Genomic DNA, 56,664 nt, shown 5'->3' with positions numbered 1-56,664 from the left:
CGGAGCAGCCGCAGGACATCGAGCGCGCGCGCCTTGAGCGGAGCACCGGAGAGACCGCCGGCGCCTGCCGCGGTGATCTCGGCGGGCGTCGAGGCGAGGTGCTCGCGGCCGATGGTGGTGTTGGTCGCGATGATCCCGTCCAGGCCGATCGCGCCGGCCAGGTCGGCGACCTCGACGACGTCGGAGTCGGCCAGGTCGGGAGCGATCTTGACCAGCAGCGGGACCCGGTGCTTGGTGACCTGGTCGGCGATGGAGCGGACGTGCTCCAGCAGCGGCTGCAGCTTCTCGACCGACTGCAGGCTGCGCAGGCCGGGCGTGTTGGGCGAGGAGACGTTGACCACCAGGTAGTCGGCGTACGGGGCCAGCAGCCGCGCCGACTTGGCGTAGTCGGCCTCGACGGCCGCCTGGTCGTCCTCCGGCACGAGCTTCGTCTTGCCGATGTTGATGCCGAGGACCGGCCCGCCCGTGGCGGTGCCACGCCGCTCCAGCCGGCTCGCCAGCCGGGCAGCGACCGCCTCGGCACCGTCGTTGTTGAAGCCCATCCGGTTGATCACGGCGCGGTCGGCGGGCAGCCGGAACAGGCGCGGCGCGGGGTTGCCCGGCTGCCCCTCCCCGGTGACCGTGCCGATCTCGACGTGCCCGAAGCCGAGCCCGCCCAGCGCGTCGATCCCGACCGCATTCTTGTCGAAGCCCGCGGCCAGCCCGATCACGTTCGGGAAGGTGAGCCCCATCGTGTGCACCGGGGATCCGGGCGTACGTGTCCTGGACAGCGCCGGCCCGGCGGCCCGGATCGCGGCGAAAGCCTGCTGGTGGGCACGCTCCGGATCCGTCTTCGTCAGTACCTTGTCGAACAGGGTCCGGTATGGCTTCACTTCGACGACACCCCACCGTCGTGGTGGCCGACGACGTCGCGCCACTCCTGCAGGCTGCGTACGTCGATCTCACCGCGCCGCAGCGCCTCGATGCCCTGCACCGCGGCGCCGAGCCCCTGGACCGTGGTGATGCAGGCGATGTTGGCCATCACCGCGGCGGTGCGGATCTCGTAGCCGTCCATCCGGGCGGACTTGGCGTTGGAGGTGCCGTTGGGCGTGTTGATGACCAGGTCGACCTCGCCGTCGAGGATCCGCTGCACGGTGGTCTTCTCACCATCGGGACCGGTGCCCTCGGAGTGCTTGCGCATCAGCCGCGAGGGGACGCCGTTGCGGCGCAGCACCTCGGCGGTGCCCTCGGTCGCGAAGATCTCGAAGCCGTGGTCGGCGAGCACCTTGATCGGGAAGATCATGGTGCGCTTGTCGCGGTTGGCCATCGAGACGAAGATCCGGCCCTGGGTCGGCAGCGGGCCGAAGGCGCCGGCCTGGCTCTTGGCGAAGGCGCGGCCGAAGTCGGAGTCGAGCCCCATGACCTCACCGGTCGACTTCATCTCCGGGCCGAGCACGGTGTCGACCTGCTGACCCTCCGGGGTGCGGAACCGGTTGAATGGCATGACCGCTTCCTTGACCGCGATCGGCTGGTTGGGCGGCAGCGCCCCGCCATCGCCGGTCTTCGGGAGTACGCCGGCAGCGCGGAGCTCCTCGATGGACTCACCCAGCATGACCCGTGCGGCGGCCTTGGCCAGCGGCGTCGCGGTCGCCTTGGAGACGAACGGGACGGTGCGGGAGGCGCGCGGGTTGGCCTCGATGACGTAGAGCACGTCGGAGCCGAGGGCGTACTGGATGTTGAGCAGACCGCGTACGCCGACGCCTTCGGCGATCGCCAGGGTGGCCACGCGGATGCGCTCGACCTCGGCTGCACCGAGGGTGATCGGCGGCAGCGCGCAGGAGGAGTCACCGGAGTGGATCCCGGCCTCCTCGATGTGCTCCATGACGCCACCCAGGAACAGCTCGGTGCCGTCGTAGAGGGCGTCGACGTCGATCTCGACGGCGTCGTCGACGAACTTGTCGACCATCACCGGCTTGTCCGGGGTGACCTCGGTCGCGGCCTCGATGTAGGAGCGCAGCGCCTCGTCGTCGTAGACGATCTGCATGCCGCGCCCGCCGAGGACGTAGGAGGGACGCACCAGGACCGGGTAGCCGATCTCGGCGGCGATCTCGCGGGCCTCGTTGAACGTGGTGGCCATGCCGTGCTTCGGCGCGACCAGGCCGGCCTTGTGGAGCACCCGGCCGAAGGCACCGCGCTCCTCGGCGAGGTGGATGGCCTCGGGGCTGGTGCCGACGATCGGCACGCCGTTGTCCTTGAGCGCCTGCGCGAGACCCAGCGGGGTCTGGCCGCCGAGCTGGCAGATGACCCCGACCACCGGTCCGGCCTGCTGCTCGGCGTGGACGATCTCGAGCACGTCCTCCAGGGTGAGCGGCTCGAAGTAGAGCCGGTCGGAGGTGTCGTAGTCGGTGCTCACCGTCTCCGGGTTGCAGTTGACCATGACGGTCTCGTAGCCCGCCTCGCTCAGCGCGAGGGAGGCGTGCACGCAGGAGTAGTCGAACTCGATCCCCTGCCCGATCCGGTTGGGTCCGGAGCCGAGGATGATCACGGCCTCCTTCTCCCGGCGCGCGACCTCGGTCTCCTCGTCGTAGGAGGAGTAGTGGTACGGCGTCCGCGCCTCGAACTCGGCCGCACAGGTGTCGACGGTCTTGTAGACCGGGCGGATCCCCAGGGCGTGCCGGACCCCGCGCACGACGTCCGCGGTCATGCCGCGCATCTTGCCGAGCTGGTAGTCGGAGAAGCCGTGGCGCTTGGCGTAGCGGAGCACGTCGGCGGTCAGCTCGGGCGCCGCGATGATCTCCTGGGCGATCTCGTTGATCAGGTAGAGCTGGTCGACGAACCAGGGGTCGATCTTGGTCGACTCGAAGATCTCCTCCGGCGTCGCACCGGAGCGGATCGCATCCATGACCCGCTTGAGCCGGCCGTCGGTCGGGGTCTTGATCTCCTCCAGCAGCGCGGGCTTGTCGAGCTCGACGACCTCCTGGGTCCAGTCGAAGACCGCATCGGGCTTCTCCAGGCTTCGCAGCGCCTTCTGGAGGGCCTCGGTGAAGTTGCGGCCGATCGCCATCGCCTCGCCCACGCTCTTCATGTGGGTGGTCAGGGTCGTGTCGGCGCCCGGGAACTTCTCGAAGGCGAAGCGCGGGACCTTGACGACGACATAGTCGAGGGTCGGCTCGAACGACGCCGCGGTCGAGCCGTTCGGCCCGGCGGTGATGTCGTTCTCGATCTCGTCGAGGGTGTAGCCGATCGCGACCTTCGCGGCGATCTTGGCGATCGGGTAGCCGGTCGCCTTGGAGGCCAGCGCCGAGGACCGCGAGACGCGGGGGTTCATCTCGATGACGATGATCCGGCCGTCGGCCGGGTTGACGGCGTACTGGATGTTGCAGCCGCCGGTATCCACGCCGACGGCGCGGATGATGCCGATCGCCAGGTCGCGCAGCTTCTGGTACTCGCGGTCGGTCAGCGTCAACGCCGGGGCGACGGTGATCGAGTCGCCGGTGTGCACGCCCATCGGGTCGAGGTTCTCGATCGAGCAGACGATGACCGAGTTGTCCTTGCGGTCGCGCATGACCTCGAGCTCGTACTCCTTCCAGCCGAGGATGGACTCCTCCAGGAGCACCTCGGTGGTGGGGCTGGCCGCGAGGCCGGCGCCGCCCAGACGCCGCAGCTCGGTCTCGTTGTAGGCGAACCCTGAGCCGGAGCCACCCATGGTGAAGCTCGGCCGGATGACCACGGGGTAGCCGAGCTCCTCGGCGCCCGCGAGCAGGTCGTCGATGCTGTGGCAGATGACCGACTTGGCGCTCTCGCCGCCGAGCTCGGCGACGATCTTCTTGAACTCCTCGCGGTTCTCACCGCGCTGGATGGCGTCGATGCTCGCGCCGATCAGCTCGACGTCGTACTTCTCCAGGATCCCGCGCTCGTCCAGCGCCACCGCGCAGTTGAGCGCGGTCTGGCCGCCGAGGGTGGCCAGGAGCGCGTCGGGGCGCTCCTTGGCGATGACCTTCTCGACGAACTCAGGGGTGATCGGCTCGACGTAGGTCGCGTCGGCGAACTCCGGGTCGGTCATGATCGTGGCCGGGTTGGAGTTGACCAGGACGACCCGGATCCCCTCCTCGCGCAGCACGCGGCAGGCCTGGGTGCCGGAGTAGTCGAACTCGCAGGCTTGGCCGATGACGATCGGCCCGGAGCCGATCACGAGCACGGACTTGATGTCCTCGCGCTTGGGCATCGCTCAGACCTCCTTCGCCATGAGAGAGATGAACCGGTCGAAGAGGTAGGCGGCATCGTGCGGGCCGGCCGCTGCCTCCGGGTGGTACTGGACGGAGAAGCCCTTGAGCTTCCCGGTCTCGGCGTCCTTGAGCTCGAGGCCCTCGACGCAGTCGTCGTTGAGGTTGACGTGGGAGACGGTCGCGATGCCGTACGGCGTCGTGGTCTCCTCGTCGATCGGCGCGTCGACGGCGAAGCCGTGGTTGTGGGCGGTCACCTCAACCTTGCGCGTGGTGAGGTCCATGACCGGCTGGTTGATCCCGCGGTGACCGTACTTCAGCTTGTACGTCCCGAAGCCGAGCGCGCGGCCGAAGAGCTGGTTGCCGAAGCAGATGCCGAAGTAGGGGATGTTCTCGGCCAGCGCTGCTTGGAGCAGCTCCACCTGGCCGGTGGTCGCGGCCGGGTCGCCGGGGCCGTTGGAATAGAAGAGCCCGTCGGGGTTGACGGCCTTCACGTCCTCGAGCGTCGCCGTCGCCGGGAGGACGTGGACCTCGATGCCGCGCTCGGCCATCCGCTGCGGGGTCATCTCCTTGATGCCGAGGTCGAGGGCCGCGACGGTGAAGCGCTTCTCGCCCTCCGCGGGGACGACGTACGCCTCGGCGGTGCTGACCGCGTCCGAGAGGTTCGCGCCGCTCATCTCGGCGGAGGCGAGCACCTTCTTCAGCAGGACCTCGGGGTCGGTGTCGATCGTCGAGATCCCGACGCGCATCGCCCCGCGCTCACGCAGGTGGCGGGTCAGGGCTCGGGTGTCGATGCCCGCGATGCCCACGACGGAATGGTCGCGCAGGTCGTCGTCGAGGGTGCGCTGGGCGCGCCAGTTGGAGGGCACCCGGGCTGGGTCGCGTACGACGTATCCGGCCACCCAGATCCGACGCGACTCGGGGTCCTCGTCGTTCACGCCGGTGTTGCCGACGTGGGGCGCGGTCATCACGACCACCTGCTGGTGGTAGCTCGGGTCGGTCAGCGTCTCCTGGTAACCGGTCATGCCGGTGGAGAAGACCGCCTCGCCGAAGGTCTCCCCTTCGGCTCCGAACGACTCACCCCGGAACGTTCGACCATCCTCGAGTACGAGGAGTGCTTCTTTGTGGGCATGCAGCGGCACGCCGTACCTCCTTCTCCGCCTCACAGGACGGTGCTTAAAGGATGTCGGTCAACTTGCTCGTGACAGTATCAAGCAGATGCCGGTTGACGGCAGTTGGCGTCCGCCGCGTACGCCAGCAGTGTGACGTACGCGGCAGTCGACCCAGTCCGGTCAGGCTCAGTTGTGCGAGTGGGGCGGGACGCGCCCGCCCTCGGACGGCTGCACGATGACGAAGCCGGCGCCGTGGAAGGCGACCTGGAACGCCTCGCCGCTGCCGCGGCCGATGAGCGCACCGGCGGTCATCGACTTCTGCAGGGTGGTCTGGAGACCGAGCGACCAGCCGACCACTGCGTCGGTGTCGGCGAAGGTGGGTGCCTCGGCGGCGTTGAGGACGACCGGGTCTCCCTGGGTGGTCACCGCTACCCAGCCGGTGCCGCGGAGCGTGGTGTTGAAGAGACCACCGGTGAGCATGCCCGCGCCCTGCACGCGCTCGATGTTCCACTGCAGGCTGCCGGAGAAGGCGAGCACGTGGTCACCGTTGATCGAGATGCCGGAGTTGTTCAGCCGGAGGATGTGGACCTCGTTGGCCGAGTCGGCCAGGAAGACGTCTCCCTGCCCCTCGACGCCCATCAGGCTCAGGCCCTCGCCGGTGACGGCGCGCTTGAGGAACTTGCCCATGCCCCCGCTCTGGTACTTGAACTGCACGTTGCCCTGGTAGGCGACCATCGCGCCCTGGCGTGCCTGGAACGGCTCTCCGACGCGTACGCGCAGGAGCCGCTTGTTCTGCAGCACCGCGCCCTCGCCTTGGACCTCGGCGAAGCGACCGTCGATCAGGTCACCCGAGATCCCCGCGAACGGGTCGCCCGCGGGCTGCTGGGCCTGGGCGGCCTGCTGCCCGTACTGGGACGCCGCAGCCTGCGCCGGCTGAGCCTGAGCGCTGTCAGCGTAGGCGGCCTGGGCGTTTTCGCCGTACGCGGCCTGAGCGGCCTGCGCCTGCGCCGAACCGACCTGTGTCGGGGCCTCCTGCTCGACGGAAGCCTGAGGTGGCGTCAGCGGCGCCGTCGACTGCTGCCCGCCTGTGGACACGTGCTCGGTCCACTGGCTCCCGTCGTAGTAGCGAAGCTCGGCCTGACCGGTCGGGTCCGGGTACCACGCTGCGTCCGTCATCTCCACCCTCTGAAACTTCGGCCGACCCATCTCAGTCGGCTCCGGTCCATACTGGCATGTGGCCGATATCCCGCTCACCGGTGTTCCACACACCTCGCCCTGTCCTGTGACCGTGGCGACGAGGTTCGGGGCGGCCGACGCCCACTATCCACCCTCCGGAGGCGGCCACGCCGCGCTCGTGGTGAGCGGTGAACCGGAGTTCGGAGCGATCGACGAGCGGGCGACGGCCTGGCTCGAGGAGGTGGCCGAATACGTCCCGGGCGACTCGTCGATCGACTTGCCTGCGCCGTGCCTACCGGGCGCAGCGACGAGCAGATGATCTAATCGAGCCAACTCAGGCGATCACTCCGAAGTACCGGGCCAGCCAGGTCTGCGAGAAGGGGCCGCCAGTCGCGAGGGTAAGTAATAGCGCCACAGGCGCCTCCAGGAGCGGCGAACGTACCGCCTGCAATCGCAGGCGGTGATTCGCACACCTCCAAGGAGAACGCTATGTCGGACTCAGTCTCCCTGCCCGACGGGTACGCCACGTGGCTAGACGACCTCAAGACGCACATCCGCAGTGCGCAGCAACAAGCGTCGGTCGCGCTCAACGCCGCGATGATTCGGCTCTACTGGGATATTGGCCACGAGATCGTGGTCAAGCAGGAAGCCGAGGGCTGGGGTAGCAAGATCGTTGAACGTCTCGCTGGCGATCTTCGTCGAGCCTTTCCCGGGATGACCGGGCTCTCACGCGCAAATCTGATGTACATGCGCTCCTTCGCAAGGGCATGGCCACGTGAGGCGATTGTCCAATGGCCGTTGGACAATCTGTCCTGGGGTCACAACATCGAGCTGTTCAGCAAGCTGAAGAGCGCCGATGAGCGCCTGGCCTACGCCGCGAAGGCGGTCGAACACGGCTGGTCCAGGGCCGTGCTGGTCCATCACATCAGTCTCCGGACCCTCGAGCGCTCAGGTCGGGCGATCAGCAACTTCGAACGCACGCTTCCGGCCGAGACCTCCGATCTCGCTCGAGAGATCGTCAAGGACCCCTACAACTTCGAGTTCCTCGGGGTCGGCCATGAGGTGCGCGAGCGGGTCATCGAACAGGCACTCGTCGACCACGTCACCGAGTTCTTGGTCGAGCTCGGTGTCGGATTCGCCTACGTCGGGCGTCAGGTGTTGCTCGAGGTCGGCGGCGAGGACTTCTTCATCGACCTGCTCTTCTATCACTTGAAGTTGCGCTGCTATGTCGTCATCGAGCTCAAGGCCGGGAAGTTCAGGCCCGAGCACCTGGGCCAGCTCAACTTCTATCTGGCGGCGGTAGACGGGGAAATGGCGCACGCCGACGATGCCCCGACGATCGGCATCCTGTTGTGCCAGAGCCGCAATCAGGTCGTCGCCGAATACTCCCTGCGCGGTTCGACACAACCTCTTGGCGTGGCTGAGTATCAGCTGCAGGCCAGCCTGCCGAGCGTCGAGCGGCTCCAGCAGGAGCTGAGCGGTCCCGAGTGAGCCTCAGGCGCCGAGGGTCTTCAGCTTGTCGAGCATCCGGCCCATGTGGGGATCGAACAGTGCCGGATCTGCGGCGCGGATCTCGGATGGCGTCCACCAGCGCACACCTGCGTACTCCCGCTCGTCGGGCTCCAACGGGTCACGGTGGTCGTGGGCGAGGACGAACCAGAGGCTGACGTCGGTGTGCGCGTCCGGGCGGTCGGTCCGGGTCGTCGTCACGGTGATGAACAACGGGCGTGGTCCGAGGTCGGGGTGGAATCGCGCTTCCACACCCAGCTCCTCGACGCACTCGCGACGCACGGTGTCGGCTGGGTTCTCGCCTGGCTCGACGTGACCGCCTGACGGCAACCACAGGCCCGACTTGAGGTGATCTCCCAGCAGGATGTGACCGCTGACCGGGTCGACCAGCAGGAAGTAGGAAACCAGATGCTTGGCCGGCTCGGTCGGAGCGGTGGTGCGACGGAACACGTCGCCGGTCACGCACAACCACGCCGACGCGTCGGCGATGTGGCTGCTCTCCGCGTCGTCCACCGGCTCGATCGAGTCCACCATGATCGTGATGTCGGTCAGCAGTCGGTCCTCCGGGCTCATGCTCGTGCACCCTAGAGGGCGACCACCGACATCTCGCCGCGAGTCCGCCCGCCGCGGAGTGACCTCTGGCCGTCGAGAACGTTCATCATGGGGTTACGTCATGCTCTGAGCCTCTCGGGAAGGTGGCGCGCCGGTGAGCAGCGAGTCCAGCAGTCCAGTCGGATGTCTGAAGGTCCTCGGACTCTTCAGCGTCGGGTTGATAGTCCTGTTCGGCGGGTTCTTCCTAGTCGTCGTCATGCTGTTCAGGAACGCACCTGACCAGAGTCACATCACGACCTACGGCGAGGTGACCATCCACGACGCGGTCGAACGCGGTCGCGGTTACCAGGTCTCCTACAGCTACCCCGCAGAAGGCCAGGTGTGGTTGGGCAACGTCCAGCTGGACCGAGTCCACTGGCGGCCCGGAAACACCATCTCGGTCAGGTTCGATCCCGACAATCCGGCGGATCACTGTGCGAACACCTCATGCACGGAGGCAACGCCCGTAGGGAGCACACGATGACAGGAGGCGTCCGTGGACCGATCGCACTCGGGGTCTCGCTCGCAGTGTTCCTGTTCGCGGCGATGATCACCGTCGGCGTGTTCTTCGGGCAACGCCAGGCAGACGACAAGGACGGCCTCACCGCTGAGACCAGGGCGGAGGTCATCGAGGCCGTCCAGGACAGCCACGACTCCCCCGCCAGGGAGGACCTGGACACCGACGAGGGCTTCAAGGTCATCTACCGGTACGAGCTGGACGGGCATACCTACTTCGATTCGGAGTGGATCAACGACCACTACTGGGCCCCGAACGACGCCCTCGGCATCTGCTTCGACGAAAGCGACCCCGCACGACATGCTCCATTTGTCGGCCCGACCTCCCCGTGCGGTACCGATCAGATCGTGCGGAAGACCCGCGCGGCGTCAAACGTGGCACCTGCGGTCGAGAACGTTCGTTGAGTGCGACACGTTGTGACGGTTGTCGCAGGTCATTGCGTTGCACGGTGGGCACCGCTAGCGTTTCGATGTTTCATCCAGATTTCCGTGCGGGGGTACGCCATGACCGAGACGTCGATCAGCATCGATGAGGAGCTGTTGGCCGAGGCGAGGAAGATCGCCGGGACGACGACCAACCAGGCTGCAATCGACCACGCGCTGCGTGATCTCGTCGAGCGTGAGGCCGCCGCGGTTGCCTTCGACCGCATCGTCGAGCGCGAGCTGGGTGACACGAAGGTCACGCTGGAGTTCTGAGCTCACCGAGCGCATCCAACGGGATCGGCCAGAACTCCTGATCGGTCGCGAGGTGGATGACGTCGACCGGCACCGCAGCCACAGCACACGCGCCGTAGAGCTCGGCGGCGTTCTTCCGGTCCGACCGGCTCGGTGGACCGCCGCCCGTCCGGCACAGCAGGAGCTCGACTCGCTCGAAGCCCAGGTCATCGATCAGTTCGTGCAGCATCGCGGCCAGGTTGGCAGCGCCGTCGTCGCCGATCTCCGTCGGCATCGCCTCGATCTGACACAGCTGTGGGAACGGGACACCGTCGGCACCGACGAACATCAACCACAGGCGTGGCTCCGGCCAGCCGAGCGGGTTGATCAGGTGCCGCCAGGCGGCCTCGACGTCGGCCTGGGTGCGGAGGACTGGAGCGTACGGAATCTTGTCGGTCATGGGTCCACCGCACCACGGCCCGCCGGCGAGGACAACGACGATCTCTTCGCCTGTGGATAACTCTGCTCATCCACAGGCCTTCGTCCGCAACTGGCCCGTCAGGGTTCGAGCCGGTGCTCCGGACCCGACCAGCGCCGCCGCAGCCAGCGGTCGTGAGAAGCGACGACGATCGTGCCCGGCGTGACCCCGATCGCCTCCTCCAGCTCGCCCGCCAGGGTGAGCGAGATGTGGTTCGTGGGCTCGTCGAGGAGCAGCAGGTCGGGGCCGGTGGCGATGGCGATCGCCAGGTCGAGCCGGCGCCGCTGGCCGACGCTGAGCGCACCTACAGGCCGGTTGAGGTCGCGCGGGTGGACCAGGCCCAGGTCACGTAGCGGGACCTGGGTCGCCAGCGCCTCCCCCACCGACTCCAGGTAGACATCGGCGACCTTGCGGCGCAGATCCCCGAACCGCGGGTCCTGGGTGAGCTCCTCGACGTGTCTGGCGCTGACCTGGACCTCCCCCGAGGTCGGTTTCACGCGCCCGGAGATCACCCCGAGCAGTGTCGACTTGCCGCTGCCGTTGGGCCCGGTGACCAGCAGGTGCTCCCCCGCCATGACGTCGAGGACCGGCAGGCTGACCCGCTCCTCGACCACCAGGTCGCGTACGACGACCATCCGCCCGCTCGCGCCCGCAGCCGACAGCGCAGCGTTGAGTCGCAGCGGCGGCGGTGGCTTGCGCACCTGGGCCTCCTGGGCCTCCTCCAGCCGCCGGTTGGCGTCCTTCTTGCGTCGGGCGACGGTGCGCTCGACGTTGCTGCCCTTGAACTTGTAGATGAACTTGTCGTTGTCGGTCGGACCGCGGTTGTGGGCGATCGCGTCGTTGCCGATCTTGGTCGCCGCGCGGAGACGCTTGAGCTCGTCCTGCTGCTCTGCGTACGTCTGCTCCCACCGCTCGCGCGCGGCCTGCCGGGCCTCCTCGTAAGCGCTCCACCCGCCTCCGAAGAGCCGACCGCCTGCACCGTCGGTGCCGAAGGCTGTCGGGTCCAGGTCGAAGAGACCGGTGGCGACCTCGTCGAGGAAGACACGGTCGTGGGAGGCCATCAGCACGACGCCGGGGAGGTCACGCAGGAACTCCCCCAGCACCGCGACCGCCTCGTCGTCGAGGTGGTTGGTCGGCTCGTCGAGCAGCAGCGCGTCCGGGCGGCGGGTGATCGCTGTCGCGAGCGCCAGCCTGGTGCGCTGACCGCCCGAGAGCGTGCTGATCGGACGTTCACGGTCCAGGCCGCTGAGCCCGAGGCGCTCGGCGGCCAGGATGGCCCGCCGGTCGGCGTCCCACGCGTCGTGGGCCACCGCAAAGTCGAGCGCGCTCGCGTACGTCTCGGCGACCTCGGGGTCGTCGAGACGGTCAGCGAGCGTCTCGACCGTGGCGACGGCCTCCCGGAGCGGGCGCAGGGTGGTGGCCAGTACGTCCTCGATGCTCGCCGCATCGCGGAACGGCGGCTCCTGCGGCAGCCAGACGAGGTCGTCGGGCGCCTCGAGCGTGCCTGTGCGTTGGGCGGTGCGCGGCAGCCGGTGTGCGATAGCGCGGAGCAACGTGGACTTGCCGGCGCCGTTCTCCCCCACGAGCGCGATCCGTTCCCCCGGGGAGACGGTGAGGTCTATCCCGGAGAGCACCGAACCGCTGCGGAAGGAGACGGAGAGATCACGGACGACGATCGGTCCGGAGACGATGGAAGATGACATGCGAGCGCTGGCCTTCGGGTTCGAGGACGACCCGCCGGGCATGTGCCTCGGGCGCGGGTCGGAGGTCAGCGCGAGATCTTCATGATGGGACCAAGCCTACGCGGTCGGCGAGGGCTCCGTCCAACGGGTTATCGCACGGACCCCGGTGGTCTCGACAGGCTCGACCAGCTCAGCCGCGCAGGATCTTCTCCATCGCCTTGCCCTTGGCCAGCTCGTCGACCAGCTTGTCGAGATAGCGAACCTGACGCATCACCGGGTCCTCGATCTCCTGCACCCGCACGCCACAGACCACTCCGGTGATCAGCTCGGCAGCCGGGTTGAGATCAGCGGCGGCGAAGAACTCCTCGAAGCTCGTCCCCGCCTCGATGTGCTTCGCGATCGCGTCGTCGTCGAAACCGGTCAGCCAGGTGATCACCTGGCGCAGCTCGGCCGTGGTGCGGCCCTTCTTCTCCACCTTCGTCACGTAGTGCGGGTAGACGGAGCCGAAGGGCATCTTGTAGACGCGCTCGAGGTTATCCACGTTGCCGAGCCTAACCCGGTCGCTCCGCGACGAGCTGGTACATACCGGCGATGCGTGCGAACGGCTCCTGGTCGCACAGCTCGCGCTCCAGCTCGAGCAGGCGGTCGAAGTAGGCGGGGTCGTTCTTGGCGTCGTTGTCGACGAGGAGGTCGTTGGCGATCCTGGTGCCGAACCGGCCGGTCAGGCGAAGTCCCGCGTCGGCGAGCTCGGCCTCGAGGTCGGGCATCGGGACCTTGCGTACGTCGTGGGCGAAGGTCACCGCATGCTTCGTGTCCGCGTGCAGCTCGATGAGCGCAGCCTCGGGACCGCCGGTGACCAGCTGCCGCAGCACCATGCTCGCCGGGTTGGGAACCATCACCGAGAGCCGGCCGCCGGGGCGGACGGCGGCCGCCAAGCGGCGTACGTCTGAGGCGTCGGCGGGGCGGTAATGGAGCACGAAGTGGCACAGCACCAGGTCCCACTCACCCTCGGGCAGGTCCTCGACTCCACCGACGAGCGTGGTCAGCGCAGCCCCCGCCTCCGCTGCCCGACGCTTCGCCTCGGCCAGCCAGGACTCCGACGGATCGACGATCGTGACCTCATGACCGGCCAGCGCCAGCGGCAGCGCGTCCATCCCGTCGCCGCCTCCGACGTCCAGGACCCGCAGACTCTCCCCCAGCTCGGCGCACTGGCGCCGCAGGACCTCTTCAACCACCGTGTAGCGGATCCGGGCCCACGGGGTCTCGGTGTAGGCGCGCCACTGCGCGAGCTTCTCGGAGAAGACGTCGGTCATGGCGGTGGAGCCTAGCCGCCCTCTCCGGGTCGACTCGAGTCCCGCGCCCAGGCGTTGCCCCCGCGGTTGCTCACCGAGGTATCTCGGCCGGCCGCCACTTCTTGCGTGGAGTCCCACGAAGGAAGTAGGCGCTCACCGAGTTACCTCGGTGAGCATCCAGGACTAACCGCCGTACGTCTGCTTCCCCCGCAAGAAGGTGGACACGACCCGGCCGGTGAGCTTGCGGTCGTGCCAGGGGTTGTTGCGCGAGAGCGAGAGCGACCGGTCCCGGTCCACGACGTAGGTCGCGGCCGGGTCGACCAGGACCAGGTTGGCCGGCTCACCGACCGCGATCGGGCGGCCATGGCCGTCGAGACCAGCGATCCGGGCAGGGGTCGTGGACATCACTCGGGCGACACCCGCCCAGTCCAGCAGCCCCGAGGAGACCATCACCGTCGAGACGACCGAGAGCGCCTCCTCGAGCCCGAGCATCCCGAACGCCGCGTCGACGAAAGCGTGCTCCTTGTCCTGACGCGCGTGCGGGGCGTGGTCGGTGGCGACAGCGTCGATGGTGCCGTCGGCCAGCGCGGCGCGCAGCGCCTCGACGTCCTCTGCGGGACGCAGCGGCGGGTTGACCTTGAAGGTCGGGTCGTAGCCGGCGAGCAGGTCGGTGGTCAGCAGCAGGTGGTGCGGGGTGACCTCCGCGGTGACCGCCCAGCTGCCGTCCTTCTCCGCCTGTGCCTTCGCCCAGCGCAGCACCTCGACGGTGCCGGCGGTGGAGGCGTGGGCGACGTGGACCCGCGAGCCGGTGTGGCGGGCGAGCATCACGTCGCGAGCGACGATGACCTCCTCGGCGACACCCGGCCAACCGGGCAGACCGAGCCGCCCGGAGAGCTCACCCTCGTGGCAGCAGGCCGAGCCGTAGGGCGCCAGCGAGGGGTCCTGGGAGTGCTGGGAGATGACGCCGCCGAACGCCTTGACGTACTCCAGCGCGCGACGCATCACCCGCGGATCGGCGACGCAGCGACCGTCGTCGGAGAAGACCTTGACCGCGGCGCGGGAGCGGTTCATCAACGCGAGCTCGGCGAGCTCCTCGCCGGCCAGGCCCTTGGTGACCGCACCGACCGGGAACACGTCGGCCAGCCCTGCCTCGCGGCCGAGCTCCCACACCGAGACCGCGGCCTCGGCGGTGTCGGTGACCGGCGAGGTGTTCGCCATCGCGAGCACGGCGGTGTAGCCGCCCGCGGCTGCCGCGGCCGCACCGGAGGCGACCGTCTCGGCGTCCTCGCGGCCCGGCTGGCGCAGGTGGGTGTGCAGGTCGACGAACCCGGGCAGGAGGACGAGACCGGAGGCGTCGACCACCTCGTCCGCAGAGTCAGCGGAGTCAGCGGTCTCGGAGGGTGAGCCGATCTCCCGGATCACTCCCCCCTCGACGTACACATCGGTCGGCTCGGCCCCGAGGACGGAGGCTCCCTTGATCAACAGGCTCATGCCGCCACCTCCGTGACAGAGAGGAAAGAATACGGACGCGGCGGCATGATGATCTGATTGCTCGCTCGCTTGCGCTCGTTCATGCGGACTCCTCGCCGGCAAGCAGGTGGTAGAGGACGGACATCCGGATCGCGACCCCGGCCGAGACCTGGTCGAGGATCCGCGAGGAGGCGGCGTCGGCGGCCTCGGGAGAGATCTCCAGGCCACGGTTCATCGGCCCGGGGTGCAGGATCGGCGCGCCCTCGCGCAGCATCGAGAGCCTCTGACGGGTGAGCCCGTAGCCGACGGTGTACTCCCGCGACGTCGGGAAGTAGCCGCCGCTCATCCGCTCCCGCTGGACACGCAGCATCATCACTGCGTCGACCTCGGGCAGGACGTCGTCGAGCGAGTACGAGGTCCCGAACCCGTCGGCCTTGGCCCACTCGGCCACGCCCGACGGCATCAGCGTGGGCGGCGCGACGGCGACGACCGAGGCGCCGAGCTTGGTCAGCGACTTCACGTTGGACCGGAACACCCGCGAGTGGGTCAGGTCGCCGACGATCGCGATCCGCTTGCCCTCCAGGGAGCCGGGCCCGCCCAGCTGGCGTTGGAGCGTGTAGCCGTCGAGCAGCGCCTGGGTCGGGTGCTCGTGCATCCCGTCACCGGCGTTGATCACGGGGATGTCGAGCCAGCCCGCGACCTGATGGGCCGCGCCGGAGGCCGAGTGACGCATCACCAGGCCGTCGACGCCCATCGCGGTCACGGTCAGCACGGTGTCGCGCAGCGACTCGCCCTTCGATGCCGAGGAGCCCTTCGCGGACAGGTTGATCACGTCGGCCGAGAGCCATTTTCCGGCGATCTCGAAGGAGGACCGGGTGCGGGTGGAGTCCTCGAAGAAGAGGTTAATCACGGTGCGCCCGCGCAGCGCCGGGAGCTTCTTGACCTCCCGCTTCTGGACGTCGTGCATCTCGGCGGCGGTCGCGAAGAGCTGCTGGATCTCCTCAGCGCTCACGTCGTCGATGGACAGCAGATGTTTCGTCATGCCGGAACCCCCTCGAGCTCCACGATGCGTACCTCGTCGATGCCGTCGATCTCCTCCAGGCGCAGCCCGACCCGCTCCGAGCGCGCCGTCGGGAGGTTCTTGCCGACATGGTCGGCCCGGATGGGCAGCTGCCGGTGGCCGCGGTCGACGAGCACAGCCAGACGTACGACGGCAGGACGGCCGTAGTCGGCCAGCGCATCGAGCGCCGCGCGGACCGTGCGGCCCGAGAAGAGCACGTCGTCGACCAGCACCACGGTCTTGCCGTCGATGCCGACGGGCGGGATCTCGGTGTGGTGCGGCGCCCGGGTGGGGTGGGTGCGCAGGTCGTCGCGGTACATCGTCACGTCGAGGGCTCCGTGGGCGACCGGATGGCCCTCGGCGGCCTCGATCCGCGCGGCGATCCGCCGCGCCAGCGGCACGCCACGGGTGTGCAGACCGAGGAGGACCAGATCCTCCGCGTCGCGGTTGCGCTCCAGGATCTCGTGGGAGATCCGGGTCAGCGCCCGGGAGATGTCACGGGCATCGAGCACGACGCGGCCGTCGACGGACGGCTCGGACACAGGCTCGGGGGCAGGCTCAGACAAGGTCAGCTCTCCTTCTCCGCCTCACGGGACGGCTCGTTAAAGGATCGGGACAAACCCTATCCTCACTCCAGGTCGATCAGCACTTTCCCGACAGCCCCTGCCTCGACCGCGTCGTGGGCGGCCGCGGTCTCCTCGAGCCGGTAGTGGTGCAGAGGTACGCCGCCCTCCGGGCCCACGCGCAGCGCCCCTGCCGTCACCGCGGCGGTGACGTCCTCGGCGGCGGCCCGGATCTGCGTCTCCTCGATGCCGTAGAGCTGGATGAACTGGTAGCGCAGGTTGAGCGAGAAGGTCGCGCGCAGCGGCATGGTGAGCTCGTCACCGCCGTTGTTGGCGTAGATGGCGATCGTGCCGCGCTTGGCGATGACCGTCCGGTCCAGGTCGTTGTTGACCGCCGGGGCGACCTCGACGATCTGGTCGACGCCGTCGGGCGCGATCTCCTGGATCGCCGCAGCCGCGTCTCCCTCGCGATAGTTGACGATGTGGTGCGCCCCGGCCGCCTTCGCCAGCGCAGCCTTCTCCGGGGAACTGACCGTGGTGATCACTCGCGCCCCCGCCCATACCGCCAGCTGGATCGCGGCGTTCCCGACGGCTCCGGCACCCCCATGAACCAGGATGGTGAGTCCGCTGAACGACTCCGGGGCCACTCGCTCCACCGTCCCGGAGGTGAGCGCACGGTGGGCGGTCATCGCCGGGACTCCGAGGGCGGCGCCGAGGTCGAAGGATGCGTCCGCGGGCAGCTCGACCGCCTTGCGGGCCGGCACGGTGACGTACTCCGCAGCGGTCCCCCACGCCTGCCCGTGCTGGGTCATGAAGAGCCAGACCGGCTGCCCCACGACGTGGGTGCTCACCCCCTCGCCGATCGCCTCGACGACGCCCGCACCGTCCTGGCCCGGCGTCACCTCGGGGTCGCTGAGGGTGCCGCTCAGGCCGGCGCGCAACTTCCAGTCGGTGGGGTTGACCCCCGCCCGCACCAACCTGACCAGCACCTCGCCGGGACCGGGCTTCGGCACCGGCCGCTCGGTCAGACGCAAGGTGGAGGAGGGACCGTTCTCGGAGTAGACGACTGCGCGCATGACTCCGACGTTAGCGGTCGGCCGCTACAACGCGTGCGCCATCCCAGCGCAGGCCTTCAGCCACGACATCTTGGTCTCCTCCGAGAGCTGGGAGTACTGCACCGTGGACCCGGCGACGAGCACCGGGTCGAACGGGACCCGGTAGACCCCGCGGGTGCGCTGCTGGTAGACCTCGGTGAGGTCGCGAGCCAGGTTGGTGTCTACCTTCGGGGACGGGTCGGAGAGCACGGTGATCGTCTTCAGCTTGAGGTCGGCGTAGCCCGACTCCTGGAGGGCGTCGAGCATCCACAGGCCGCTGTAGCCGGTGTCCTCGCGCACGGTCGAGGTCACCACCAGCAGGTCGGCGGTGTCGGCGGCGGCCAGCCAGTTCTCGGCGCGCATGTTGTTGCCGGTGTCGACCAGGATCACCTTGTAGAAGCGCTCCAGCAGCTGGTGGACCTGCCCGAAGTCGTCGGCGTGGATCTGGCCGGTGACGTCGGGGCGCTCGTCGGAGGCGAGCACGTCGAAGTGGGCATCGCCCTGGGAGCGAACGAAGGCACCCAGGTCACCGATGCGGGACTGATAGACGTTGTTGAACGCCGCGAGGTTGTCGAGCAGCTCACGGGTGGTGTTGCGGTGGGTGCTCCGCATGCCGCGGATGCCGAGCGTGCCGCGGGTCTCGTTGTTGTCCCAGGCCACGATCCCGCCACCGCGGACGGTGCCGAAGGTGTAACCGGCAGCGAGCACACCGGTGGTCTTGGCGGCGCCGCCCTTGGGGTTGATGAAGACGATCGTGCGCGGACCGTCGAAGTCGCGCTGGATCATCGCCCGGTCCTGCTCGTAGGCGACCTCGGCGGCGCCCATCTTCGGGCTGATCAGCCCGCCTGACATCTTGCGGAGCGCACCTCGCCAGCCCCAGGTCGCAGGGCCGAACCCGGCCGACTCCGCACGCCGATCGAGGAAGTCGGTCGCGGTGGGGACCTCTTGCCCATGCATGCCCGGGGGCGGCGGCACTGCGCCAGATGGAGCGGGCGCGGCCGTCGGGGCGGGCGGGGCAGGCGTCGAGGTGACCTGTGGGTTGGTGATGCGAGTCGCCTCCTGGCTCTGGTCCTGCTGGGGATAGGGCTGGGCGTTGGGGTTGGTGCGCGGGCCGCTGGGGTCCGATCGCTCGGGCTGCGGCGGCTGTCCCGCCGAGCCCGGCGGAGGCGGTGTCACCCAGTGCGAGGGTGCGCCGGTCGGCCGGGTGCGCGAGTCCGGCTCGTCGTAGGGGTTGTTCTCCTGCGTCATGCGCTCTCCGAATACGGGTCTGGTTGGCGGCCTCCATCTCAGCCTTGGGTCCAAACATACGGTCCCGACCGAAGCAATCGTCGATAACCGGGAAACAGACGCGTCGTGCCGCACCTCGAAATGACGCGACGCCCGCCCCGAACGATCCGGGACAGGCGTACGTCGTGTGCTGATCAGGCCTTGGGAAGATCCTTCGCGACCGCGGCGAGCACACCGTTGACGAAGGACGGCGAGTCGTCGGTGGACAGCTCGGTCACCAGGGCGGTCGCCTCGCTGATCGCGACCTCGGCGGCGACATCGCCATCGAGAAGCTCCCAGACACCGAGGCGCAGGACGTTGCGGTCGACCGCGGGCATGCGGGCCAGCGTCCAGTCGTGGGCGTGGCCGGAGATCAAGGCGTCGATCCGCTCGGTCTCGGCGACCACGCCACGGACGAGCTTGACCGTGAACGGGTTGTTGGGAACCTGGCCCTCGCGGATCTGCTGGTCGAGCAGGTCACCGGCGGAGAGACCCCGCGCCTCGGCGGCGAAGAGCAGATCCAGGGCCCGCTTGCGGGCCTTGGACCGTGCGGTCGCGACGTGAGCCACAGGTCAGCCCTTGACGCGGGAGAGGTAGGAGCCACCGTCGCGGGTGTCGACCTTGATCTTCTCGCCCTGCTCGATGAAGAGCGGCACCTGGATCTCGGCGCCGGTCTCGAGGGTGGCCGGCTTGGTGCGGCCGGTGGCCGAGTCACCCATGACGCCGGGCTCGGTGTAGGAGATGACGAGCTCGACCGACGGCGGGAGCTCGACGAAGAGGACGCGGCCCTCGTTGGTGGCCAGGATGACTTCCTGGTTCTCCAGGAGGAAGCCGGCGCCGTCGCCGATGATCTCCGGGGTGACCTCGACCTGGTCGAAGTCGGCGACGTCCATGAAGACGAAGCTGGTGCCGTCGTTGTAGAGGTACTGGAACGAACGGCGGTCGACCGTCGCGGTCTCGACCTTGGTGCCGGCGTTGAAGGTCTTGTCGACGTTCTTGCCCGACTCGACGTTCTTCAGCTTGGTGCGGACGAAGGCCGGACCCTTGCCGGGCTTCACGTGCTGGAACTCGACCACCTGCCAGAGCTGGCCCTCGATCTTCAGCACCATGCCGTTCTTGAGGTCGTTCGTCGTCGCCATAACCGTCCGTCAGCCTTCGTCTCTGTCGTCCTGCAGCATCGCAGGCATCGTTGTCAATGTTCCTAGGTTCGTGGGCCCAGAGGGCCAAGGGGAATCCTAGTCAACGAGACGCACGCCGACCCAATCCATCAGGCCCGGTCGACCTTCGCGGCGATGACCTCGAGTGCCTCGCGGTAGCCGTCGATGCCCTTGCCTGCGACGACGGCGGTCGCATGGGGGGTGACGACGCTGGTGTGCCGGAACGTCTCTGGCCGCTCGAGGGGCTCGGAGATGTGCACCTCGATCAGCGGAGCGGTCAGCTGCGCGCAGGCGTCGTAGATGGCGTAGGAGTAGTGGGTCCAGGCAGCGGCGTTGAGCACGACCGGGATGTTCTTGTCGGCCGCGGCGTTGAGCCAGTCCACCATGTCGCCCTCGTGGTTGGTCTGGCGTACGTCTGCGGCGAGACCGAGCGCATGACCCCAGTCGACGCACATCGCGGCGAGCTCGTTGAGAGTGGTGTGCCCGTAGATCTCGGGCTGACGCTTCCCGAGACGCCCGAGGTTGGGGCCGTTGAGGACCAGGACTTGCTTCAAAGCGTTGCTCACGAGCAACATCTTCGCACTGATTTCTCGAGCCGAATCTAAGCGCTCACTTACCTTTATGCCAGACTGATGGCATGAGTGACGTACGCACCAGCACCCAGGCACGTGGAGACCGCAGCCGTGCCCGTCTGCTCGACGCGGCGGTCCAGGCCTTCTCCGCCAAGGGGTTCCACGGCACCAGCACCCGTGACATCGCCACGGCGGCGGGGCTGAGCCCGGCCGCGGTCTACGTCCACCACCGCTCCAAGGAGGAGCTCCTGCACGCGATCGCGGTGCGTGGCCACGAGGTGATCCTCGAGGCCGTCACCGACGCGACCCGCGCCGACGCCTCCCCCGCCGAGCGGGTCGCCGCGGCCGTACGCACCTATGTCCTCTTCCACGCCCGCTCCCACACGACGGCGCGGGTGATCAACTACGAGCTCGCAGCGCTGACCGACGAGCACCTGCGCGAGATCGCGTCCCTGCGCCGCGCCATCGACACGGTCATGCGTGACCTCGTCGAGGAGGGCGTACGCAGCGGCGACTTCGACACCCCCGACCCTGCCAAGGCCGCCACCGCCCTGCTCTCGCTCGGCATCGACCTGGCCCGGTGGTATCGCGACGACGGCTCCTGGACCCCCGAGGCCCTCGCCGACTTCTACGCCGACCTCGCGCTCCGCGCCGTCGGCGCCCGCCCCTGACCCGAGCGACAAACAGCGCCCCCAGAAGAACGCACCAAGGAGAAGACACCGCCATGCGCCGCACCATCTACACCGAGGACCACCAGTCCTTCCGCGAGACCATCCGCTCGTTCATCGAGAAGGAGGTCACCCCCGTCTACGACGAGTGGTACGAAGCGGGGATCGTCCCCCACGACTTCTACCTCAAGCTCGGCGAGCTCGGCGTGTGGGGCATCCAGGTGCCCGAGGAGTACGGCGGCGCCGGGATCTCCTCCTTCAAGTACTCGGCCGTGATGACCGAGGAGCTCGCCCGCGCCGGCGTCTCCTTCGGCGGCTCGTCCGTCCATGTCGGACTGTGCCTGCCCTACCTCCTCAACCTCGGCACCAAGGAGCAGATGGAGCGCTGGATGCCCGGCTTCGTCTCCGGTGAGGAGATGTGGGCGATCGCGATGACCGAGCCCGGCACCGGCTCCGACCTCGCTGGGATGACCACCAACGCCAAGCTCACCGAGGACGGCAAGCACTACGTCCTCAACGGCGCCAAGACCTTCATCACCGGCGGCGTCAACGCCGACCGGGTGATCGTCTGCGCCCGCACCGCGCCGGCGACTCCCGAGGACCGCCGCGCCGGGATCACCCTCCTCGCGGTCGACACGAAGCTCCCCGGCTACGAGGTCGGACGCAAGCTGGACAAGCTCGGCCTCAAGGTCTCCGACACCGCCGAGCTCTCCTTCACCGACGTGCTCGTACCCGTCGAGGACGTCCTCGGCGAGGTCGGCAAGGGCTTCTCCTACCTCGGCCAGAACCTCCCTGTCGAGCGTCTCGGCATCGCCGTCGGCGCCTACGCGCAGGCCGCGGCCGCCGTCGAGTTCGCCAAGAAGTACGTCGCCGAGCGCAAGGTCTTCGGCACCGCCGTCGCCTCCTTCCAGAACACCAAGTTCGAGCTGGCCGCGTGCAAGGCCGAGGTCGACGCCGCCGAGGCCGTGGTCGACCGGGCCATCGAGGCCGAGGACGCCGGCACCCTGACCGCCGCCGAGGCCGCCTCCGCCAAGCTCTTCTGCACCGAGGTTGCCCACCGCGTCATCGACCGCTGCCTTCAGCTCCACGGCGGCTACGGCTACATGAACGAGTACCCCATCGCCCGCCTCTACGCCGACAACCGCGTCAACCGCATCTACGGCGGCACCTCCGAGGTCATGAAGCTGATCATCGCCAAGGACATGGGTCTGTGACGGCTCCCCGCTGGTCGAGCCGCCTGAGCCGCTAGGCGAGGGCGTGTCGAGACCAACACGGTCAGATGTCGCGCTCGATAGGACTGTGTTGGTCTCGACACGCTCGGCCGCAGGCGGCCTCGCGGCTCGACCAGCGGGCATAGGGTCGGGCACATGACGCCGCGCGAGAACGAGAATCGCCGCTTGCTCCGGGCGCGTGACGCGATGGACCGGCACTACGCCGAGCCGCTCGACATCGCGGCGATCGCGCGGGTCGCCCACGTGTCGCCGGCGCACTTCAGCCGCCGGTTCAAGGCGGTCTTCGGGGAGACCTCGCACCGCTACCTGCAGCGGCGGCGGATCGAGCGGTCGATGGCGTTGCTGCGGGACACCGCGACCCCGGTCACCGATGTCGCGCTCAGGGTCGGCTTCACCAGCCTCGGCACCTTCAGCCGTACGTTCCGCGACATCGTCGGCACCTCACCGACCGACTACCGCGCCCGGGCCGACAGTCCGGCCGTTCCGGGATGTGTGGCCCGCGTGTGGATGCGGCCGGCGAGCTGAGCAGTTTCGGAGAAGCGCGGGGCGGCGAGGGTGTGCGCGTTCTTCGATGAATACGCACGCCCCAGCGCGACCTCCAGGTCGCTCTCTATCAGTTCAGGAGGGAGTCGCAGGCAGTACCAAGCCGCGACAGAGCTCTCACGCCAGCTTCCATGGAGCATTCGTCGCACATCGCTGACCTTGACTCGTTTGCCTGCTCGCGCGACGCGACGGGCCATCGCCCAATCGTGCGGGAGCCACTCGGCCCACAGGTAGAACGGACGGACGTAGGTGTTGAGAATCCAGGCCCATCTCAGCTCGACACACGTCCGCATCCCCGCAACCTATCGGCACGGCTCTGGTCACGCCGCCAGATCGCCGATCAGCTCGTCAGCGTCCGCTATGACGGAGGGTCCGACTTTGTGAATGGTTCACAAGGTCGGACCCTCCGTCATAGCGGGCAGGTCTGCGTTGCCGCACCGAGTCGGCCTAGCCGATGACCGCGTACGCCTCCCGCAGCTGCTCCTCGGACGGACCGGTGAGGATCCGGGGGGCGGCGAGGTCGTGGAGAACGAGGAAGCGGAGGACGGAGCCGCGGGCCTTCTTGTCGACGCGCATGGCACCGATGAGATCGTCGAAGTCGGCCTCGACGCCCAGCTCCTTGACAGTGGTCGGGAGGCCGACCTTCGCGAAGGCCGGCGCGTGCCGGGCGGCGACGTCGTCGGAGAGGACTCCGGCGAGCCGGGCGAGCTCGGCGGCGTACACGCAGCCGACGGCGACCGCGTCACCGTGGCGAATCGAGAAACCGGAGTGCTTCTCGAGGGCGTGCGCGAGCGTGTGGCCGTAGTTGAGGGTCTCACGGCCGGGGTGGCCGTCGGCGCCGCCGGTCTCCTTCAGGTCGGCGGCGACAACCTCGGCCTTGACCCGGATCGCGCGCTCGACCAGCTCGGCGAGAACGGGCGACGAAGCGGTGATCTTGTCGGCCTCGTCGACCAGGCGCAGGATCTCCGGGTCGGCGATGAAGCCGCACTTGACGACCTCGCCGAGCCCGGCGATCAGGTCGGCCTCCGGAAGGGTCGCGAGCAGCGCGAGGTCGCACAGCACGCCGGCGGGCTCGTGGAAGGCGCCGACCAGATTCTTGCCGGCACCGGTGTTGACGCCCGTCTTGCCGCCGACGGCGGCATCGACCATGGCGAGCACCGTGGTGGGCACGTGCACGACACGTACGCCGCGCAGCCAGCCGGCCGCGACGAACCCGCCGAGGTCCGTGGTCGCGCCGCCACCGAAGGTGACCACGGCGTCAGAGCGGGTGAAGCCCTTCTCCCCCAGCGCCTCCCAGCAGTCGTTGGCGACGGCGACGGTCTTCTGGTCCTCACCGCTGGGCAGGCCGAGGCCGAGCACGTCGTAGTGCTTGAGCAGCTCCTCGAGCACCGGCTCGGCGTACTCGGCGAGCTCGGCGGCGTAGAGGAAGGCGACCCGCTCGACGCTCTCGCCCAGGAGCCCCTGGAGCCGGCCGGCGAGGCCGGAGCCGATGACGACGTCGTAGGCTGCGGCGCTCTCGACCCTGATGACGGTGGCTGGTGCGGTCACTTCTACTCCGTGGTGTTCAGCGCGGTGAGGGCGGTGGCGAGCTCGTCGGCGACATCGGCCGCCGAGCGGCCGTCGGTGTCGACGATCAGCGTCGCGACCGACTCATAGATCGGGGCGCGCTCCTCCAGGAGCGTCTTGATGCGCCCGCGTACGTTGCCGAGCAGCAACGGGCGTCCCGAGCCGAGCCCGACGCGCTTGACCGCGTCCGCGACCCCGACCCGCAGGTAGACGACGGTGTGCTCCTTGAGCAGGACCTGGGTCTGATCAGCCAGGACGGAGCCGCCACCGAGGGAGACCACCCCGTCGTGCTCGGCGAGCGCGGCGGACACGGCGTCGGCCTCGACGGCGCGGAAGTGCGCCTCGCCCTCGTCGACGAAGATGTCCTGCACGCTCTTGCCTGCAGCCGCCGCGATGTCCTCGTCGGTGTCACGCAGGGTGACCCCGAGCCGGGAGGCGAGCAGCGCCCCGACGGTCGACTTGCCCGCGCCCATCGGGCCGACGAGCACGACAGCCGGCATCACACGTACCTCAGGTTCTCGAGGTAGGACTTGGCGTTGCGCGCGGTCTCCCCGACCGAGTCGCCACCGAACTTCTCCAGCGCTGCCTCGGCCAGCACGAGCGCGACCATCGCCTCCGCGACCACACCGGCGGCGGGCACCGCACAGACGTCCGAGCGCTGGTGATGAGCGACGGCCTCCTCGCCCGTGGCCACGTCGACGGTGCGCAACGCACGCGGCACGGTCGCGATCGGCTTCATCGCCGCGCGCACGCGCAGGATCTCGCCGGTCGACATGCCGCCCTCGGTGCCGCCGGAGCGCCCGGAGGCGCGGCGGATGCCGTCAGCAGAGGGAACGATCTCGTCGTGGGCCTGGGAGCCCGGGGTCGCGGCGAGCTCGAAGCCGTCGCCGACCTCGACACCCTTGATCGCCTGGATGCCCATCAGCGCGCCGGCCAGGCGCGCGTCGAGGCGCCGGTCCCAGTGCACATGGGAGCCGAGGCCCGGCGGCAGGCCGTGGACGACGACCTCGACGACGCCACCGAGGGTGTCGCCGTCCTTGTGGGCCTGGTCGATCCGTTCGACCATCTGCTTCGAACCGTCGGGGTCCAGGACCCGGACCGGATCCTCGTCCAGGCGCGCCACGTCCTCGGGCGAAGGCACCTCTCGGGTCGGCGTGCGGACGCCGCCGATCTCGATCACGTGCGACACCAACCGGACGCCGAGCGCCTGCTCGAGGAAGGCCGAGGCGACCGCGCCGAGAGCGACCCGGGCCGCGGTCTCGCGCGCCGAGGCGCGCTCCAGGATCGGGCGGGCGTCGTCGAAGTCGTACTTCTGCATCCCCACCAGGTCGGCGTGACCGGGTCGCGGCCGCGTCAGCGGAGCGTTGCGCGCCTGCCCGGCGAGCACCTCGGGGTCGACCGGGTCGGAGGCCATCACGGTCTCCCACTTGGGCCACTCGGTGTTGCCCACCTCGATCGCGATCGGACCGCCTTGGCTCTCCCCGTGGCGTACGCCGCCGGTGATCCGCACCTGGTCCTTCTCGAACTTCATCCGGGCACCGCGGCCATAGCCGAGGCGCCGCCGGGCCAGGGCATCAGCGATGTCGTCAGAGGTGATCCGGACGTGGGCGGGCAGACCCTCCATCACGGCCGTCAGGGACGGACCATGGGACTCGCCCGCAGTGAGCCAACGCAACATGGGAGTAAGTCTTTCATCCCCGCCACGCAACCCCGTGCACCCGGGCTCACAGCGAGACGGCGAGCACACCGACGAGCATGCCCAGCATCATGAACGGGCCGTACGCCAGAGGCTCGCGCATCGCCGTGCGCGAGCGTCGTGCGACCGCGCGTCCGATGCCCCAGACGCCGAAGATCGCCAGCCCGGACCACACCCCGACGGCGAGCTGTTCCCAGCCGAGGCGGCCGAGGACCAGACCGACGAGCGCCGCGAGACGTACGTCGCCGTAGCCCATCGCATGCGGCAGCAGCCGCCACAGCAGCCAGAACGCCGAGCGGGCCAGGACGAGACCGACGACCGCTCCGATGATGACCCCCGTGTCGCGCATCCACAACCACTCGATGCCGATCACCAGCAGCCCAACCGCAGTGGCAGCCAGGATCGGCTGCTTCGGCAACCGCTGCACCCGCCAGTCGACGTACGCCAGCAGCACCAGGAGCGGCACGAGCGGAGCCAGGAAGACCATCAGTCGCGACGGCTCCACCTGCCACGCCAACAGCGCGGCGACCACCGCGGAGGCGCTCGCTGCGAGCGGTAGGAGCAGCACCGGTCTGGCGAGATCGACGTAGGGCACCACGGGCGGGTCGTCGGCAGGTTCGGGGAGCCAGCGAAGCAGTGCCGGCGCGCCGAGCGCGAGCAGGGCGGCGACGGCCGCACTCATCAGCACGACCGCCCCGGGACTCATGCCGGTGTCGGCTCCACGCTGGACTCCTTGCTGGCCAGCACCTTCTCCCCCGCTGCCCGCATCGCGGCGAGCGGCGCGGTCCGGCCGGTGAAGAGCTCGAACTGGAGCACCGCCTGGTGCACGAGCAGGTCGAGGCCGCTGACGGCCACGCCCGGAGCGACCGAGAGCAGCGCAGAGGGCCACGGGTCGTAGACCACGTCGAAGACGACCGGTGTCGACGCCCAGCGGTCGACGAGCTCCGGGGTCTGCGCCTTCGCCGGGACTGTCGAGACGACCACATCGATGCCGGCGGCCGGCGCCGCCGAGTCGAGCGGCAGCACCGAGACGACGGGCTTGCTCCGGTGACGCGAGATCATCTCGATCGTCTCCCCCGCCGCACCCGGGTTGCGCGCCAGCAGGGTGATCCGGGAAGCACCGAGCTCGGCCAGGGCCAGGCCGGTCGAGGCCGCAGTCGCGCCCGCACCCAGAATCGCAGCGGAGGTGCAGGAGAAGTCGTCACCCGCGCGCTCCCGGATCGCCGCGACCGCACCGGGCAGATCGGTGTTGTCCCCGACCCATCCGTTGGACGACCGCACCAGCGTGTTGACCGCCCCCACGAGCCCCGCCCGCGGCGAGACCGACCGCGCCAGCTCGTACGCCTCCCGCTTGAGCGGCATCGTCACCGACAGCCCACGCCACCGGCTCGGCGGCCAGTCGCCACCGAGGCTGGCGACGTAGCTCTCCAAGCCGCCGGCCTGCACGCGCGTGGACGTGTAGGACCAGTCGGACATCTCGAGCTCGGCATACGCAGCCTGGTGGAGGGTCGGGGAGAGCGAGTGATCGATCGGATCACCCAGAACAGCGCACTTCACTCAGGTCTTCTCCTCAGCAGCTCTTGGACTCGGTTGCGCAGTAGTCCTTGTATTCAGCCTTGAACTTCAAGAACTGGTCGTAGTTCTTGGCGAACTTCGTCTCACCGGTTTTCAGGTTGACGGTCACGTAGTAGTACCAGTCACCTTCCGCCGGGTTGAGCGCGGCCTGGATTGCTTCATCACCCGGCGCACCGATCGGCCCTGGAGGCAGACCCTTGTTGGTGTAGGTGTTGTAGGGCGAGTCGACAGACTGCACGTCGACCCCACCGAGCTCGGTGCTTCCGGACTTCCCGAGCGCATAGTTGACGGTCGCGTCGATCTGCAGGAAGCCCGCCTGGCCGGCTGTGCCGGGGTTCTCGACCCGGTTGTAGATGACCCGGGCGATCTTGGCCATGTCGTCGCCGCGCCCCTCCGCCTCGACAAGGGAGGCCACGGTCATGATCTGCTCGGCCGTGCACGCCTTGCCGTCGCCGCACTTGAGCTGCGCCGCGCGCGCCTCGATGTCGTTGTCACCGAGCGCCTGCTCCCAGCGGTCGACCATCATCGACAGCATCTCGGTCGGCGTAGCGTCGGGCGGGAAGGCGTACGTCGCCGGGAAGAGGTAGCCCTCGACGTTGCCCTTGGCGTAGTCGGGGAGCCCGATCGCCTCGGTGTCCTGGGCGGCCTTCTTGAAGTCGGCCGGCTTCTTGCCGGTCTTCTCGGCGAGCACCTTGTAGATCGCCTTGGCACGCGATCCTTCGGTGATGGTGACGTTGACCGTGTCGATGTTCTCCGGGTTGGCGAGGACCTCGACGGCGTCGGCGGCCTTCATCTCCTTCTTCAACGGGTAGAAGCCGACCTGGACGGTCAGCCCCTCTTGATTGGCAGCCTCGATGAAGGCGTCGACCGACTCCACCACGCCGGCTTCCTTCAGGTTCCGGCCTACCGCCGAGACCGAGTCGCCCTTGTGCACCTCGAAGGAGACCGGGTCCGTGCCCGGGCCGGGGTAGTCGGCCGGGGGCGCGACCATGTCCTTGACGTAGTCGACGGCGCGGTCCCCCACGAAGTAGAACCCGCCGACCACGACAGCCATCGCCACCAGCACGGCAAGGCAGCCACCGAAGCGGCGTTTGCGCTTGGGCGGCTCCTCGTCGTAGTACGGATCGTGATCCGTTGGACCGCCGCCACCGTCGAAGAAGCCCGGCTGCTGCTCATAGCCCGGCCCGTCGTAGCCGCCGGGCCCCTGCGGTGGCTCCTGGCGGCCGTAACCGGACGGAGACTGCTGACCGTAGCCTGGCGGCGGCTCCTGCTGGCCGTACGCCGGCGGAATGCCGCCGCCGGGCATCGGGCGGGGCCCCGGGCGACGGCCCGGCTGACCCTGTTGCTGGGGAGGCATCTGGCCCGGCATCTGCGGGGGCATCCGCCGCGGGTCCCGGGGGTCCAGTTGCCGGGGATCCTGCCGGGGATCCTGCCGCGGATCGCGTCGAGGATCTTGCGGGGGATGCTGCCGTGGAGGGTAGCCACCGCGCGGATCGCGACCGAATGACCCCTGACCAGGGCGACGCGGGTCGCGCGGGTCCGGGGGGTAGTAGCGCTCACTCAATGACCGACCTCAATGATCTCTCCAGGCGCTGCCCCCGAAGCGCGCTCGCTGTCCAATGCGTGTTGCAGGATCACCACCGCCGCGGCCATGTCCACAACAGCTCGACGGTCCTGACCCTTGCGACCTCGATCTCGGAGCATAGCCTCCGCAGACACAGTGGTGAGTCGCTCGTCGACAAGACGAACCGGGACCGGGGCCACTCGTCGCGCCAAGGACGCGGCGAAGTTCCGGACCTTAGCAGTCGCCGGGTTCTCCCCGCCCTTGAGGGACCTGGGCAGCCCGACGATCACCTCGAGCATCGTCGACTCCTCGGCGATCTCCGCGGCGATCGCCTGCAGGCGGGCGAGATCCCCCCGGCCTCTCTTGACCGTCTCCAGCGGCGTCGCCAGGAATCCCGTGGGGTCGCTCCTGGCGACGCCGATCCGGGCATCGCCAGGATCGAGTCCGAGGCGTACGCCGTGGCGCATCAAGCTCCCGTCACGAGAGACTTGACCTTCGCGACGGCCTCGTCGATCTTGCCGACCTCGGTGCCACCGCCCTGGGCGAAGTCAGGCTTGCCGCCACCGCGACCGCCGACGACCGGTGCGAGCTCCTTGATCAGGTCTCCGGCCTTCACCCCGGCAGCGATGCCGGCCGGGTTGACCGCGGCCACGACCGCGACCTTGTCGTCAGCATCACCGAAGAGGACGACGGCCGCCGGCGCGTCACCAAGCCGGGAGCGTACGTCCTGGGCGAGCGTACGCGCGTCGCCGCCGCCCACCCCCGGGATCCGCTGGGCGACCACCTGGACGCCGTTGACGTCGACCGCGGTGGCAGCGATCGAGCCGCCGGAGGCGAGCAGCTGCGCCGTACGCGCCCGGGCGATCTCCTTCTCGGCGGCCTTGAGCCGCTCCATCAGGTCGGAGACCCGGCCGACGACGTCGTCGGACTTCGTCTTGAGCAGCAGGTTGAGCTCGGAGACGACGTCGCGCTCGCGGGCGAGGTAGTCGAAGCCCTCGACACCCGTGTAGGCCTCGATGCGGCGGTTGCCGGAGCCGACCGAGGCCTCCGAGGTGACCACGATCGTGCCGATCTGGGCGGAGTGGTCGACGTGGGTGCCACCGCACAGCTCACGCGACCAGGGGCCACCGATCTCGACGACGCGCACCTTGGTGTCGTCGTAGGTCTCGCCGAAGAGCGCGATCGCGCCCCATTCCTTGGCCTGCGGAAGGGTCATGTAGTCCCAGGAGACCGGCAGGTCGGCACGCAGCGCGTGGTTGGAGACCTCCTCGACCTCGTGCATCTGCTCCGGCGTCAGGCCCTTGGTCCAGCCGTAGTCCAGACGCAGGTAGCCCGGCCGGTTGAACGAGCCGGACTGCAGCGCGGTCGGGCCGAGCACCTCGCGCAGCGCCGCATGCACCACGTGGGTGCCGGAGTGGGCCTGGCGGGCGCCGAGGCGCCACTCCTTGTCGACCTGGGCGTGCACCAGGGACTCGTCTCCCCGGAACTCGCCGTCGACGACCCGCACCTGGTGCACCACGAGACCCTTGACGGGCCGCTGCACGTCGACGACCTCGAGCCGGCCACCGTCGAACTCGATGATGCCCGCGTCGGCGGACTGGCCACCGGACTCGGCGTAGAACGGGGTGCGGTCGAGGACGATCTCACCGATCTCTTCGGGTCCGAGCACGTCGACCGGCCGCCCCTGCTGGAGCAGCGCGAGCGGCTTCGACTCGGTCTCCAGGGTCGTGTAGGCCTGCCAGTCGGTCGGCCCGTTGGTGTCGAGGATGGTCCGGTAGACCGACACGTCGGCGTGCTGACCCTTCTTGGCGCGCGCGTCGGCCTTGGCCCGCTCGCGCTGCTCGGTCATCAGCCCGCGGAAACCCGGCTCGTCGACCTCGAGGCCCGCCTCGGCGGCCATCTCGAGGGTCAGGTCGATCGGGAAGCCGTACGTGTCGTGGAGCTGGAACGCCTTGGCACCCGTGAACGTGGTGGATCCGCTCGACTTCACCTCGGTCGCGGCGAGGTCGAAGATCTGGGTGCCGGCCGCGAGGGTCTTGCGGAAGGCCTCCTCCTCGGCGTCGGCGACCCGCTTGATGCGGTCCCATCCGGCGTGCAGGTCGGTGTAGGTCTCCCCCATCTTGTCGCGGGAGATCGGCAGCAGCTCGGGCATCGCCGGGTCCTCGTAGCCCAGCAGGCGCATGTTGCGGATCGCGCGGCGCATCAGGCGGCGCAGGACGTAGCCGCGGCCCTCGTTGCCGGGGGTCACTCCGTCGCCGATGAGCATCAGTGAGGAGCGCACGTGGTCGGCGACGACCCGGAAGCGGACGTCGTCCTCGTAGGCCGCGCCGTACTTCTTGCCGGTCAGCTCCATCGCCTTCTCGATGACCGGGAAGACGACGTCGGTCTCGTACATGTTCGCCTTGCCCTGCATCAGGTAGGCGACGCGCTCGAGGCCCAGCCCGGTGTCGATGCCGGTCTGCGCCAGCGGCCCGTCGATGTCGACGTCGTACTTGGACCGCGCCGCGACGACGTTGTCCTGCATGAAGACGAGGTTCCAGAACTCCAGGTAGCGGTCACCGGCGTCCCAGTCACGGTCGGCGCCGAACTCCGGGCCGCGGTCGATCAGGATCTCCGAGCACGGGCCACCGGGTCCGGGCACGCCCATCGACCAGTAGTTCTCGCTCGGCGGGAGCCGCACGATGCGGTCGTCGGGCAGGCCGGTGATCTTCTTCCAGAGCTCGACCGCCTCGTCGTCCCCATTGAGCACGGACGGGTAGAGGACCGACTCGTCGAACCCGAAACCACCGTCGGCGACCGACTTGGTGATCAGCTCCCAGGCGAGCGTGATCGCGCCCTCCTTGAAGTAGTCACCGAAGGAGAAGTTGCCGCACATCTCGAAGAACGTGCCGTGTCGGGTGGTCTTTCCGACCTCCTCGATGTCGGGCGTACGGATGCACTTCTGCACCGAGGTCGCCCGGTCGTAGGGCGGGGTCGCCTGGCCGAGGAAGTAGGGCTTGAAAGGCACCATGCCTGCGTTGACGAAGAGCAAGTTGGGGTCGTCGAGCAGGAGCGATGCCGACGGCACCACCGTGTGCTCGCCGATCTCGGTGTTCTCGGCGAAATGCGCCGTGAAACGGCGGCGGATCTCCGCCGTGCTCAACCACTCCATCAGGGGGTACTACCTTCCGTGTTCTGCCTCGGGTCCTCGATTGGCCCGCTCGATCCAAGTGTCTTCTGACCAGCGCCTGCGGCGCCAATCTGTTTCTGCCCTCCTGCCGAGGCAGAGCCCGAGGCGAGCGCCTGGGTGCGAGTGTCCGCGCTGCGCGCGGTCACTCCCTCGCTCGGCGCGGGCGGACGAGCAAGCTCGCCGCCCGACCTCGCTCCGGTCGTCTCGATCCACTCCCGGAGCTCGAGCTCCTTCTCTGCCTTGCCGGTGGCCAGCTCGTCGCGGAAGATCCGCGCGCCGACGCCGAGCGCCTGGGCCCGGTCGCGCAGGCCGTCAGCAGTGAACGCCTCCGCGGCGCGCCGCCCCTTGACCATCGCGTACACGCCTGCGCCCGCGCCGACCACGAACCACATCGCGCCCCTCATGCGTTCCCTCCGTTGATCGAGCCGCCGGAGCCGCTAGGCGAAGGCGTGTCGAGATCAACACGGTCCCTTTGCCGCGCCCGATACTCCCGCAGCACTTCCTTCATCTCGCTCTTCCGGTCCTTGCGTGCCCGCTTGACCTCGCGCTGCATCTCGTAGCGGATCTTGAACCGCACCTCGGGCGAGAGCGCCCGGCGGACCCCGTGCACCAGCGCGGCGCTGTGCACCACGGTCTCCCGGAACACCGCGTCCGCGAATGCCGGTGCGGTCAAGGTACGTCGGCTCACCTGCTCGACCTCGGCAGGCTCGCCGTCCTCCCCGAGGGAGGTGATCACGTATTCCTTCTCCTCGCGGCGCCGCCGCCGGTTGACCTGCGCCGGCGGCGTCAACCGCTTCTCCAGCGCCTCGAGCCGCTCGCGCAGCTCGGCTTCGCTGGCCTCGGCCTCCTCGAGACGACGCCGAGCCGCGCGCCGCGCGCGGAGCGCGAGCCCCACGGCCACCAGCGAGATGAGGACCAGGACGCCCACGGCGGTCAGCGTCGCCACCAGCGCCCACCCGGGCATGCTCGAGTTCGTCATGGTGGCCCTACCCTATCGATCCTGACCGCGCACGATTTTCCGGACACGCTCCCAACGTTCCTTCACTCCGGCTTCGGCTCCGTGGGTGGTCGGCTGGTAGTACTCCGCATCGAGCACCGTGTCGGGCGCATACTGCTGGGTCGCGATGCCGAACGGCTCGTCGTGCGCGTACTTGTACGCCTCCCCGTGCCCGATCTTTTTCGCGCCCTCGTAGTGGGCGTCGCGCAGGTGTGGCGGGACGTTGCCGATCTTCCCGGCCGCGACGTCGGCGCGCGCGGCGAAGATGGCATTGGTGACCGCGTTGGACTTCGGCGCGACAGCGAGCGCGATCGTCGCGTGGGCGAGGGTGAGCTGGGCCTCGGGCATCCCGATCAGCTGCACCGTCTGGGCCGCGGCGACCGCGGTCTGCAGCGCCGTCGAGTCGGCCAGACCGATGTCCTCCGACGCCAGGATCATCAGCCGGCGGGCGATGAACCGCGGGTCCTCCCCCGCCTCGATCATCCGCGCCAGGTAGTGCAGCGCCGCGTCCGCGTCCGAGCCGCGCACCGACTTGATGAAGGCGCTGACCACGTCGTAGTGCTGGTCGCCCTGGCGGTCGTAGCGCACCGCCGCCTGGTCCACGGCGCGCTCGGCCGCCTCGAGCGTGATCTCACCGCCGGCGGCAGCGCCGGCCGCCGCTTCCAGATAGGTCAGCGACCGGCGCGCATCGCCGCCGGCGAGACGGACGAGATGGTCCAGCGCCTCTTCAGAGATCGTCACGGAGCCACCGAGCCCCCGCTCGTCTTCGAGCGCCCGCAGGAGTACGCCGCGGATGTCCTCGTCGGTCAGCGACTCGAGCCGCAGGAGCAACGAGCGTGACAGCAGCGGTGAGATCACCGAGAAGAAAGGGTTCTCCGTGGTGGCGGCGACCAGCGTGACCCAGCGGTTCTCCACGCCCGGCAACAACGCGTCCTGCTGGGCCTTGCTGAACCGGTGGACCTCGTCGACGAAGAGCACCGTCTCCTTGCCGGTCGCGACCAGCTCGGCCCGGGCGGAGTCGATCGCCGCACGGACCTCCTTGACCCCTGCCGAGACGGCGGAGACCTCGACGAAACGACGGTCGGTGGACTTGCTGACGATGCTCGCGATCGTCGTCTTCCCGGTCCCTGGCGGCCCCCACAGCAGCAGCGAGAGCGACTGACCACCCTCGACGACCTGGTGCAGCGGCGAGCCGGCCGCCTTGAGCGAGCTCTGGCCGACGAGCTCCTCGAGCGTACGCGGCCGCATCCGCACGGCCAGCGGCGCGGCCGCATGGTCGCTGTGGCTCAGCGACCCGCCGCGCGCGGCTCCGGCCGCAGCCCCCATCTCAAACAACCCGTCCACACGCCAACCCTAGTGGTCGGCGCCGACAGGGCACCGGCTCGGCCGGGCTTAGCCCGGCTCAGGCGCGGCCGAGGCTGTTGTTCTTCAGATCGAGCCACGTGTCGGCGTACCCCGGGCCGTCCCCCGGGACCTCTGCCGGGCTCGCCCCCGGGTCCGGGGCACCGAACTCGTCGACGCCGAGCAGCCGCGAGGTCACCGGCGTCTCCGGTACGTTCCCGGTCTCACCGGCGAAGTGGCAGGCCACCTTGTGGCGTTCGCCGATCTGCAGCAGCGGCGGCTCCACCTTGCTGCAGATGTCCTTCGCGATCGGGCACCGCGTGCGGAAGTGGCAGCCGGACGGAGGGTTGATCGGCGAAGGTACGTCGCCCTCGAGCCGGATCCGCTCCACCCGTCGGCCGGTGGACGCCTGCCGCAGGTCCGGAGCAGCCGAGAGCAGCGCCTGGGTGTACGGATGGTGCGAGCTGTTGTAGATCGAGTCACGATCACCGATCTCGACGATCTTGCCGAGATACATCACCGCGATCTCCGGGCAGAAGTGCCGCACGATCGCCAGGTCGTGAGCGATGAAGAGGAAGGCGATGTCGAACTCCTTCTGCAGATCCTGCAGAAGATTGATCACCTGCGCCTGGATGGAGACGTCAAGGGCGGAGACCGGCTCGTCGGCGACCATCAGCTTCGGCTGCATCGCCAGGGCTCGGGCGATCCCGATGCGCTGACGCTGACCGCCGGAGAACTCGTTGGGATAGCGGTTGTAGTGCTCCGGGTTCAGACCGACGATCTCCAGAAGCTCCTGGACCCGGGAGAGCACCTTGTCCTTGGGCACCATGTTGTGCACCTCGAGCGGAGTACCCACGATCGCGCCCACGGTGTGGCGCGGGTTCAGGGAGCTGTAGGGGTCCTGGAAGATCATCTGTACGTCGCGCCGAAACGGCGTGAGCTGCTTCTTCGTCAACGGCGCCAGGTCGGTGCCGTCGAAGTCGATGCTTCCGGTCGTGGGTTCGTACAGCCGGGTGATCAGCCGCCCGGTGGTCGACTTGCCGCAGCCGGACTCGCCGACCAGGCCGAGGGAGTTGCCGGCCCTGAGCTCGAAGGAGACACCGTCGACCGCCTTGACGTGCCCGATCGTGCGCCGGATGACTCCCGAGGAGTGGATCGGGAAGTGCATCCGGAGATCCTTGACGGTGAGCAGCGGAGGGCGACTCGGGTCGAGCTCGACGGCCTCGCGGGCCTCGACGACACCGTCACTTGGAGCAGGGGTGTTCATCTCGTCAGTTCTCCAGCTTCTCGGACGCGTCTGCGAAGATCTCGGGAGCCACCTCGTCGACATAGATCTGCTCGGGGTCGTGCAGGTGGCAGCGCTTGAGGTGCGCGGGGTTGCCCGCCAGCGGGAGGAACTCCGGCAGCTCGGTCTCGCACAGGTCTCCACCGACCTTGTCCTTGTGCGCACAGCGCGGGAAGAAGGCACAGCCGGCGGGCGGGTTGAGCAGGCTCGGCGGCGTACCTGGGATCGGGATCAGCTTCTGGTCGCTCCGCTCGTGCACGTCGGGCACGCTCGAGATGAGCCCCCACGTGTAGGGCATCGAGGGTCGGGTCAGCACGTCCTTGGTCGGCCCGAACTCGACACCTCGACCTCCGTACATCACGAGGACGTCGTCGGCCATCTCGGCCACGACGCCGAGGTCGTGGGTCACGATGATGATCGCGGAGTCGAACTCCCGCTGCAGGCTCTGCAGCAGGTCGAGGATCTGCGCCTGGACGGTCACGTCGAGCGCCGTGGTCGGCTCGTCGGCGATGATCAGGCCCGGGTCGTTGACCAGCGCCATCGCGATCACCGCCCGCTGCCGCATACCGCCGGAGAACTGGTGCGGGAAGTCGTTGACCCGACGGTCGGGCTGCGGGATGCCGACCAGATCGAGCATCTCGACCGCCCTCGCCCTGGCGACCTTCTTGGAGACGTTGTGATGGAGCCGGTAGGCCTCGACGATCTGGCTTCCCACCGTGAAGTACGGGTGCAACGCGGTCAGCGGGTCTTGGAAGACCATCGCCACCTCATTGCCCCGGATCCGCTTCATGGTGGCCTCAGAGGCGCCGATGACCTCGGCGCCGTTGACCTTGATCGATCCGGACATCCGCGTCGAGCGGGGGTCGTGCAGGCCGAGCACGGCCATGCTGGAGACGCTCTTCCCCGACCCGGACTCGCCGACGATCCCGAGGGTCTTGCCCTTCTCGACGGTGTAGCTCAGCCCGCTCACCGCCTGGACGAGCCCGTCATGGGTCGGGAACCTCACGGTCAGGTCGTCAACGACCAGGACCGGACCGCCCTTGGATGTCGAGGGATCGGCAGGCAGGAAGCTGTCGTCGATGGCGGTCATGCGAGCCTCACACGGGGGTCGAGTACGGCGTAGAGAAGGTCGACGATCAGGTTGCCGAGCACGATCAGGACCGCGGCGGCGGTGCCGGTGATGTTGAGCACCGGGAAGTCGATGGGGTTGCCGAGCGAGTTGATGGACCACCAGCCGATCCCGTCGATCTCGAAGAGGAACTCGGTGAAGACGGTGCCGGCGAGAAGGACGGCGAACTCCAGGCCTACGATGGTGGTCATCGGCACGATCGCTGCGCGGAGACCGTGCTTGAACACCACGCCTTGCTGGCTCATCCCCTTCGCTCGAGCGGTGCGGATGTAGTCCTCGCCCAGAGACTCCACCATGTAGCCCCGCATGTAGCGCATGTTGGCCGGCGCGTACGCGAAGGCGAGCACGACCCACGGCAGCAGCAGCCCCGAGGCCCACAGCACCGGGCTGTCGGTGAACGGGTGATAGCCGGTCTCGGGGAAGATGGACAGCTGGAGCACGAGGACGATCCAGGCGACCAGGGCCAGGACGTAGTAGGGAACGGCGGTGATGACCGTCGCGACACCGACCACCGCCCGGTCGAAGAACGACCCTCGGAAGCGTGCCGCGAGCGACCCCAGGGTCATCCCGATGATGACGTAGAGGAGCACAGCCCCGACGGCCAGCGACACCGTCGCCGGCCACTTCTCGACGAACTGCGGCGTCACGGGCTGCCGGCTGCCGTAGGAGATCCCGAAGCAGGGCGCCTCGCACATCTGCTCGCCCTGGTAATACATCTCCCGGTCGACGAAGAGACCCTTGACGAAGCGCGAGTAGTTGACCACCAAGCCGTCGTTGAGCCCCATCTGCTCCCGGATGGAGTTCAGCTCCGCCGCGGTGCAGCGTCCGCCGGTCTCCTCGCACAGGGCGGAGGCGGGGTCGCTCGGCCCCTTGAAGAACAGGGTGAAGGTCACCATGGAGACCAGCACGACGACGAGGAACGCCGTCATCAAGCGCCGGACTATATAGCCAAACATCAACGAACTCCTGACCGGTCAGCACCGGCTACGGCATGGCGGGTGGATAGGGACGAGGGGTGGTGGGGACCGAGGAGGCCTCGGCCCCCACCAGTGCTACGAGCAGGTCACTGCAGGACGTGCAGCTGCTTGTAGGTCGGGCCACCCATGGTGTTGTCGATCTTGTGGCCGCCGATCTTGGAGCCGTGCGACTGCACAGAGCCACCCTGATAGGTGACGACCCACGGGTAGTAGGTCTCCATGACATGCTGGTCGAGCTCGCCCCAAGCCTTGGGCTGGTCCTCGATCGGCATCGCGAGGATCTCCTCGACCTTCTTGTCCACCTCCGGCTCGGAGAACTTCGCGCGGTTGGAGCCGTAGGAACCGGTCGACTTCCAGTCGACGGTGGTCAGCAGCGGCGGGAACCACGAGCCACCCGAGGGCCAGTCGGAGAACCAGCCCATGCTGTGGTACGAACGCACGTTGATGTCGGCCTCCGGGTCACGCTGGAAGTCGGAGAACTTCGCGTCCGGCACGTTGACCGAGGTGACCTTGAAGCCGGCCTTGGTGAACGCGTCGGTGTAGAGGTCCTTCAGCTTCGGCCAGATGCCGTCCGGGTCGTCCTTGGACCAGGCGAACTTCAGCTCGTAGCCGACCGCGCCGGCCTCCTCGAGCAGCTTCTTGGCCGCCTCGGGGTCGGTGGTGCCGGGCTCGACACCCAGCGGGTTGTCGTAGGTCTGGTAGCCCGGGGTGCCCGGAGGCATGATCGTGTTCGCCGGGTTGGCGGTCAGGCCCTCGATGTAGCCGGCAGTCCGGTAGAACTCCTGGTACGGGAAGGCCAGGCCGATGGCCTTGCGGATCTGGATGTCGGTCACCTTGGTGTAGTCGGGTGCGAGGTACGCGGTCAGGGGGCTCGACCCCGTCACGATGCGGTCCTCGGCCTCAGACTTGAACTTCGGGTAGTTCTCAGCGTTGATGTCGTCCATCGTCATCGTGGTCTGGTCCGAGCCCTTGTCGGCCAGCATCCGTGCGTCGACCTTGTTGGTGTCGAGCATGAAGTCGAAGACGTACTCGTCCGGGTAGGCGGTGCGGGCCGGGTCGGTCTCCGCGTCCCAGTTGGGGTTGCGCTCGAGGACGAGCTTCTTGGAGCGCACGTACTCCTTGACCTTGTAGGGACCGGTGGAGACGATCTTGTCCTCGTAGGTCGCCGGGTCTGCGCCCTCCGGGGTCGGCGTGAACAGCGGGAAGTACGCGTAGGCGGGCAGGTCCGCGAACGGCTTGGTCGTCTTGAACACGAGGGTGTGGTCGTCGGTCGCCTCGACACCGTCGATGTCGACACCCTGCGGCTCTGCCTTGCCGTCCTTGACCTGGTCGCCACCGACCAGGAAGTCGATCAGGTAATTGCCCGGGAAGTCGCCGTAGGTGTCGACGTCCATCGACGCCTCGACGGTTCGCTCGATCGAGCTCGCCGTGACCTCGTCGCCGTTCTCGTCCTTGATGCCCTCACGCAGGTTGAAGGTCCACTCGGTGTAGTCCTCGTTGGGCGTGCCCAGGTCCTTGGCCAGGTCGGGCACGAGCACCATCGAGTCCGACTCTTCGTCGTACTTGTACTGGGTCAGCGTGCGCGACAGGAAGGCGCCGTGGATGGCGATGGTCGAGGCGTAGTAGGCGTTGCGGGGGTCCATCGTCTGCAGCTCGGTGGAGCTGATGACGTTGATGCTGCCACCCTCCTTCGCGCCCTTGATCTCCACCGGGCCCTTGGCGTCGGGGTCACGTCCGCTGCCGGCGGCACCGGCTTTCTCATTGTCGATCTTGGTGTCTTCAGCCGGGCCACCGGTGCTTCCGCACGCAGCGAGTGCCAGCATCAGACCTCCCGCGGTGATGCCCACCAACGGTGTCTTGAAACGCATGGATCTCTGCCTTTCCTTGGGGTTTCGTCTCTCTCCGACAAGGCCTGACCGCATAGAAGGACTATCGGCGAGTCTTGGGGTCGAACGCGTCACGGACGGAGTCACCCAGCAGGTTCAGCGCCAGCGTGATGACCACAACCGCCCCGACGGGCGTCCACAGGTACAGCGGGTAGGTGTCCCAGTAGCCCCGAGCCTCTTGGACGAGAAGACCGAGCGTCGGGGTGCCACTGACCCCGAGCCCGAGCAACGTGAGTGCGACCTCGAGCGCGACCGCGGTTGGCACCGCGACCGAGAACCAGACCACCAGCGGAGCCACCAGGTTCGGCAGCAGCTCCTTGAACAGCACGCGGCGCATGGGTACGCCGATCACCTCCGCGGCCAGGATGAACTCACGCTCGCGCAGTGAGATGACCTGGCCACGTACCAGACGAGCCAGGCTCATCCAGCTGAAGATGATGAGGAAGATGATGAGCCCGATGAACGACGCCACCGCGAGGCCGACGTCGTTCTGGGAGAACGCGTTGCCGATGATCGGGCTCAGCGCCATCGCGAAGAAGAAGAACGGGAAGGCCAGGAACAGGTCGATCACGAACGACAGGATCCGGTCGAGCCAGCCGCGTGAGAAGCCGGCCGCGAGCCCGATCGTAGTGCCGATCAGCAGCGCCGAGAAGGCCACCACGGCCCCGATGAACAGCGAGTTCCGTACGCCGTAGAGCAGGCGTGCCAGGTTGTCGTTGGCCTCCTTGGGCGAGATGCCCAGGGGGTGGTTGGGGTCGAATCCGTAGTAGGGCGGGCCCGTGACCGGGTAGCCGAACTGGTCGGTCCACTCCGCGGCGTTCAGCGAGCCTGGCTCACGGCGCTCGTGGATGTCCAGGATCGAGGTGATCACCGGGGCCAGCACGGCCAGCGCGATGACGACGACGAGAACGGCGATGCACACCACCGCGGTCTTGTCCTTGCGCAGGCGGCCCAGCGCGATCTGTGTCGGGGACTTCCCGACGATCGCAGCAGACTTCTCGACCGGGACATCGCCAGGCTCTGGCGTCTCGGCCTCGAGGCGCGCCATGGAAAGGCTCATCTGCATGTTCTCCGTTCGGTGTCGGGGCGCTCAATGACCCCAGACCTGCCATTCCGCGCAGCCCCGGACCAGCGCGCTGCCTCAAGTTATGGCAAGTCCCGACGATTCGGGCGACACTCAGATAACGGTTAGATACCGACTGTGACCTGTGACACACCTGTAACAAAGACGGCCCGCAGCCGTAGGCTGCGGACCGTCTTTCGTAATCTGTTCGAGATGCGGAAGATTCTCAGGCGCGACTTCCACCGGTGGTCGAGCTTGTCGAGACCCGACAGGTCTCAGGCGCGACCCCGCGAGTTGTTCGCCAGGTCGTACCACGTGTCGGCATACCCCGGGCCGTCGCCCGGCACCTCGGCCGGGCTGGCACCCGGGTCCGGCGCACCGAACTCGTCGACGCCCAGAAGCGGCGCGGTGACCGGCTTCTCCGGGTGCTGGTGGAGCTCACCCGGGAAGTGGCAGGCGACCTTGTGCTTCTTGCCGATCTGCAGCAGCGGCGGCTCGACCACGGAGCAGATGTCCTTGGCGAAGGTGCAGCGGGTGCGGAAGTGGCAGCCCGAAGGCGGGTTGATCGGCGAAGGTACGTCGCCCTCCAGCCGGATCCGCTCACGCCGGCCGCCGACAGCAGCCTGCTTCACGTCGGGCACCGCGGAGAGCAGCGCCTGGGTGTAGGGGTGGTGGGCGTGCTCGTAGATCGACTCGCGGTCACCGATCTCGACGATCTTGCCGAGGTACATCACCGCGACCTCGGGGCAGAAGTGACGGACGATGGCCAGGTCGTGGGCGATGAACAGGTAGGAGATGTCGAACTCCTTCTGCAGGTCCTGCAGAAGGTTGATCACCTGAGCCTGGATCGACACGTCCAGCGCGGAGACCGGCTCGTCGGCCACGAGCAGCTTCGGCTGCAGCGTCATCGCCCGGGCGATGCCGATGCGCTGGCGCTGGCCGCCGGAGAACTCGTGCGGGTAACGGTTGTAGTGCTCGGGGTTCAGCCCGACGAGCTCGAGCAGCTCCTGGACCCGGCCGAGGACCTTGTCCTTCGGCACCATGTTGTGGATCCGCAGCGGTGCGCCGATGATCGAGCCGACCGTGTGCCGCGGGTTCAGCGACGTCGACGGGTCCTGGAAGATCATCTGGATCTCGCGACGTATCGGCTTCAGCTTGTGACCCGGGTAGTCAGCGATATCGGTGCCCTCGAAGTTGATCGACCCTCCGGTGGGCTTGTAGAGCCGGGTCACCATCCGCCCGGTCGTGGACTTGCCACAACCGGACTCACCGACGAGACCGAGGGCACTGCCCTTGGCCACCTCGAAGGAGACCCCGTCGACGGCCTTGACGTGACCGACCGTACGCCGGATCACGCCGCTGCCCTTGACCGGGAAGTGCATCTTCAGATTCTCGACGGAGAGCACCGTCTCCGTGCTCGCCGGTGCGACCGACGCCGCGGTGGCAGTCGTGGTGTCGCTCATTAGTCCTCCACCAGGTCAGGGGCGATCTCGGGCAGGATCTCTGCCTCGTAGACCTCGTCGGCGTTCTTGATGTGGCAGCGCTTGGTGTGATTGCCACCGCTGGTTGCCGGCGTGAGATCCGGGAGCGTCGTACGGCACAGGTCACCACCCACCTTCGCCACGTGGTCACAGCGCGGCTCGAAGGCACATCCCGGCAGCGGGTTGAGCAGCGAGGGCGGGTTGCCACGGATCGGCAGCAGCTTGGCCTCGGTCGACGCGGTCAGGTCCGGCACGCTGGAGAGCAGACCCCAGGTGTAGGGCATCTGCGGGTGGGTGAGGATCTCCTTGCACGGGCCGTACTCCACCGCCCGGCCGGCGTACATCACGAGTACGTCGTCGGCCATCTCGGCAACCACGCCGAGATCGTGGGTGATGATGATGACGGCCGCGTCGAAGTCGCGCTGCAGGTCCTGGAGCAGGTCGAGGATCTGCGCCTGGACGGTCACGTCCAGAGCGGTGGTCGGCTCGTCGGCGATGAGCAGGCTGGGGTTGTTGATCAGCCCCATCGCGATCATCGCGCGCTGCCGCATACCACCGGAGAACTGGTGCGGGTAGTCGTCCACGCGACGGTCGGGCTGCGGGATGCCGACGCGGTCGAGCATCTCGATCGCGCGCTTGCGTGCCTCCCGCTTGGTCACGTCGTTGTGGACCTGGTAGGCCTCCATGATCTGGTTGCCCACGGTGTAGTACGGGTGCATCGCGGAGAGCGGGTCCTGGAAGATCATCGCCACCTCGCGACCGCGACGCTTGCGCATCTCCTCGTCGCTCACCTTGAGCAGGTCGACCCCCTCTAGCAGGATCTCGCCGCCGAGGATGGCGTTGGTGCCGCGGTGCAGCCCCATGATCGCCGAGCTGGAGACCGACTTGCCGGAGCCGGACTCACCGACGATGCCGAGCGTCTTGCCGCGCTCGAGCTCGAAGGTGAGGCCGTCGGTGGCCTTGACGATGCCGTCGGAGGTGGAGAAGTGGACCTTCAGGTCCCTCACCGAGAGGAACGCGTTGTCGCCTGGTGCCTTGCTCATCTGGCCGTCGCCTGGCGTCTCGGAAAGCTCAAACATGTCTTAGTCCCTCTCAGCCGACACGAACGCGCGGGTCGATGTATGCATAGAGAACATCGACAACGATGTTCGCAAGAATGACGAAGGACCCGGCAATCAGCACCACTGCGACCAGCACCGGGAGGTCGAACGCCGCGTTCGCCTGGATCGTCAGCAAACCCAACCCCGGATAGTTGAAGACGCGCTCGGTGATGATCGCTCCGCCGAGAAGCGTCGCGAAGTCGAGACCGGCCATCGTGACCAGCGGTGTCAGGGCAGCACGCAGTGCATGCTTGAAGACGACCTTCTTTCGCTGCAGCCCCTTGGCGTTCGCGGTGCGGATGTAGTCCTCGGTCAGCGACTCGAGCACGAATGCGCGCGTCATCCTGACGTAGCCCGCAAGGAACAGCAGAGCGAGGGTCAGCGCTGGAAGCAGCAGGTTTCCGAACCACTCCACCACGCCGCCATCAGCGATCTGCGTGTATTTCGGATATGGGAACACGCCCCATTTGATCGCCACGTAGTTGAGCAGAAACACTGCGATCGCGAAGCTGGGAAAGGCGTAGATGACCAGCGTGGCACCGACGATTCCTCGATCGAGGAACGAGCCCTGCCTCATTGCTGCCAGGATGCCGAAGAGCACACCGCCGATCAGCCACAGGACAAGCGCGACCACGGAGAGCGAGATCGTCACCGGCAGCGCTTCGCTGACCATCTCGTTGATCGTCTTCGCATTGAAGTTCGAGAAACCGAGACAGGGCGCCGCACAGTGGGTGACCTGCTCGGGCGCAGCCTCGCGCTGCGCCTCGTCCAGCGGGAAGTCACGGCCCGCGAAAAGCCCTTTGATAAAGCCGGCCCACTGCTCCACCACTGGCTTGTCATAGCCCAGTGCTGCGCGAGTGATATCGCGCTGCTCCTCGCTGCAGTTCTTGCCGCACGCGTAGCGCGCGGCGTCGATCGGCGTAGCGAAGAACAACGTGAAAGTGACCAGCGTCATCGCCAGAATGAGGACAACCCCCATCAGACACCGGCGCACGACGTATGCCCACATCGGACGAACTCTCCCATTCAAAGTCTATTTCAGAACTCGCGCTGACCTGAAGCGGTCAAGGCGACTCACGCCTGTTGGCGCATCTGCCCGGTGGTGGGTCGCCTCATCTCTGCGACGACCCACCACCAAGCGGAATGATGCTGTTGCGAACCTCAGCCGAGGATCACTGCTTCACGCCGATGAGCCCCAGCTCGGGGTAGGAGCTCGATGCCGGCGTGGTGGTGAACCCAGTCACCTTGGACCCGTAGAGCCAGTTGAACTTGGAGATGTCCAGCGGGATGTACGCGACCTCTTCGCCCAGGACGGCGTCCGCCCCCTGGAGCGCCTTGGTCTGCGCGTCGAGGTCGGTCGCCTGGGCGGCCTCGTCGACCTTGGCGTTGAACGCCTTGCTGTTGTAGCAGCCGTAGTCGTTGTTGCAGTTGGTCGCAGAGATGTTCGGACGACCGTCGAACAGCGGCGGAAGCACGGTGTTCGCCGACGGCCAGTCAGCACCCCAGCCGCCCCACATCAGGTCCGAGTCCTTGTCGGGCTTGCCGATGACGTCGTAGTACGTGTCCGTCAGCGGGTCCAGGGTGACCTTGAACCCAGCCTCGTCCCACTTGGCCTTGAGCACGGCGAAGGCCGCGTCATAGGTCGGGGTCTGCTGGTAGGTGACCTTCAGCGGGTAAGGCAGCTTCTCGCCGGACTCGGCGAGGAGAGCCTTGGCCGCCTCGACATCGCCGGCCTCGTCGATGTCCTCGAACGCCGGGTTAGGAGTGGAACCGTTGACCGAAGGGTTGATCAGGGTCGACGCGGGAGCAGAGTACTTGTCCCCACCGTTGGCCTTGATGTACCCGGTCTTGTCAACCGCAGCGGCGATCGCCTGGCGGACCTTCAGGTTGGTGACGGTCTTGGCGTTCGGCACCAGGTAGTTGACGTACGGCGACTCGACGTTCTTGTAGCGCTCCTCAACGGGGCCCGCGACCTGCGAGATCATCGAGGAAGGCAGACGAGACGCCGTGATGGCCGACTGGTCGTCGCCGGCGTCGGCGACGAGACGACGGTTGATCGTCTCGGCAGCCTCGTCAGAGCCGTCGATCGAGAACGCGATCTTGTCCGGCAGCGCCTTACGGAGCTCGTCGGGGCTGTCGGTCTTCTCGTCGTAGTTCTCGTTGCGAACCAGGGTCGCACCCTTGTTCTTGTCCCACGTGCCGCCCTCGACCTTGTAAGGACCGTTGGCGAAGACCTTCCACAGGCTCTTGGCGCCCTCGTCCTCGGACTCCTTGTACGGGTCCGTCGACATCAGGCTGGCCGCAGCGAGCGGGAAGTCCGCCCACGGCTTGTTGAAGTGGTAGGTGATGTTCGTGCCATCACACTCGATGGCCTTGTCGAACTCCGCCTGCTGCGCCGGCGTCGCCTTGTACGGGCCGGGGTAGGTCGGCACGCCGTCCTTCTGCGGGACGTCGAGGTAGCTCAGGATGTAGTTCGGGCCACCGGTGATGATGTCGTTCGCGAAGACTCGGGAGGCGCCGTAGCGGAAGTCCTCACACGTGATCTCGGAACCGTCTTCCCACTGGATGCCGTCCTTGAGCGTGAACTTCCACTCGGTGGAGTCCTCGTTCGGGGTGCCGGTGTCGGTGGCAAGGTCGGCAACCGGGGTGTTCCCGGTTTCCTCGTCCTCGGCCATGGGGAACGCCACCAGGCCGCGGTAAACGGTGCGGCGGAAGCTCGACAGCTGAACGCCCAGGTAGATCCGCTGTGGGTCCATGCTCTCCCACGGCGAGCCCAGCAGGTAGTTCAGCGTCCCGCCCTTCGTGCCCTCCGCACCAGCGTCGGAGTCCGTGTCGGACCCCGATCCGCAAGCGGCCAGGCTGAGTCCGAGTGCTGCAGCCGCGGCTACGGCGACGACACTCCTCAACTTACTTCCCATTTTGTGTCCTCCTTGGGATGCGCGACGAACTGCCGCACGTTTCAACGCCGACGGTGTCGGCAGGAACAAGTCGAGCGGATGGATCCGCTCATCGGCCTGACTTCGGGTCCAGTGCGTCCCTCAGGCCATCTCCGAGAAGGTTGAAGCAGACGACGATCAGCGCGATCAAGACCGCCGGAATGATGAAGTAGGTGAAGTTGTCCGACATGAAGCTGAGCGAGTCAGTCAGCACGTTGCCCAGCGTGGGTGTCGGCGGCTTCACGCTGACACCGAGGTAGGAGAGCGCTGCCTCCGCGGAGATGAAGGCGGGCATGATCAGCGTGAACTGCACCAGGATCGGTGCCCACAGGTTCGGCAGGATCTCCTTGAAGTAGATCCGACCAGGTCCCGCACCGAGCAGCCGCGCGGCGTAGACGAACTCGCGCTCACGAATCGAGAGGACCTGACCACGCACGATGCGTGCGGTGCTCGTCCAACCGAAGATGCCCAGGATCGAGACCACATAGACGAACTGTGCGGTCGGGCCTTCCGGCACGTGCAGCACCTGGGTGATGAACGCGACGGCGACGGTCGAGAGCGCCAGCAGCATGAGCGTCTGCGGGAAAGCCAGCGTCAGGTCGATGATGCGACCGATGATCGCGTCGACCCAACCGCCCGAGGTGCCGGCAATGATGCCCAGGACAACGCCGAGGGTGACCGCGATCAGCGTGGCCAGCAGCGAGATGCTCAGCGAGAAGCTGATTCCGTACCAGATTCGGCTCAGTGAGTCCCGTCCGATCCGCGGCTCCACGCCGAACGGGTGCTCCCACGAGATCCCACCGAACGGATTGAGCGGAAGGCTCTGGTCATCGATCAGGTCCTGGTGCGGCGTGAACGGGTCGAGCACGCCAGTCGCAACCAGGATCGGCGCGAGCAGCGCCGCAATCAGGTAGAAAACCACCACATAGAAGGAGAACATCGACAACTTGTCCGCACGGAACCGCGCCAACGCCAACTGGGTTGGCGACTTACTGACGACGGGACCGGCCACAGGAGCCGCGGTCTCCACAGCGACTTCGCCGATCTCGACCTGGGTGCCGGGCGTGGTCATGCTCACCTCAATCTGGAATGCACTAGGGACAGGGCGAATCAACGCCCCGCGGGTCGCACTCTATGTGATCGCAGGAGGCGTTCGGACGCCAGAGGGGTAACGATCCGATTTCATCCGTTGCTCAGCGGTCGCCAGGACGGCTTCCCTTGATCGACGCCTTCGGCGCAAGAGTCTGCGGAACCGCAGGAATCGAACCGATATCCCGCCGCCCGGATACACCCGTGCCGCACACGCGCCCCGCTTCGTCTTCCCGGGCAGTGCTATCAGCAAGCTCAGCGAGCAGCCCCTGTATCCGATCGATCTCCGGACTACCCAACTCGTCGTAAAGATCCAGCGCCGTCTCCAGGGCGTCTATCGCTCCCCGCTGATCACCTGTTTCAGCACGAAGCCCGGCGACACTCTCGTACGTCCGAGCCAGGTAGTAGCGCTCCCCGCTCGCTCGCCACGACGCAAGCGCGTGGTCGTACGCATTCTCGGCCCGCGCGCGGTCACCGATCGATCGCGCTATGAAGCCGACGCTGTCCCAGGCCGCCGCGATCGATCGTGAGTGCCCCAGGCGTGTGGCCGTATCAGTCGAGCGGAGGCAGTAGTCGAGCGCCACATCGAACTCACCAAGTAGCGCGTGGCTCCAGCCGACCGCGTTCAGCGCCATCGCGGTCGCAGCCTCGTCCCCCAAGATCTCAAACCTGCTCAGCGCCTCGCGCCGGTGCTCGAGGGCCGACTCGTGTGCGCATGACTCTTCGAGCAGACCGCCGAGGAGGCGATGAGCATGAGCCTCACCTGAGATGTCGCCAAAGCGCGAGTAAAGCCTGATCGCGCGACGTGCACTGTCCTCCGCACTCGCAACCTCACCCACCCGCGCCTGCGCAATCGCCATGCGCCGGCAGGCGAGCGCTTGGATCTGTGCGTCGTCCAACATCTCGCCGGCTCGAAGCGCCGCCTCCTCGGTGGTCAGGAGGTCGGTCCAACGCCCTTGGATGTCGAGGTACGCACTGACCCCTTCCGCGAGCCACGCCACTTCAGCCAGGAGGCCCCAACCGACGCCGTGGCCAACTGCGGCAAGGGCTGTGTCGAGCGTCGACTCCATCCAGGCACGCCCCTCCTGCGGGGTCCGAAATTCTTCGAGCACGACGCCGACGGCGGGCTGCGACAGGTCGGGCCGAGTGCGGTGAGGGGCGAAGGTGGCTGTCGCCGCCACCGCGTTGTGGATCAGGTAGTCGAGCAACCGCTTGCGGCAGAGGTTCGCGACGTCTTCGGGGACCTCTCGCTGCGCCTCGCGCACCACGAACTCCCACAGGAGGTCGTGCAGCGTCATGCGGCCGCCGCCTGCTGCCTGGACCAGGCTCGCGTCCATGAGCTCGTCGATGAGCGATCGCGCCTCGATCCGACCATGTCCGCGCAGGCTCGCGACCTCAGCAATCGAAAACTCTGACGACGCCCCCAACCCGATCAGGATGAAACAGTCCCGCGCCTCTTTCGACAGTGAGTCGATCGATCGCACCAGGATGGATTCGAACGATGTCGAACGGTCTCCTAGGGAGAGAACAGCCAGCCCGGTCTGGTCGTCGACAGATCTGGCTGCGTACTCGCTGATCGCACCTGGATCGAGCTGAGCGCGCGACGCGATGAGGGCAAGAGCTAGCGGGAGACCAGAACACATGTCGACAAGAGGCTGCAGTTCCTCCATCTGCACGTCGCGTGCACGGGCGCTGGAAGAGAGTCGTGACGAGATCAGCTGACAAGCCTCCGCGGGACGAAGCACGCCGAGGCTGACGGGCACCGCGCCGACCTGCGCGACCAGGCCAGGGAGTCGATGCCGGCTGAGGACAAGCGCGGCTGACCCCGCGCCGACCGGGAGAAGGGGGCGTACTTGGTCTGGATCGACCACGTTGTCAAGGATGACCAGGATCCGCATGGCCGACACCAGGGTGCGGTACTGGCCGATTCGTGCTCCGAGTCCACGGCAGATCTTGCTCTCCGCGACACCCAGCGAGGTCAACAGTTCCCTGAGCGCCTCACCAGAAGAGAGCGGTTCATTCTTGGCGTCGAACCCGCGAAGGTTCAGATACAACTGCCCGTCGGGAAAGCGCGAGGCGGCCCGATGTCCCCACTCGACCGCCAGCGCTGTCTTGCCGATACCGGGAAGTCCCGACATCGTCACGACGACGGTCCCAGCGTCAGAGTGTCGATCCGTTGCGACACGGGCCACCACATCATCGAGGACGCCAACCTCCTCCGTTCGGCCGACGAAGGACATCAGGCGCGGCGGCAGCTGCCGCGGCACAAGATCCGTAGGTGCAGCGACCGACCGCTCCTCCACCCGACCGGACCCCGACAGGAAGTCAGCGCGTCCGGCACCTGTGAGTTCCAGGGCGTCCGCAAGTGCGTCCAAGGTTGCTCGCCTCGGCCCCGCGACAAGCCCGCTCTCCAGCTTGCGCAGCCCTCGAACGCTCACTCCCGATCTCTCAGCAAGTGCTTCCTGCGTCAGCCCGGCGCGTTGCCGAAGCGCCTTCAGCGAGTCCCCGAGCATCTGCTACGCCAACCACCGTTTCCTTGCCGAGTTTCGGAGAGTTCAGCATAGCCACCGACACGGCCACGACCGTACGGCCGCGTCGTTCTCACTTCGCCGGTCGTCTGCCCCGACCGTTCAGGCCGGGCGCACTGACGGCGTGCCTGTCGGCCGGCACCAGGGGCGACACAACGTTTCTCTGGCGAAGTGCCGGTCAAGTGCCGGTCCATGTTCCTGTTCCACGTACGCGATCCACCGGTTCAATATCTGTCGTCAGATCCGGATCAAGAAGGGGAGATGAAGTATGAAGAGCCGAAAGAGAATGCTCGCTCTTGGTGTAGCTGCCGGGCTGATGGGAGCCGGTGCTGCATTGGCATCGACCGCATCGGCAGGCATCAGCGCTGAGCAGAAGGAGCAGCCAGTGGTCGTTCAGGCTGAGCAGAAGGAGCAACCCGTCGTCGGGAACCTCGCGGAATCGCACGTCGACCTGAACCTGGGAATGTGAGACGCCACCATGCCTAAGAAGCTCATCGCACGCCTGGTCCTGGTGCCGACTGCCGTCATCAGCTGCTTGACTCTGAGCACCGGTGCGGCCAACGCCATCGTCCGATGCCCAGACGGTTGGACGTACGTCAACGGGGACTGCCGCAAGCTCCAGTGTCCGCCCACGGGGCAGATCTGCAAGTAGTCCACGCTCCGAAGTCGTTGGGCGAAGGCGAGCGGATCCCCGCACCGCCCTGGACTCGGAACCTGCCGAGAAGGTCCCGGAACCGCGAGGTTCCGGGACCTTCTTTTCAGCCTACGATCAGGCCCCTGCGATGTCCTCAGAAGCCGATGGCTTGGCGTCGACCCCGGCCTCCTTGCGCTGCTCGGGGGTGATCGGTGCCGGAGCGGCGGTGAGCGGGTCGTAACCGGCACCCGTCTTCGGGAAGGCGATGACGTCGCGGATCGAGTCGGTGCCGGCCAGAAGGGCGACGACGCGGTCCCAGCCGAAGGCGATGCCGCCGTGCGGCGGGGCGCCGAACTTGAAGGCGTCCAGCAGGAAGCCGAACTTCTCCTCGGCGGCCTCCTCGCCGATGCCCATCAGGTCGAAGACCCGCTTCTGGACGTCCTCACGGTGGATACGGATCGAGCCGCCACCGATCTCGTTGCCGTTGCAGACGATGTCGTAGGCCCAGGCGAGCGCGTTGCCGGGGTCCTTGTCGAAGCTCTCGATGTCCTGGGGGCTGGTGAAGGCGTGGTGGACCGCGGTCCACTCCCCCGCACCGACAGCGACGTCACCGGACTCGACGGCCTCGGAGGCCGGCTCGAGCAGCGGCGCGTCGACGACCCACAGGAAGCTCCAGTCCCCGTCCTTGCGGAGGTCGAGACGGTTGCCGATCTCCAGCCGGGCAGCACCCAGCAGGGAGCGGCTCGACTTGGGCGGGCCGGCGGCGAAGAAGATGCAGTCGCCGGGGTTGGCGCCGACGTGGCCGGCCAGTCCGGCGGCCTCGGTCTCGGAGAGGTTCTTGGCGACCGGACCGGTCAGCGAGCCGTCCGCCTGGACCAGGACGTACGCCAGGCCCTTGGCGCCGCGCTGCTTGGCCCAGTCCTGCCAGCCGTCGAGCTGACGCCGCGGCTGGCTGGCGCCGCCCGGCATCACCACGGCACCGACGTAAGGCGCCTGGAAGACGCGGAAGGTCGTCTCGGAGAAGTAGTCGGTGCACTCGGTGATCTCGATGCCGAAGCGCAGGTCGGGCTTGTCCGAGCCGTACTTGGCCATCGCGTCGGCGTAGGTCATCCGCGGCAGCGGGAGCGGCACGTCGTAGCCGATCAGCTTCCACAGCGCGGCGACGATCTCCTCGCCGAGCGCGATCACGTCGTCCTGGTCGACGAAGCTCATCTCGATGTCGAGCTGGGTGAACTCCGGCTGCCGGTCGGCGCGGAAGTCCTCGTCGCGGTAGGCGCGAGCGATCTGGTAGTAGCGCTCCATGCCGGCGACCATGAGCAGCTGCTTGAACAGCTGCGGGGACTGCGGCAGCGCATACCAGGAGCCCGGCTGCAGACGCGCGGGGACCAGGAAGTCACGGGCGCCCTCGGGGGTGCTGCGGGTCAGGGTCGGGGTCTCGATCTCGACGAAGTCGTGGCCGGCGAGCACGTCGCGGGCGGCCTTGTTCGCCTTCGAGCGCAGCCGGATGGCGTTGCCGGGCGCGGTGCGGCGCAGGTCGAGGTAGCGGTGCTTGTAGCGGACGTCCTCGCCGACCTCTACGTGGTCGTCGATCGGGAAAGGGAGGGGCGCGGCCGCGCTGAGGACCTCGAGGTCCTTGGCGACGACCTCGATCTCGCCGGTGGCGAGCTTGTCGTTGACGTTCTCGCTCGTGCGCGCGACGACCTCGCCGGTGACCTTGATGCAGTACTCGTTGCGGAGCGCGTGGGCGATCTCCTCGTCACGGACGACGACCTGGACCACGCCGCTGGCCTCGCGCAGGTCGAGGAACGCGACCCCGCCGTGATCGCGTCGGCGGCCTACCCAGCCGGCGAGGGTCACGGTCTGGCCGACGTGCTCGGCACGCAGGGTGCCGGCACTGTGCGTCCTCAGACTGGGGGTGCGGGTCACTTCTTCTCCTCGTTGTTCACGACGACCTGAGGCTTCAGGTCGCTCTCGTTCTGTGGCGTCCAGGTGGCCGGGTCGGCCGGGACCTGGTCGCCGGTGCGAATGTCCTTGATCTCGTACGCCTCCGTGCCATCTTCTTGGCGGGTGGCGAAGAGGACGTACGGGATGCCACGGCGCTCCGCGAAGCGGATCTGCTTGCCGAACTTGGCGGCGTTGGGCGAGACCTCGCAGGCGACATCGTGGCCGCGCAGCGCCTGGGCGGCAGCATCGGCGTCGGCGCGGCTCTCTTCGTCGTTGACCGCGACCAGCACGGTGCTCGGGACCTTGCGGTCGCCGTCGAGCACGCCCTTCTGCACGAGCGGCACCAGGACGCGGCTGACGCCGAGCGAGATCCCGACGCCCGGGTAGGTGGTCTTCCCGTCGCTGGCGAGCGCGTCGTAGCGGCCGCCGGAGCAGATGCTGCCGAGGCTCTCGTAGCCGTCGAGACGGGTCTCGAACACGGTGCCGGTGTAGTAGTCGAGACCGCGGGCGATGCTCAGGTCCGCCACGACGCGTACGTTCTCGGTGTTCAGGGGCGCTGTGGCGTTGATCAGCGTGGCCAGCTCGGACAGGCCCTCATCGAGCAGCTCGCTCTCGACGCCGAGTCCGCGGACGCGTCCGACGAACGAGTCGTCGGTGGCGGTGATCGTGGCGAGCTCGAGGCACTTGGCGGCCTGCTCGTCGGTCAGCCCCGCCTCGGAGACCAGCAGCTTGCCGACCTCTTCGGCGGGCATCTTGTCGAGCTTGTCGATGAGCCGCATGGTCTCTTCGACGTCGGGGGCGCCGAGCCCGGCGTAGAAGCCCTGGATCAGCTTGCGGTTGTTGACCTGCAGCGTGAACCCGGGCAGGAACGTCAGCTTGCCGAGCGCCTCGAGCATGACCCGAGCGACCTCGACGTCGTGGTGGAACGGCAGCGTGTCGCGCCCGACGATGTCGATGTCGGCCTGGGCGAACTCCCGGAAGCGGCCCTCCTGCGGGCGCTCACCGCGCCAGACCTTCTGGATCTGGTAGCGACGGAAGGGGAACTCCAGCTTGCCGGCGTTCTCGAGCACGTAGCGGGCGAAGGGGACGGTGAGGTCGAAGTGGAGCCCCATCCCCTTGTCTCTGCCGTTGTCCTCCTCCTGGAGGCGGCGCAGGACGTAGACCTCCTTGGAGGTGTCGCCCTTGCGCAGCAGCTGGTCCATCGGCTCGACGGCGCGGGTCTCGATGTTGCCGAAGCCGTGCAGCTCGAAGGTGCGGCTCAAGGTCTCGATGACCTCGCGCTCGACGGTGCGCTGGCTCGGGAGGAACTCCGGGAACCCGGAGAGCGGTGTTGGCTTGTTCATGGTGTGGTGATCAGGTCCTGAAGAAACGGGTTGGTGGCGCGCTCGCGCCCGATGGAGGTCTGTTCGCCGTGGCCGGGGAGCACCACGATGTCGTCGGCGAGGGGCAGCACCTTGGTGGTCAGGGACTGCAGCATCGTGGCGTGGTCACCGCCGGGGAGGTCCGTACGCCCGATGCTGCCCGCGAAGAGCAGGTCGCCGGAGAACAGCACATCGCTGACCTCGGCGTGGTCGGGATAGGGAGTCCGGAAGGTGACCGACCCCTCGGTATGCCCAGGCGTATGGTCGATCAGGAAGCTCATCCCGGCCAGGTCGATGGCTTGACCGTCGCTCAGCTCTTGGACGTCGTCGGGCTCCACGAAGTCGTAGGTGCCCTCCGGCATCCCGAGCAGCATCCGCGCCGACTCCGGCGAGATGCCCTGGAGTGGATCGGCCAGCAGATGGCGGTCGTTGGGGTGGATCCAGGCCGTGGAGTCGTACGTCTTGCTCACCGGGGTCACGGACCACATGTGGTCGACGTGGCCGTGGGTGAGGAGCACCGCGACCGGCTTGAGGCGCTGCTCCCGGACGATCTCCTCGATGCCCTTGGCGGCGTCCTTCCCGGGGTCGATCACGACGCACTCGGTGCCCGGACCGGTGGCGGCGACGTAACAGTTGGTGCCCCACGGACCGGCGGGAAAGCCTGCGATCAACACGAGAAACACCCTATCCAGCGGTACAGTGCAGCGCCGCATCGTGGCGTCTGACTACGATGGGCACCCCGAGGTGTGTCGGGACACCACGGGGACCTGCAAGTTGAGCCGACCGGGACTGTGACGAGCACGGTGTCCGGCGGGGGAGATTTCATAAGAGGTTAGCGCCTCATGCGAAGAGTAGGGACATTGTGACCAGCGAGCAGTGGGGTCGGGTCGAGGAAGACGGAACGGTCTACGTGAAGACCGCTGAGGGCGAACGCTCCGTGGGGCAGTACCCAGAAGGCACGCCAGAGGAGGCGCTTGCCTTCTTCACCAACCGGTTCGACCAGCTCGCCTTCGAGGTCGAGCAGCTCGAGCGGCGGGTGCACGGGGGCAAGACGTCGCCCGACGAGGCGACCGCGGCGGTCAAGACCGTCGTCGAGAAGGTGACCGACGCCAACGCCGTCGGTGACCTGGCCTCGCTGGTGGCGCGGCTGGAGGCGCTGGCCCCGGTCATCGCCACCCAGCGCGAGGCACGCAAGGCCGAACGGGCTGCGAAGGCGGCCGAGGCGAAGGTCGCCAAGGAGGCCCTCGTGGCCGAGGCCGAGAAGCTGGCGCAGAGCAACGACTGGCGCAACGGCGCCAACCGGCTGCGCGAGCTGCTCGACCAGTGGAAGGCGCTCCCCCGCATCGACCGCGGGTCCGACGACGCGCTCTGGCGGCGCTTCTCGACCGCGCGGACCGCCTACACGCGGCGCCGCAAGGCCCACTTCGCCGAGCTCAACGCCCGGCGCGAGGACGCGAAGGTGATCAAGGAGCGGATCATCGCCGAGGCCGAGGAGCTCTCCTCCTCCACCGACTGGGGCCCCACGGCCGGGCGCTACCGCGACCTGATGCGCGACTGGAAGGCCGCCGGTCCGGCCCCCAAGGACGTCGACGACAAGCTCTGGAAGAAGTTCCGGGCCGCCCAGGATGTCTTCTTCGGTGCCCGCGACGCAGCCAACGCGGCGCTCGACGCCGAGTTCGCGCAGAACGCCGTGGTCAAGGAGAGGCTGCTCGTCGAGGCGCAGGAGCTGCTCCCGCTGCTGGAGAAGGGCGACGACATGGACGGCGTCAAGCGTGCGTTCCGGGACATCGCCGACCGCTGGGACGAGGCCGGCAAGGTCCCCCGCGACCGCATCAAGGAGCTCGAGGGCGCGATGCGCAAGGTCGAGCAGGCCATCAAGTCCGCCGAGGACGACCAGTGGCGCAAGTCCGACCCCGAGAAGTCGGCTCGTGCCGACGACATGATCGCGAAGCTCGAGGAGGCCATCGCTCAGGTCGAGGCCGACCTGGAGAAGGCTCAGGCCTCCGGTGACGCCCGGAAGATCAAGGCCCTGGAGGAGAACCTGGACTCCCGCCGCCAGTTCCTCGACATGGCCAAGCGAGCCTCGGCCGACTTCAGCTGACATCTCGCCGACTCGGCGCATCTGTCCCGTGCAGATGCGCCGAGTCGGCGCATCGTGACCGGAAACTGGGCCGAGTCGGCTCATCCTGACGAAAAGCAAGGCCGAGTCGGCGCGTCATGACGCGCCGACTCGGCGTGGTTCTTGGTCAGCTTGCGCCGACTCGGCGTCCGGCGCTGGGGCAGGCACGCCGGGTCGGCGAGGGGTTAGATGCCGCCGAAGTAGTCGCCCTTGGCGTTGTTGTCGCGCTTGGCGTTACGTACGGCCTCGGAGTCGACAGCCCCCTTGCGAGCCGGGCCGCTGCTGGTCCAGGCCAGGCCCGCGAGAAGGAGTACGGCGCCGATGATGAGGATCCAGGTGAACATGCGTACTCCATTCCTCGCGCGCCCGGGACGACGCGGTCCTTTA

General features: G+C 67.9%; 54 protein-coding genes (1 of these 54 only partly in view). 11 read left to right on the top strand and 43 right to left on the bottom strand.

The window, feature by feature from the left end; all coding sequences use genetic code 11:
* From IEY84_RS16975 to IEY84_RS16960, 4 genes are all read right to left on the bottom strand, one after another.
* A protein-coding gene (locus IEY84_RS16975; protein WP_183550545.1) for a quinone-dependent dihydroorotate dehydrogenase crosses the window boundary here: on the bottom strand, positions 1-872 show its 5' portion. 169 nt of this gene lie to the left of the window's left edge; the window shows 872 of its 1,041 coding nt (coding positions 1-872); its start codon is at positions 870-872; the stop codon falls past the left edge of the window.
* The gene (gene carB, locus IEY84_RS16970) at positions 869-4,204 is read right to left on the bottom strand and encodes a carbamoyl-phosphate synthase large subunit (protein ID WP_183550547.1); all 3,336 of its coding nucleotides are present in this window, start codon (positions 4,202-4,204) and stop codon (positions 869-871) included. Before carB ends, IEY84_RS16975 begins: the two co-directional genes overlap by 4 nt.
* 3 nt (positions 4,205-4,207) lie before the next feature.
* Positions 4,208-5,344 (bottom strand): glutamine-hydrolyzing carbamoyl-phosphate synthase small subunit, encoded by a 1,137-nt coding sequence (gene carA / locus IEY84_RS16965; protein ID WP_183550549.1) that lies wholly within the window; start codon positions 5,342-5,344, stop codon positions 4,208-4,210.
* Between the two features lie 156 nt (positions 5,345-5,500).
* The gene (locus IEY84_RS16960) at positions 5,501-6,490 is read right to left on the bottom strand and encodes an AIM24 family protein (protein WP_183550551.1); all 990 of its coding nucleotides are present in this window, start codon (positions 6,488-6,490) and stop codon (positions 5,501-5,503) included.
* A 112-nt stretch (positions 6,491-6,602) separates the two neighbouring features.
* On the opposite strand from IEY84_RS16960, the gene IEY84_RS16955 reads away from it, so the two are divergent.
* Both IEY84_RS16955 and IEY84_RS16950 read left to right on the top strand, forming a co-directional pair.
* Entirely contained in the window at positions 6,603-6,809 is a 207-nt protein-coding gene (locus IEY84_RS16955) for a hypothetical protein (protein WP_183550553.1), read from the top strand.
* 170 nt (positions 6,810-6,979) lie between these two features.
* Complete coding sequence (locus tag IEY84_RS16950) at positions 6,980-7,981, top strand: PDDEXK nuclease domain-containing protein (RefSeq protein WP_183550555.1); 1,002 nt, start codon at positions 6,980-6,982, stop codon at positions 7,979-7,981.
* A gap of 3 nt (positions 7,982-7,984) precedes the next feature.
* Here the strand turns inward: IEY84_RS16950 and IEY84_RS16945 are convergent, their stop codons facing one another.
* On the bottom strand, positions 7,985-8,572 hold the full coding sequence (locus tag IEY84_RS16945) for an NUDIX hydrolase (protein ID WP_221209215.1): 588 nt from the start codon (positions 8,570-8,572) through the stop codon (positions 7,985-7,987).
* A gap of 133 nt (positions 8,573-8,705) precedes the next feature.
* Here IEY84_RS16945 and IEY84_RS16940 point away from each other — a divergent pair, with 133 nt between their 5' ends.
* The 3 genes from IEY84_RS16940 to IEY84_RS16930 all read left to right on the top strand — a co-directional run bounded on the left by IEY84_RS16940 (position 8,706) and on the right by IEY84_RS16930 (position 9,802).
* Positions 8,706-9,074, top strand: a complete 369-nt coding sequence (locus IEY84_RS16940; protein ID WP_183550558.1) for a DUF3592 domain-containing protein — start codon at positions 8,706-8,708, stop codon at positions 9,072-9,074.
* A complete protein-coding gene (locus IEY84_RS16935) occupies positions 9,071-9,511 on the top strand; it encodes a hypothetical protein (RefSeq protein ID WP_183550561.1) in 441 nt (146 codons plus the stop codon). Before IEY84_RS16940 ends, IEY84_RS16935 begins: the two co-directional genes overlap by 4 nt.
* Before the next feature lie 99 nt (positions 9,512-9,610).
* The gene (locus tag IEY84_RS16930; protein WP_183550564.1) at positions 9,611-9,802 is read left to right on the top strand and encodes a type II toxin-antitoxin system VapB family antitoxin; all 192 of its coding nucleotides are present in this window, start codon (positions 9,611-9,613) and stop codon (positions 9,800-9,802) included.
* On the opposite strand, the gene IEY84_RS16925 is transcribed toward IEY84_RS16930, so the two are convergent.
* From IEY84_RS16925 to IEY84_RS16870, 12 genes are all read right to left on the bottom strand, one after another.
* Positions 9,786-10,220 carry a hypothetical protein gene (locus IEY84_RS16925; RefSeq protein ID WP_183550567.1) on the bottom strand — a complete coding sequence of 145 codons (435 nt, stop codon included), beginning with the start codon at positions 10,218-10,220 and terminating at the stop codon, positions 9,786-9,788. The two genes, IEY84_RS16930 and IEY84_RS16925, sit on opposite strands and share 17 nt — an antisense overlap.
* Before the next feature lie 98 nt (positions 10,221-10,318).
* Entirely contained in the window at positions 10,319-11,941 is a 1,623-nt protein-coding gene (locus IEY84_RS16920; protein ID WP_183550570.1) for an ABC-F family ATP-binding cassette domain-containing protein, read from the bottom strand.
* Between the two features lie 169 nt (positions 11,942-12,110).
* Positions 12,111-12,461 carry a DUF2200 domain-containing protein gene (locus tag IEY84_RS16915; RefSeq protein WP_229788754.1) on the bottom strand — a complete coding sequence of 117 codons (351 nt, stop codon included), beginning with the start codon at positions 12,459-12,461 and terminating at the stop codon, positions 12,111-12,113.
* A 10-nt stretch (positions 12,462-12,471) separates the two neighbouring features.
* Positions 12,472-13,233 (bottom strand): methyltransferase domain-containing protein, encoded by a 762-nt coding sequence (locus IEY84_RS16910; RefSeq protein ID WP_183550572.1) that lies wholly within the window; start codon positions 13,231-13,233, stop codon positions 12,472-12,474.
* A 162-nt stretch (positions 13,234-13,395) separates the two neighbouring features.
* Entirely contained in the window at positions 13,396-14,703 is a 1,308-nt protein-coding gene (locus IEY84_RS16905; protein ID WP_183550575.1) for a dihydroorotase, read from the bottom strand.
* A 79-nt stretch (positions 14,704-14,782) separates the two neighbouring features.
* Positions 14,783-15,724, bottom strand: coding sequence for an aspartate carbamoyltransferase catalytic subunit (locus IEY84_RS16900; protein ID WP_183550578.1), 942 nt, complete (start codon positions 15,722-15,724; stop codon positions 14,783-14,785).
* Positions 15,721-16,308, bottom strand: coding sequence for a bifunctional pyr operon transcriptional regulator/uracil phosphoribosyltransferase PyrR (gene pyrR / locus IEY84_RS16895; RefSeq protein WP_221209216.1), 588 nt, complete (start codon positions 16,306-16,308; stop codon positions 15,721-15,723). The genes IEY84_RS16900 and pyrR overlap by 4 nt, the downstream gene beginning before the upstream one ends.
* A gap of 62 nt (positions 16,309-16,370) precedes the next feature.
* Positions 16,371-17,381: an NADPH:quinone reductase gene (locus IEY84_RS16890; RefSeq protein WP_183550580.1), complete on the bottom strand. Its 1,011-nt coding sequence runs from the start codon at positions 17,379-17,381 to the stop codon at positions 16,371-16,373.
* Between the two features lie 24 nt (positions 17,382-17,405).
* A complete protein-coding gene (locus IEY84_RS16885) occupies positions 17,406-18,647 on the bottom strand; it encodes a hypothetical protein (protein WP_183550583.1) in 1,242 nt (413 codons plus the stop codon).
* Between the two features lie 173 nt (positions 18,648-18,820).
* A complete protein-coding gene (nusB, locus tag IEY84_RS16880; RefSeq protein ID WP_183550586.1) occupies positions 18,821-19,234 on the bottom strand; it encodes a transcription antitermination factor NusB in 414 nt (137 codons plus the stop codon).
* A gap of 3 nt (positions 19,235-19,237) precedes the next feature.
* Complete coding sequence (gene efp / locus IEY84_RS16875; RefSeq protein WP_183550589.1) at positions 19,238-19,804, bottom strand: elongation factor P; 567 nt, start codon at positions 19,802-19,804, stop codon at positions 19,238-19,240.
* 128 nt (positions 19,805-19,932) lie between these two features.
* A complete protein-coding gene (locus IEY84_RS16870) occupies positions 19,933-20,397 on the bottom strand; it encodes a type II 3-dehydroquinate dehydratase (RefSeq protein WP_183550592.1) in 465 nt (154 codons plus the stop codon).
* 62 nt (positions 20,398-20,459) lie between these two features.
* On the opposite strand from IEY84_RS16870, the gene IEY84_RS16865 reads away from it, so the two are divergent.
* From IEY84_RS16865 to IEY84_RS16855, 3 genes are all read left to right on the top strand, one after another.
* The gene (locus IEY84_RS16865) at positions 20,460-21,065 is read left to right on the top strand and encodes a TetR/AcrR family transcriptional regulator (RefSeq protein WP_183550594.1); all 606 of its coding nucleotides are present in this window, start codon (positions 20,460-20,462) and stop codon (positions 21,063-21,065) included.
* A 53-nt stretch (positions 21,066-21,118) separates the two neighbouring features.
* A complete protein-coding gene (locus tag IEY84_RS16860; protein WP_183550597.1) occupies positions 21,119-22,276 on the top strand; it encodes an acyl-CoA dehydrogenase family protein in 1,158 nt (385 codons plus the stop codon).
* A gap of 153 nt (positions 22,277-22,429) precedes the next feature.
* A complete protein-coding gene (locus tag IEY84_RS16855; protein ID WP_183550600.1) occupies positions 22,430-22,819 on the top strand; it encodes a helix-turn-helix domain-containing protein in 390 nt (129 codons plus the stop codon).
* A gap of 465 nt (positions 22,820-23,284) precedes the next feature.
* On the opposite strand, the gene aroB is transcribed toward IEY84_RS16855, so the two are convergent.
* The 22 genes from aroB to IEY84_RS16745 form a co-directional block, all read right to left on the bottom strand.
* A complete protein-coding gene (gene aroB, locus IEY84_RS16850) occupies positions 23,285-24,385 on the bottom strand; it encodes a 3-dehydroquinate synthase (protein ID WP_183550603.1) in 1,101 nt (366 codons plus the stop codon).
* Positions 24,386-24,387: 2 nt separating this feature from the next.
* Positions 24,388-24,903: a shikimate kinase gene (locus IEY84_RS16845; protein ID WP_183550605.1), complete on the bottom strand. Its 516-nt coding sequence runs from the start codon at positions 24,901-24,903 to the stop codon at positions 24,388-24,390.
* On the bottom strand, positions 24,903-26,081 hold the full coding sequence (gene aroC, locus IEY84_RS16840) for a chorismate synthase (RefSeq protein ID WP_183550608.1): 1,179 nt from the start codon (positions 26,079-26,081) through the stop codon (positions 24,903-24,905). The genes IEY84_RS16845 and aroC overlap by 1 nt, the downstream gene beginning before the upstream one ends.
* A gap of 46 nt (positions 26,082-26,127) precedes the next feature.
* On the bottom strand, positions 26,128-26,805 hold the full coding sequence (locus IEY84_RS16835; RefSeq protein ID WP_183550611.1) for a prepilin peptidase: 678 nt from the start codon (positions 26,803-26,805) through the stop codon (positions 26,128-26,130).
* Complete coding sequence (locus tag IEY84_RS16830; RefSeq protein ID WP_183550614.1) at positions 26,802-27,656, bottom strand: shikimate dehydrogenase; 855 nt, start codon at positions 27,654-27,656, stop codon at positions 26,802-26,804. Before IEY84_RS16830 ends, IEY84_RS16835 begins: the two co-directional genes overlap by 4 nt.
* A 13-nt stretch (positions 27,657-27,669) precedes the next feature.
* A complete protein-coding gene (mltG, locus tag IEY84_RS16825) occupies positions 27,670-29,031 on the bottom strand; it encodes an endolytic transglycosylase MltG (protein WP_229788753.1) in 1,362 nt (453 codons plus the stop codon).
* A 203-nt stretch (positions 29,032-29,234) separates the two neighbouring features.
* Complete coding sequence (ruvX, locus tag IEY84_RS16820) at positions 29,235-29,705, bottom strand: Holliday junction resolvase RuvX (protein ID WP_183550616.1); 471 nt, start codon at positions 29,703-29,705, stop codon at positions 29,235-29,237.
* On the bottom strand, positions 29,705-32,380 hold the full coding sequence (gene alaS, locus IEY84_RS16815; RefSeq protein ID WP_183550823.1) for an alanine--tRNA ligase: 2,676 nt from the start codon (positions 32,378-32,380) through the stop codon (positions 29,705-29,707). The genes ruvX and alaS overlap by 1 nt, the downstream gene beginning before the upstream one ends.
* An 8-nt stretch (positions 32,381-32,388) precedes the next feature.
* Positions 32,389-32,811, bottom strand: coding sequence for a DUF6167 family protein (locus IEY84_RS16810; RefSeq protein ID WP_183550619.1), 423 nt, complete (start codon positions 32,809-32,811; stop codon positions 32,389-32,391).
* Positions 32,808-33,386, bottom strand: coding sequence for a hypothetical protein (locus tag IEY84_RS16805; RefSeq protein ID WP_183550622.1), 579 nt, complete (start codon positions 33,384-33,386; stop codon positions 32,808-32,810). The genes IEY84_RS16810 and IEY84_RS16805 overlap by 4 nt, the downstream gene beginning before the upstream one ends.
* A gap of 12 nt (positions 33,387-33,398) precedes the next feature.
* Positions 33,399-34,730, bottom strand: coding sequence for a replication-associated recombination protein A (locus IEY84_RS16800; RefSeq protein WP_183550826.1), 1,332 nt, complete (start codon positions 34,728-34,730; stop codon positions 33,399-33,401).
* 76 nt (positions 34,731-34,806) lie between these two features.
* Complete coding sequence (locus IEY84_RS16795) at positions 34,807-36,012, bottom strand: ABC transporter ATP-binding protein (RefSeq protein WP_183550625.1); 1,206 nt, start codon at positions 36,010-36,012, stop codon at positions 34,807-34,809.
* Positions 36,013-36,016: 4 nt separating this feature from the next.
* Positions 36,017-37,120: an ABC transporter ATP-binding protein gene (locus IEY84_RS16790; RefSeq protein ID WP_183550628.1), complete on the bottom strand. Its 1,104-nt coding sequence runs from the start codon at positions 37,118-37,120 to the stop codon at positions 36,017-36,019.
* On the bottom strand, positions 37,117-38,115 hold the full coding sequence (locus IEY84_RS16785; RefSeq protein ID WP_260174027.1) for an ABC transporter permease: 999 nt from the start codon (positions 38,113-38,115) through the stop codon (positions 37,117-37,119). Before IEY84_RS16785 ends, IEY84_RS16790 begins: the two co-directional genes overlap by 4 nt.
* Positions 38,116-38,222: 107 nt before the next feature.
* A complete protein-coding gene (locus IEY84_RS16780) occupies positions 38,223-40,004 on the bottom strand; it encodes an ABC transporter substrate-binding protein (protein WP_183550634.1) in 1,782 nt (593 codons plus the stop codon).
* A 61-nt stretch (positions 40,005-40,065) separates the two neighbouring features.
* Complete coding sequence (locus tag IEY84_RS16775) at positions 40,066-41,082, bottom strand: ABC transporter permease (RefSeq protein WP_183550637.1); 1,017 nt, start codon at positions 41,080-41,082, stop codon at positions 40,066-40,068.
* A 278-nt stretch (positions 41,083-41,360) separates the two neighbouring features.
* Positions 41,361-42,548 (bottom strand): ABC transporter ATP-binding protein, encoded by a 1,188-nt coding sequence (locus IEY84_RS16770; RefSeq protein WP_183550640.1) that lies wholly within the window; start codon positions 42,546-42,548, stop codon positions 41,361-41,363.
* Positions 42,548-43,609 carry an ABC transporter ATP-binding protein gene (locus IEY84_RS16765; RefSeq protein WP_229788750.1) on the bottom strand — a complete coding sequence of 354 codons (1,062 nt, stop codon included), beginning with the start codon at positions 43,607-43,609 and terminating at the stop codon, positions 42,548-42,550. Before IEY84_RS16765 ends, IEY84_RS16770 begins: the two co-directional genes overlap by 1 nt.
* A gap of 49 nt (positions 43,610-43,658) precedes the next feature.
* On the bottom strand, positions 43,659-44,675 hold the full coding sequence (locus tag IEY84_RS16760) for an ABC transporter permease (protein ID WP_183550646.1): 1,017 nt from the start codon (positions 44,673-44,675) through the stop codon (positions 43,659-43,661).
* Between the two features lie 163 nt (positions 44,676-44,838).
* The gene (locus IEY84_RS16755; RefSeq protein WP_183550649.1) at positions 44,839-46,584 is read right to left on the bottom strand and encodes an ABC transporter substrate-binding protein; all 1,746 of its coding nucleotides are present in this window, start codon (positions 46,582-46,584) and stop codon (positions 44,839-44,841) included.
* Positions 46,585-46,672: 88 nt separating this feature from the next.
* Positions 46,673-47,674, bottom strand: coding sequence for an ABC transporter permease (locus IEY84_RS16750; protein WP_183550652.1), 1,002 nt, complete (start codon positions 47,672-47,674; stop codon positions 46,673-46,675).
* Between the two features lie 121 nt (positions 47,675-47,795).
* Entirely contained in the window at positions 47,796-50,204 is a 2,409-nt protein-coding gene (locus tag IEY84_RS16745; RefSeq protein ID WP_183550657.1) for an XRE family transcriptional regulator, read from the bottom strand.
* Between the two features lie 283 nt (positions 50,205-50,487).
* Here IEY84_RS16745 and IEY84_RS16740 point away from each other — a divergent pair, with 283 nt between their 5' ends.
* Both IEY84_RS16740 and IEY84_RS16735 read left to right on the top strand, forming a co-directional pair.
* Complete coding sequence (locus IEY84_RS16740) at positions 50,488-50,688, top strand: hypothetical protein (protein ID WP_183550659.1); 201 nt, start codon at positions 50,488-50,490, stop codon at positions 50,686-50,688.
* 9 nt (positions 50,689-50,697) lie between these two features.
* Positions 50,698-50,871, top strand: a complete 174-nt coding sequence (locus tag IEY84_RS16735; RefSeq protein WP_183550662.1) for a hypothetical protein — start codon at positions 50,698-50,700, stop codon at positions 50,869-50,871.
* Between the two features lie 117 nt (positions 50,872-50,988).
* Here IEY84_RS16735 and aspS read toward each other — a convergent pair whose 3' ends face one another.
* Genes aspS through IEY84_RS16720 form a run of 3 tightly spaced genes read right to left on the bottom strand, consistent with a single transcriptional unit; the run spans position 50,989 to position 54,832 of the window.
* The gene (gene aspS, locus IEY84_RS16730) at positions 50,989-52,779 is read right to left on the bottom strand and encodes an aspartate--tRNA ligase (RefSeq protein WP_229788746.1); all 1,791 of its coding nucleotides are present in this window, start codon (positions 52,777-52,779) and stop codon (positions 50,989-50,991) included.
* Complete coding sequence (hisS, locus tag IEY84_RS16725; protein WP_183550665.1) at positions 52,776-54,140, bottom strand: histidine--tRNA ligase; 1,365 nt, start codon at positions 54,138-54,140, stop codon at positions 52,776-52,778. The genes aspS and hisS overlap by 4 nt, the downstream gene beginning before the upstream one ends.
* Positions 54,137-54,832: an MBL fold metallo-hydrolase gene (locus IEY84_RS16720; protein WP_183550668.1), complete on the bottom strand. Its 696-nt coding sequence runs from the start codon at positions 54,830-54,832 to the stop codon at positions 54,137-54,139. The genes hisS and IEY84_RS16720 overlap by 4 nt, the downstream gene beginning before the upstream one ends.
* A gap of 188 nt (positions 54,833-55,020) precedes the next feature.
* On the opposite strand from IEY84_RS16720, the gene IEY84_RS16715 reads away from it, so the two are divergent.
* Positions 55,021-56,259: a DUF349 domain-containing protein gene (locus tag IEY84_RS16715; RefSeq protein WP_183550671.1), complete on the top strand. Its 1,239-nt coding sequence runs from the start codon at positions 55,021-55,023 to the stop codon at positions 56,257-56,259.
* A 203-nt stretch (positions 56,260-56,462) separates the two neighbouring features.
* Here the strand turns inward: IEY84_RS16715 and IEY84_RS16710 are convergent, their stop codons facing one another.
* Positions 56,463-56,621, bottom strand: coding sequence for a hypothetical protein (locus IEY84_RS16710; protein WP_183550674.1), 159 nt, complete (start codon positions 56,619-56,621; stop codon positions 56,463-56,465).
* Positions 56,622-56,664 lie beyond the last annotated feature (43 nt).

Origin of the sequence: Nocardioides albus, from assembly GCF_014648255.1 — a bacterium.
GTDB classification, from domain to species: Bacteria; Actinomycetota; Actinomycetes; order Propionibacteriales; family Nocardioidaceae; genus Nocardioides; species Nocardioides albus.
This window is presented reverse-complemented; position numbering and strand designations above follow the sequence as displayed.

Excerpts from the sequence above, each read along its gene's own strand:
- carB (WP_183550547.1), bottom strand. The coding sequence starts at position 4,204 with ATGCCCAAGCGCGAGGACATCAAGTCCGTGCTCGTGATCGGCTCCGGG.
- IEY84_RS16960 (WP_183550551.1), bottom strand. The coding sequence starts at position 6,490 with ATGACGGACGCAGCGTGGTACCCGGACCCGACCGGTCAGGCCGAGCTT.
- IEY84_RS16950 (WP_183550555.1), top strand. The coding sequence starts at position 6,980 with ATGTCGGACTCAGTCTCCCTGCCCGACGGGTACGCCACGTGGCTAGAC.
- IEY84_RS16945 (WP_221209215.1), bottom strand. The coding sequence starts at position 8,572 with ATGAGCCCGGAGGACCGACTGCTGACCGACATCACGATCATGGTGGAC.
- IEY84_RS16935 (WP_183550561.1), top strand. The coding sequence starts at position 9,071 with ATGACAGGAGGCGTCCGTGGACCGATCGCACTCGGGGTCTCGCTCGCA.
- IEY84_RS16930 (WP_183550564.1), top strand. The coding sequence starts at position 9,611 with ATGACCGAGACGTCGATCAGCATCGATGAGGAGCTGTTGGCCGAGGCG.
- IEY84_RS16925 (WP_183550567.1), bottom strand. The coding sequence starts at position 10,220 with ATGACCGACAAGATTCCGTACGCTCCAGTCCTCCGCACCCAGGCCGAC.
- IEY84_RS16920 (WP_183550570.1), bottom strand. The coding sequence starts at position 11,941 with ATGTCATCTTCCATCGTCTCCGGACCGATCGTCGTCCGTGATCTCTCC.
- IEY84_RS16910 (WP_183550572.1), bottom strand. The coding sequence starts at position 13,233 with ATGACCGACGTCTTCTCCGAGAAGCTCGCGCAGTGGCGCGCCTACACC.
- IEY84_RS16905 (WP_183550575.1), bottom strand. The coding sequence starts at position 14,703 with ATGAGCCTGTTGATCAAGGGAGCCTCCGTCCTCGGGGCCGAGCCGACC.
- IEY84_RS16900 (WP_183550578.1), bottom strand. The coding sequence starts at position 15,724 with ATGACGAAACATCTGCTGTCCATCGACGACGTGAGCGCTGAGGAGATC.
- IEY84_RS16890 (WP_183550580.1), bottom strand. The coding sequence starts at position 17,381 with ATGCGCGCAGTCGTCTACTCCGAGAACGGTCCCTCCTCCACCTTGCGT.
- IEY84_RS16885 (WP_183550583.1), bottom strand. The coding sequence starts at position 18,647 with ATGACGCAGGAGAACAACCCCTACGACGAGCCGGACTCGCGCACCCGG.
- efp (WP_183550589.1), bottom strand. The coding sequence starts at position 19,804 with ATGGCGACGACGAACGACCTCAAGAACGGCATGGTGCTGAAGATCGAG.
- IEY84_RS16870 (WP_183550592.1), bottom strand. The coding sequence starts at position 20,397 with ATGTTGCTCGTGAGCAACGCTTTGAAGCAAGTCCTGGTCCTCAACGGC.
- IEY84_RS16865 (WP_183550594.1), top strand. The coding sequence starts at position 20,460 with ATGAGTGACGTACGCACCAGCACCCAGGCACGTGGAGACCGCAGCCGT.
- IEY84_RS16860 (WP_183550597.1), top strand. The coding sequence starts at position 21,119 with ATGCGCCGCACCATCTACACCGAGGACCACCAGTCCTTCCGCGAGACC.
- IEY84_RS16855 (WP_183550600.1), top strand. The coding sequence starts at position 22,430 with ATGACGCCGCGCGAGAACGAGAATCGCCGCTTGCTCCGGGCGCGTGAC.
- IEY84_RS16845 (WP_183550605.1), bottom strand. The coding sequence starts at position 24,903 with ATGCCGGCTGTCGTGCTCGTCGGCCCGATGGGCGCGGGCAAGTCGACC.
- aroC (WP_183550608.1), bottom strand. The coding sequence starts at position 26,081 with ATGTTGCGTTGGCTCACTGCGGGCGAGTCCCATGGTCCGTCCCTGACG.
- IEY84_RS16835 (WP_183550611.1), bottom strand. The coding sequence starts at position 26,805 with ATGAGTCCCGGGGCGGTCGTGCTGATGAGTGCGGCCGTCGCCGCCCTG.
- mltG (WP_229788753.1), bottom strand. The coding sequence starts at position 29,031 with ATGCCTCCCCAGCAACAGGGTCAGCCGGGCCGTCGCCCGGGGCCCCGC.
- ruvX (WP_183550616.1), bottom strand. The coding sequence starts at position 29,705 with ATGCGCCACGGCGTACGCCTCGGACTCGATCCTGGCGATGCCCGGATC.
- IEY84_RS16810 (WP_183550619.1), bottom strand. The coding sequence starts at position 32,811 with ATGAGGGGCGCGATGTGGTTCGTGGTCGGCGCGGGCGCAGGCGTGTAC.
- IEY84_RS16805 (WP_183550622.1), bottom strand. The coding sequence starts at position 33,386 with ATGACGAACTCGAGCATGCCCGGGTGGGCGCTGGTGGCGACGCTGACC.
- IEY84_RS16800 (WP_183550826.1), bottom strand. The coding sequence starts at position 34,730 with ATGGGGGCTGCGGCCGGAGCCGCGCGCGGCGGGTCGCTGAGCCACAGC.
- IEY84_RS16795 (WP_183550625.1), bottom strand. The coding sequence starts at position 36,012 with ATGAACACCCCTGCTCCAAGTGACGGTGTCGTCGAGGCCCGCGAGGCC.
- IEY84_RS16790 (WP_183550628.1), bottom strand. The coding sequence starts at position 37,120 with ATGACCGCCATCGACGACAGCTTCCTGCCTGCCGATCCCTCGACATCC.
- IEY84_RS16785 (WP_260174027.1), bottom strand. The coding sequence starts at position 38,115 with ATGTTTGGCTATATAGTCCGGCGCTTGATGACGGCGTTCCTCGTCGTC.
- IEY84_RS16780 (WP_183550634.1), bottom strand. The coding sequence starts at position 40,004 with ATGCGTTTCAAGACACCGTTGGTGGGCATCACCGCGGGAGGTCTGATG.
- IEY84_RS16775 (WP_183550637.1), bottom strand. The coding sequence starts at position 41,082 with ATGAGCCTTTCCATGGCGCGCCTCGAGGCCGAGACGCCAGAGCCTGGC.
- IEY84_RS16770 (WP_183550640.1), bottom strand. The coding sequence starts at position 42,548 with ATGAGCGACACCACGACTGCCACCGCGGCGTCGGTCGCACCGGCGAGC.
- IEY84_RS16765 (WP_229788750.1), bottom strand. The coding sequence starts at position 43,609 with ATGAGCAAGGCACCAGGCGACAACGCGTTCCTCTCGGTGAGGGACCTG.
- IEY84_RS16760 (WP_183550646.1), bottom strand. The coding sequence starts at position 44,675 with ATGTGGGCATACGTCGTGCGCCGGTGTCTGATGGGGGTTGTCCTCATT.
- IEY84_RS16755 (WP_183550649.1), bottom strand. The coding sequence starts at position 46,584 with ATGGGAAGTAAGTTGAGGAGTGTCGTCGCCGTAGCCGCGGCTGCAGCA.
- IEY84_RS16750 (WP_183550652.1), bottom strand. The coding sequence starts at position 47,674 with ATGACCACGCCCGGCACCCAGGTCGAGATCGGCGAAGTCGCTGTGGAG.
- IEY84_RS16745 (WP_183550657.1), bottom strand. The coding sequence starts at position 50,204 with ATGCTCGGGGACTCGCTGAAGGCGCTTCGGCAACGCGCCGGGCTGACG.
- IEY84_RS16740 (WP_183550659.1), top strand. The coding sequence starts at position 50,488 with ATGAAGAGCCGAAAGAGAATGCTCGCTCTTGGTGTAGCTGCCGGGCTG.
- IEY84_RS16735 (WP_183550662.1), top strand. The coding sequence starts at position 50,698 with ATGCCTAAGAAGCTCATCGCACGCCTGGTCCTGGTGCCGACTGCCGTC.
- hisS (WP_183550665.1), bottom strand. The coding sequence starts at position 54,140 with ATGAACAAGCCAACACCGCTCTCCGGGTTCCCGGAGTTCCTCCCGAGC.
- IEY84_RS16710 (WP_183550674.1), bottom strand. The coding sequence starts at position 56,621 with ATGTTCACCTGGATCCTCATCATCGGCGCCGTACTCCTTCTCGCGGGC.